Below are 56457 nucleotides of genomic sequence, written 5' to 3' on the forward strand. Positions count from 1 at the left end.
GGCCTGGATCGACTCGTACCAGGACCGGCCGTCGAGCCGCGCGATGATCTCGCCGAGCACCGAGTAGACCAGGTTGGAGTAGTGGAACCGGTGGTGCGGCTTGCCGATCCGCTCGGCCTCGTTCCAGCCGGCGATCAGCTCGGTGCGGTCCGGGAAGGCCATCACGTCCCAGACGTCGCCGATCGGTTCGCGCTGCATGCCGCTGACGTGGCTGAGCATCTGCCGGACGGTGACGCCGGCGTGCTTGCTCTCCGGGATGAACTTCTCGACGGTGTCGTCGAGGCTGAGCTTGCCCTCGTCGCGCAACGCCATGATCGCGACCGCGGTGAACGTCTTGCTGTGCGAGGCGATCAGGTACTGCGTGTCGGCGGTCGGCGCGACGCCGGGACTGTCCAGCGAGGCCGAGCCGACACCGCCCGACCAGGCGAGCTTCCCGCCGCGGGCGACGGCGCCGACCAGGCCCGGAACCCGGCCCTTGGTCTGACGCTCGGTGATGATCCGGGTGAGCGCGGTCTGCGTGTGCGCGGCGATATCGGTCACGAGAGCCGACCTTAGCCCGGGAGGTGTGACGAGCGGCAGTGGATTCGGCTGACGAGTGTGACAAACGGCAGGGGGTTTGAGCGGGTGCTGTGGGAGGCTGGTGGAGTGCGCATAGCGGTGCTCGGTCCACTCGCGATGTGGGCGGCCGACGGTTCACCGCTGGACGTCCGCGGCGTCCGGCTGCGCGGACTCCTGGCCAGGCTCGCTCTCGGCGCCGGCCGGCCGGTCGGTGTGGACACCCTGGTCGACGGGCTGTGGGGCAGTGAAGCGCCCAGTGCGAACGCGCTGCAGTCGCTGGTCTCCCGTCTGCGGGCCGGTCTGCCCGCTACCGAGTCGAGCATCTCGGTCCAGTCCGGCCCGGCCGGCTACACGCTGACCATCGGACCTGACTGCGTCGACGCGGTCCAGTTCGAGGAGCTGGCTCGACGTGGCCGGCAGCTGCTCGCCAGGGACCCGGCCCAAGCGCGTGAGCTGCTGTCCCAGGCCGACCGGCTCTGGCGCGGCGAGGCCCTGGCCGACCTGCGCGACTTGCCGTTCGCCCAGGTGGAGGCGGACCGGCTCACCGAACTGCGACTGGGCACTGCCGAGGACCTGGCCGAGGCCGGAATCGCCACTGGGCACGCCCGTGACGTCGTGGCCGACCTGGAACGGCTCACCCTCGCCCACCCGTTGCGGGAGCGCCCGCACGAGCTGCTGATCCGTGCGCTCGCCGCCGACGGCCGCCAGGCCGAGGCGCTTGCGGCGTACGAGCGAGTCCGTACGACGCTCGCCGAGGAGCTGGGTGCTGACCCGGGCTCGCGGCTGCGCGACGTCCACGTGGCAGTACTGCGGGGAGACGAGATCGATCCGCCGGCGACCTCGGCCGGCGTACAGGCAACTGATCCGGCGCCCAAGCCGAAGAGCAACCTGCGGACCCCGCTGACCAGCTTCGTCGGGCGGACCGAGGACGTGGCCGAGCTGTCGCGGCAGCTGAACGACGGGACCCGGCTGGTGACGATGGTCGGGCCAGGTGGCGCCGGCAAGACCCGGCTGGCGACCGAGACCGGCCGGACGCTGGTGACCCAGAGCGGTGACGGCATCTACTTCGTTGAGCTCGCGCCGCTGGCCGAAGAGGCCGACGTGGCTCCGACGCTGCTGTCAGCGCTGGGCGCGAGCGAGTACGTCGACAGCATGCAGACCACGCTGACGCCGAAGCGCTTCCCCACCAGCCGCTCGGCGACGGACCGGCTGGTCGAGGTGATCGCCGACCGCCGCATCCTGCTGGTGCTCGACAACTGCGAGCACCTGATCCAGGAGGTCGCCGGACTGGTCGACTCGCTGCTCGCGCAGTGCCCGCGGCTGCGGGTGCTGACCACCAGCCGCGAACCGCTCGGCATCTCCGGCGAACACCTGCACCAGGTCGGTCCGCTCGCGCTGCCACCGCTCGACGCGACCGACGATGACTACCCGGCGATCCGGCTGTTCGTCGACCGCGCTCGCGCTGTCCGGCCGGACTTCGCCATCACGGACGGGAACCGTCAGGCCATCGCGGAGATCTGCCGCCGGCTCGACGGGATGCCGCTGGCGATCGAGCTGGCCGCAGCGCGCTTGCGAGCCCTCACTCCCCTGCAGATCGTGGACCGGCTGAACGACCGGTTCCGCCTGCTGACCAGCGGCAGCCGTACGGCGTTGCCGCGGCATCAGACGCTCCGTGCGGTCGTGGAGTGGAGCTGGGAACTGTTGGAGCCGGACGAGCAGGCCGTCGCTCGCCGCCTGTCGCGCTTCTCCGGTGGCGCGACGCTGGAGGCCGCCGAGCAGGTCTGCAGCGGACCAGGTCTGCCACCGGAGGCCGTGCTCGACGTACTGGCTTCACTGGTCGACAAGTCGCTGGTCGAGGCCGGCGCCGAGGAGCGATCGGTCCGGTACCGCATGCTCGAGACCGTCAAGGCGTACGGCGCTGAGCAGCTCGCGGCCGCCGGTGAAGTCGACCAGGTCCGCGAGGCGCACGCGGCGTACTTCGGTGACCTGCTGCGCAAGGCGGAACCGAAGCTGCGCACCGGCGACCAGCTGCAGTGGATGTCCCGGATGGACGCCGACAACGAGAACCTGCTGGACGCGCTGCGGACGGCGATCGACGCCGGCCGGGCCAACGACTCGATCAAGCTGGTCGCGGTTCTCGGCCAGTACTGGAACATGCGCGGCCGCCCGTCCGAGGCGGTGGCCTGGTTCGAGGCGGCGCTCGCCGTACCGGGACCGACGAAGCCGCTGGCCCGGGCGCTGACCGTGATGCTCTACTCGCTCGGCACGCTGTCCAACGGCGCGGACCCCTCGGACTCGGTGGCCAAGGCGATCCGTGGACTGGCCGAGGTGCGGCTGCTCAGCCGGCGGCACGAGGAGGTCCGGCTGTCCGCGGTCGGCTGGTTCACCAACGCCGCGTGGGCCGCCTTCCGGCGGGACAAGGCGACCTCCTTCAAGCAGCTGGAGGAAGCACGGGAGAGCGTCGATCCCTGGACCCGGAACATGGCCGTGATGATGACGGCGATGTTCCGCGAGAACGAGGGCGACGTCGAGCAGATGGCCGCGGACCTGCAGCTCGCTCTCGACGGCTTCCGCGCACTCGGCGACCGATGGGGTACGTCGCTGGCGCTGCGCGGTCTGGCCGCTCATGCCGCGACCCACGGAAATCACCAGGCCGCGATCGACGCGCTGGCCGAGGCGATGCGGCTGACCCAGGAGCTGGGCACCAGCGAAGGGATGCCGCAACTGCTCGGGCAGGCGGCGACCAGCCGCGCGGAGCTGGGTGACCTCGACGGTGCCTGGGCCGACGTCCGCGAGGCGCAGCTGCTGGCCGAGGAGACCGGTGGTCGCGGCGGCCAGGGCATCTCGCTGATGGGCATGGCCGCGCTGAGCCGGATGTCCGGACGGCTGGACGAGGCGCTCGAGCTGGCCGAGCGGGCGCTCGCGACGCTCGACCCGCAGGCCGAGCGGATGGCACCGCACGGCGAGGCGATGGTGAGGACCGAGCTGGCCCGGGTAATGGTTGCCAAGGGCGACCTTTCCGGGGCCCGCGGCAACATCGAGCCGGCCGTCGCGCTGGGGCTGACCACCGAGGACATGCCGATCGCGTCGGCCGTGGTCGAGGTCGCGGCGTCGGTCGAACTGATGGCCGGCGACGCGGAGCTCGCCGCCCGCACCCTCGGCCTGGCGGCGGCGATCCGCGGCGCACGGACGATTCCTGATCAGTGGGTCCGCCGCACCGTCGAGGGTGCCACCGCAGCACTGGGCGAGGCGGCCTACGAGGTGGCATTCCGGTCCGCGGCGGGACTGGGTCACGACGACGCGATGGCCGAGCTGCGCAAGCGCTTCACCCTCCCGACGGGTCGCCGTCGCGGGGGTCTGCTGTCATCAGACTGACCGCGAGCTCGCGCAGGGCGACCTGGACCTGCGCCTCCGGTGGGCGCGGGTCGGCCAGCATCCAGTCGTAGACGACGGTGTTGACCGCGCCCATGAAGGACAGGCCGACGAACCGGAAGTCCCTGCGGGTGATCTCGCCGCGGGCCACGGCGGTCTCGCCGATCGAGTTCACGCTGGAGATCAGCAGTTCGCGGAACGCGATCCGCTGCTCCTCCACCGCCGGACTCGCCCCGACCACCTCGACGAACGAGATCCGGGCCCGGCGCAGGTCGGTCATGATGGTCCGCAGGTAGCCGTCGACGGCCGCGGTGATCCGCTCGCGGACCGGTGCGTCCGCCGTCGCGGCCAGCGCCTCCCCCGTACTGCGCACCCCCAGCTCGATCACCTGGGCGTGCACCGCGAGCAGCACGGCTTCCTTGTTCTGGAACTCGTGATAGAAGTGCCGGGTCGACACTTTCGCCTGTGCACACAGGCGTTCCACCGAGGTCGCGGGATACCCGTCGGTCCCGAACAGCTCCAGAGCGGCGTCCAGCAGGCGCTCCCGCCTGGCGGCCTTCCACTCGTCGACCGAGCGTCCGGAGTACCGGCGCACGGAGGGATCGCTCATAACACCTCTTGTCGCTACCCCGTGCGTGACCCGCTCATCTTAGTCACTCAGAGCAAGGTCTTGTCAGCTAGTTATCGAGTGTCTAAATTACTGGTGGGTTTAAGTGAAAACCAAGCTTTTCACTTGCCGTCGTGGAGGCGCTGATGCGGATCACGGAGAAGGTGCGCGCGGTCGGTGTGCTGCGCGGTGCCGGGATGGTCGAGCTGGGGCGTCCGGTGCTCGCGGCGCGGAAGGCGCGGGCGATCCGGCGGTTGGGGCCGATCGCCGGAGCGGCGCAGGCGGCGGCTTGGCGGGCGCCTGATGCGGTGGCTGTGATCGACGAGAGTGGGCGGCTGACGTACGGGGAGTTGGAACGGCGGGCTACGGCGCTGGCTCTCGAGTGGGTCGATGCCGGGTTGGCTGTTGGTGATGGGGTTGGAGTGTTGTGCCGGGGGCATCGTGGGGCGATCGAGGCGATGGTTGCCGCGGGCAAGCTTGGGGCTCGGTTGGTGTTGCTGAACACGGGATTCAGCGGGGTGCAGCTGGCGGACGTCGTACGGCGTGAGGGTGTGGGCGGGCTGGTGTACGACGACGAGTTCGACGAGTTGCTGGCTGGTACTTGGAGTGGGCTGAGGCTTCCGGTGGAGGGGACGCCGCCTCGGCGGCGGGGTGCAGAGGGGGCGGGCGCGAGTTCGTTGCCCTGGCCTCGGCGGCGGGGTGCGGAGGGGGCAGGCGCGAGTTCGTTGCCCTGGCCTCGGCGGCAGGGTGGGTTGGTGTTGCTGACGGGTGGGACCACCGGGACGCCTAAGGGGGCTCCGCGGGTGGTGCGGTCGCCGTTGGTGGCGGCGCAGTTCCTGGATCGGGTGCCGTTGCGGCGGGGGGACGTCGTGCAGCTGGCGGCGCCGCTGTTCCACGGGACCGCGCTGACGCAGTTCATCATGGCGTTCGCGCTCGGGGCGACCGTTGTGCTGCGGCGGCGGTTCGACCCGGTCGCGACGCTGCGGACCGTCGAGCGGGAGCGGTCGACGGCACTGATCGTCGTACCGACGATGCTGCAGCGGATGCTCGCGGTCGACCGATCCTTCGACACGTCGTCGCTGCGGATCATCATGAGCGCGGGCGCGTTGCTGCCGACCGACCTGGGCAACCGGGTGATCGACCGGTTCGGCCCGGTGCTGCACAACCTCTACGGCTCCACAGAATGCGCGGTCGCCACCGTCGCGACGCCGAGCGACTGGCTCGCGGCGCCCGGGACGACAGGACTGCCGCCCGTCGGTTGCCGCGTTCGCCTGTACGACGACGCCGACCGCCCGATCACCGCGCCCGGTACGACCGGCCGGATCTTCGCGGGCAACGGGCTCAGCTTCGGCGGGTACAGCGACGGCGGAAGCAAGGACGTCGTCGACGGGCTGCTCAGCACCGGCGACCTCGGGCACTTCGACGCGGCGGGACGGTTGTTCGTCGACGGGCGCAGCGACGACATGATCGTGTCCGGCGGCGAGAACGTGTTCCCCGGCGAGGTCGAGGACCTGGTCGAGGCGATGCCGGGGGTCGCCGAGGTCGCGTCGGTCGGCGTACCGGACGACGACTTCGGCCAGCGGCTGCGCCTGTACGTCGTACCGGCCGCGGGCGCCGAGCTCGACGCCGAAGAGATTCGCGCGCACGTGCGTAACCATCTGGCCCGTTTCAAGGTTCCTCGTGAGGTGCTCTTCCTCGACGAGCTGCCACGTACTGCCACCGGGAAAGTCGATCGCCGCGCTTTGAACGGAGCCGCCCCATGAAGAGAACCACGCTCGCCCTGCTCGCCGGATCACTGATCGCCGGCCTGCTGGTCAACGTCCCACAGGCCTCGGCCGCTCCGATCCCGGAGCCGGACCAGGACGCCTTCTACCAACCCGCCCCCGGCTACGAGTCGAAGGAGCCGGGAGCGGTCCTGAAGAAGCGACCGGTCACGGTGACCGGGCTCGGGATTCCCCTTCCGGTGAAGGCGTTCCAGGTGCAGTCGCGCAGCACCGACGCGAAGGACCGGCCGGTCACCGTGGTGTCGACGGTCATCGTCCCGCTCACCGCCTACCCGGGCGGCGCTCGGCCGCTGCTGTCGTACCAGCCGGCGACGGACTCGCTCGGCGACCAGTGCAACCCGTCGTACACGCTGCGGACCGGGCTGGAGAAGGAGATCCCGCTGCTCGCGCTCGGTCTGGCCAAGGGCTGGGCCGTCGTGGTCACCGACTACCAGGGACCGCGTGACGCGTACGGCGCCGGGCGGATGGAAGGGCACGCCGTGCTGGACGGCGTCCGCGCCACGCTCGCTTCGCCCGAGGCCGGGTTGACCGCGCAGACGAAGGTCGGGCTGTGGGGCTACTCCGGCGGCGGTCTGGCGACCGGTTGGGCGGCGGAGCTGCAGCCGTCGTACGCGCCGGAACTGAACGTCGCGGGCGTCACCTCCGGTGGCACTCCGGCCGACCTGGGGGCGGCCGGACGCCAGATGGACGGCGGGCCGTTCTCGGGGCTGTTCCTGGCGGCGGCGATCGGTGTCAGTCGCGAGTACCCGGAGCTGCTCGGGATTTTCAATGCCAAGGGCAACCAGTTGATCGCCGCGATGGACGACCTGTGCGTCACCGAGGAGGTGCTGTACGCGTTCAAGAGCGTCAAGCAGTACAGCGATGCGGCCGACCCGCTGAACGAGCCGGTCGCGCGCGAGGTGCTGGCGAAGAACAAGATGGGCACCAAGGCACCGAAGGCGCCGGTCTACCTGTACCACTCGAAGTTCGACGAGCTGATCCCGTGGGCGGTCGGCAAGGCGCTCAACGACGCCTGGTGCGCGAAGGGAACAAGGGTTGCCTTCTACACCGACTACCTCAGCGAGCACAACGTCCTCGCGGTGACCGGCGGCCCCGCCGCGGTCGCCTACCTGAGCGCCCGCTTCGCCGGGATCAAGGCGCCGTCCACCTGTTGACCTCAACTTCCCTTGAGGTACGACGCTGTCCGCATGACTCTCACAACTGAAACCGACGAGGCCCAGGTCCGGGCGCTGGTGCGGGCCGCTCACGAGGCCCAACTCTCGGCGGCCGACCTGGTCCCGCTGCACCACCAGCAGGCCGTGCTGGTGAACGTGGCGGGACGCCGGGTCCTCGGCCGGGAGGCGATCCAGGAGGCGATGGTCGCCGCACTGGCCTCGCCGCTGCAGGATGTGCTGACGACGACGGAGGTCGTCGATGTCCGCTTCCCGGTCCCGGACCTGGCTGTGGCCAGCTGCATCAAGACCATCGACGACCGGCGCCCGGGAGCTGAACCGGGCGCCCTGCCGCTGACCGGCGCGCTCACCTACGTGTGTGCGCGGGTCGACGGCGAGTGGTCGATCCTGCTCGCCCAGACGACACCGATCGCGAGCTGAACACGGCAGAAGGGCCGGAGCCCCTCGCTCCGGCCCTTCTGCGGTTCGGTGGGTCAGGTGCGCTTGCGGTAGGCGCGGATCGCCAGCGGGGCGAAGACCGCGACCAGGCCGACCATCCAGGCCAGCGTGATCAGCAGCGGCTTCTGCAGGTCGCCGCCGAGCATCAGGCCGCGCATCGAGTCGGCCAGGTAGGTGATCGGGTTGATCTTGGTCCACGACTGCAGGAAGCCCGGCAGCGTGCTGGTCTGGACGAAGATGTTGCTGCCGAAGGTCAGCGGGAACATCACCAGGAACGCGATGCCCTGGACGCCCTGCGCGGTCTTGAGCTTGAGCCCGAGCCAGACCCACACCCAGCACAGCGACAGCGCGAAGGCCAGCACCAGCAGGAGGGCGAGCAGACCGTTGCCGACGCCGTTCTCGAAGCGGAAGCCGAGCGCGAAGCCGGTGACCATCAGGATCACGATCGAGGTCAGGTAGCGGATCGCGTCGCCCAGCACCGCGCCGACCAGCGGCGCCACCCGGGCGATCGGCAGGCTGCGGAAGCGGTCGAAGACGCCCTTGGCGAAGTCGTCGTTCAGTCCGACGCCGGTGCCCAGCGTCGAGAACACCACCGACTGCACGAGCACGCCCGGCAGCAGGAACGGCAGGTAGTCGTGCCAGGTCCCGCCGGCCTGACCGCTGATCGCGCCGCCGAAGACGAACAGGAACAGCAGCAGGAAGATGATCGGCTGGAACGTGACGTCGGCCAGCGCCTCGGGGTTCTGCCGGATCCGGACGATGTTGCGCCAGGCCAGGGTCAGGCTCTGCGGGACCCAGGCGAACGGGCTGTTCCGCCGTACGGCGTGCTGCGGCTGCGACGAGCCGGTGGGTGTGAGGGTTGCGGTGCTCATCGGCCCGCTCCTTCCAGGACTGCGGTGGACTCTTCTTCGGCGGTGTGGCCGGTCAGGGCGAGGAAGACCTCGTCCAGGCTGGGCAGCCGCAGGGACAGCTCGGTGACGGCGATGCCGGCCTCGTCCAGCCGTCGTACGACGACCGGCATCGACGACCCGTCACTCACCGGCACGCTGACCCGGGCGTTGACGACGTCGACGGTGGGCCGGGTGCCGGTCGACTCCGCAACGATCGCGGCGACCCGCTCCAGGTGACCCGGCTCGGCCGGGCTGACGTCGAGCGACTGCTTGCCGGCCTGCGCCTTGAGCTCGGCCGGACGCCCGGCGGCGACGACCCGGCCCTTGTCGAAGACCATGATCGAGTCGGCCAGTGCGTCGGCCTCCTCCAGGTACTGCGTGGTCAGCAGCACCGTCGTACCGTCGAGGACCAGGTTGCGGATGGTGTCCCAGACACCGTTGCGGGCGTGCGGGTCGAGTCCGGTGGTCGGCTCGTCCAGGTAGAGGATGCTCGGGTTGCCGACCAGGCTCGCGGCCAGGTCCAGCCGGCGGCGCATACCGCCGGAGTAGGTCTTGGCGATCCGGTCGCCGGCGTCGGTCAGCTCGAAGCGCTCGAGCAGCTCGTCGGCGCGGCTCTTGGACTCCAGGCGGGACATCCCGATCAGCCGGCCGATCATGACCAGGTTGCGGCGGCCGGACATGTCCTCGTCGACCGAGGCGTACTGCCCGGTCAGGCCGATGATCTCGCGGACCCGGGCAGCCTCCTTGACCACGTCGAACCCGCCGACCGTCGCGTGCCCGGCGTCCGGCTGCAGCAGCGTGCCGAGGATCCGGACGGCGGTGGTCTTGCCCGCGCCGTTCGGTCCCAGGACGCCGAGCACGGTGCCGGTCGGCACGGTCAGGTCGACGCCGTCCAGCGCGATCGTGCTGCCATATTTCTTGACCAGGCCTTCCGCCAGGATGGCGGGCTGGTTCGATGTGGACATTCGGTTCCTCCAGATGACTTCGTGTCTCTGGGAACCACAGTCCACTCCCCCGCTGGCACCGCCCTGGCAGCGGGCTGAGAGCCCGTGTCAGCCCGCTGTCGCAGCCCTGGGATCAGCCCTTGAGCGGCATGATCCGGTTGGCGAGCAGTGCCTGGTACGCCTCCGGGTTGTACCGGGCCAGGTGGCCTCGCGCCTTGCGCCGGTACTTCAGGATCTGCCGCGTCCCGATCGCCCACAGCACGTACTGGAAGGCGAGCGCGAACTTGAAGTCGCCGATCTCCTGCGGAGCGCCACCAGACGACACGTCCAGCAGGATCCCGACCATGCCGATGCAGATCAGCGTCGCGATGAAGCCGCCGGTGTTGACCATCCCGTTCGCGGCGCCGAAGCGGGTCGACGGGTTGAACGTCCGGGCGTAGTCCAGCCCGAGCATCGACCCCGGACCACCAGCAGCCTGTACGACGATCAGCAGCAACAGCACCGGCATCGGCGCCTGCCCCGGCCAGACCAGCACGACGGTCCACATCAGCACCGACCCGGTGATCACGGCCAGCACGATCCAGGACCGGTAGAACGGGAAGCGCGCGGCGTACCGGCCGACCAGCGGGCCGTAGAACAGGCCGGCGAGGACCGGCAGGATCAGCAGCGACGCGGCCGTCGTCGGGGAGAGTCCCTGTCCGCGGACGAGGAACGGGTACCCCCAGAGCAGGCCGAAGGTGGAGCCGGAGAAGCTCGTGGTGAAGTGCGTCCACAGGCCGAGCCGCGTGCCCGGCTCGCGCCAGGCGCGGCGCAGGTTGTGGCGGACCTCGGTGAGCGACTGCTTCGCGCGGTGCAGCGGTTCGTCGTACGGGGTGTCCTTGATCAGGAACAGTACGGCGACGCCGGTGACCAGGCTGAGCACGCTGGCGCCGGCGAACGTGCCGGTCCAGCCGAAAGCGTGGAAGGCCGCGGCCATCGGGACCGTCGAGACGATCGCGCCGATGCCGCCGAGCATCCCGGTGGCCTGCGACATCACCGGCTGACGCAGCGCGGGGAACCAGGACATCACCACCCGGAGCACGCTGATGAAGACCAGCGCGTCGCCGACGCCGAGCACCGCCCGGGCCGCGAGGGCGGCCGGGTAGGAGTCGACGAGGCTGAACGCAGACTGGGCCAGGAAGAGCAGACCCGACGCGGTGATCAGCAGCCGCTTCGAGCCGTACCGGTCGAGCAGGATGCCGACCGGGACCTGCATCGCGGCGTACACAGTGAGCTGTACGACGGTGAAGCTGGCCAGCGCCGAGGCGGAGATGTGGAAGCGTTCGGCCGCCTGCAGGCCCGCGACGCTCATCGAGCCGCGGTGCAGCACGGTCACCAGGTAGGTGAAGACGGCAGCCGCCCACACCGCCCAGGCTCGCCGACCGCCCAGGGGGAAGAGGAGCTCGGTCACCGCACCCCTCGCAGATCCGCCGCGGCGACCTCGATGTGGGACACGACCAGCTCGCGGAACCGCTTCACGCTGTTGCCGCCGAGCGCCTCGATCATCTCGGTGTGCGCGACGATCGACTTGTCCATCCGGGCCGGCATGACCTCGATGCCCGGCACGCCCATCCGGACCTGACGGTCGCGCAGGCTGTTGTAGAGCTTGGCGAGGATCTCGTTCCCGGCGGCGCCGACGATCGCCTCGTGGAAGGCCCGGTCGGCCTCCAGGAAGCTCTTCGCGTCGCCCGCCTTGCGGTGCGCGCGCATCTCGTCGACCTTCGCGGTCAGCGCCTCGATCAGCTGCTTGCGCCGCGGCCAGACCTTCGAGGCCGCGTGGGTCTCGAGCAGCTCGCGGGCTTCCAGAACGTCGTTGATCTCCTGCGGCAGCACCGGCAGGACCAGCGCGCCCTTCTTCGGGTAGAGCTTGACCAGGCCGGACTCCTCCAGCCGCAGCAGCGCCTCGCGCACCGGCGTACGGGAAACTCCCACCGCCGTGGCCAGCTCACCCTCGGTGAGCAGCTCACCGCCCGGGTAGGCCCGGTCCAGGATCGCGGCCTTCACGTACGCGTACACGCGTTCCGCGGCCGGGATCTTCTCCACCCCCGGCCCGGCTTCGGCGACCACGCGCGCGATCTCTGCTGTCTCGTCCCCCAGCACCGGCTGCTCGCCGGGTACCCCGCTTGCCACGACTCTCCTCACATACGACTGGTATCTCTGTTGTATCTATCTTATCACTCGACTGTTTGATCCACATTCTGTGGATAAAGCTGTGGATAAGCGTGCGGGGTTTCCCCTGTCCTGGCCGGGGTGGTGGGCGCGGCGGGCAATCCGATCTAGGCTCACCGGAGCGTTGCCGTCCCGTTTCGCTCTGTGTCTTGAGGAGAGAGTGTGTCCCGAAGCTCACGTACCCGCCGGCTGAGCGCCGGTCTGGCGGTGGCCGCCCTGGCGTTCACCACCGCCGGTGCCGCGACCGCCGCCGAGGCGACCCCGTTCGCACCCTCGACCAGCACCGCCGCCGCGGCCGAGCCCGGCATCCTGATGAACTACGTGGTCAACACCAAGGCCACCAAGCTGCACGTCAAGAAGGTCGAGCAGGCCGTCAAGGCCGCCGGCGGCACCGTCGTCTCGTCGTACGACCAGCTCGGTGTCGTGATCGCGCAGTCGACCAACCCGGACTTCCGGACCGACGTCCGCCAGGGCCGCAACGGCCGTGAGGTGCAGTCGGTCGGCGCGACCCGGACCGCTGCCGTGTCCGAGGGCCCGGTCGGTACGGCGAAGAAGGCCGCGGCCAAGGGCCTGAACGCCGGCGAGGCCACCGTCGTACCGGATCCGGACGAGACCAAGCAGTGGGACATGGTCCAGATCAAGGCGGACCAGGCGCACAAGATCACCGACGGCTCCAAGCGCGTCCTGGTCGGCGTCACCGACAGCGGTGTCGACGACACCCACCCGGACCTCGCACCGAACTTCGACGCGAAGAACTCGGTCAACTGCACCGGCAACGGCGTCCCGGACCGGACGGCGGGCGCCTGGCGTCCGACCACCAGCGCGCACGGCACCCACGTGGCCGGCACGATCGCCGCCGCCCGCAACGGGATCGGCATCGTCGGCGTCGCGCCGGGCGTGAAGATCGCCTCGGTGAAGGTCGTGAACGACGACGGGTACATCTACCCGGAGTACGCGATCTGCGGCTTCGTCTGGGCCGCCGAGCACCACATGGACGTCACCAACCACAGCTACTTCATCGACCCGTGGCAGTTCTGGTGCGACGACGACGGTGACCAGGGCGCGGTCCAGGAAGCCGTCCGGCGGGCGATGAACTACCAGACCAAGAAGGGCGTCCTGTCGGTCGCCGCGGCGGGCAACTCGAACTACGACCTGTCGAACAAGACCACCGACACCTCGAGCCCGAACGACAGCTCGGCCGTGACCCGGGACATCAACAACGACTGCCTGGACATCCCGACCGAGCTGCCCGGCGTGATCACCGTCGCCAGCACCACGCAGGCGGGCGTCAAGAGCAGCTTCTCGAACTTCGGGCTGCGCTCGATCGACGTCGCGGCGCCTGGCAGCAGCATCCTGTCGACGCTGCCCGGTGGTGGCTACGGCACGATGAGCGGTACCTCGATGGCGTCCCCGCACGTCGCCGGCGTCGCCGCGCTGATGAAGTCGGCGCACCCGTGGTGGGGCCCGCGCGACCTGGAGAAGGCCCTGCAGCGCCAGGCCGACGACACCGCCTGCCCGACGACGCCGGACGCTCGCTGCACCGGTACGACGGCCAAGAACGCCTTCTACGGCGAGGGCATCGCGGACGCGCTGGACGCGGTCAAGCGCTTCTGGTGAACCACCTGAACTGAAAAGAGGGGGTCCCCCGCCCGGGACCCCCTCTTTTCCTTGTACGACGAACGGCCCGGACGCAGCGTCCGGGCCGTTCGTCGTACTGCGTTCTAGAACATCAGCGCGCGAGCCGGGTCCTCGAGGATGCTCGCGACGTCGGCGAGGAAGATCGAGCCCTTCTCGCCGTCGATCAGGCGGTGGTCGAACGACAGCGCCAGCGTGGTGATCCAGCGCGGGACGATCTCGTCGTCCACCACCCACGGCTGCTTGCGGACCGCGCCGAAGGCGAGGATCGCGGCCTCACCCGGGTTGATGATCGGCGTACCCGCGTCGACACCGAAGACGCCGACATTGGTGATCGTGAACGACCCGCCGGCCTGGTCGGCCGGGGAGGTCTTGCCGTCGCGGGCGGTGGCGACCAGGTCGTTCAGGGCGCCGCACAGCTCGGGCAGGGTGAGCGACTCGGCACCCTTGATGTTCGGCACGATCAGGCCGCGCGGAGTGGCCGCGGCGATGCCGAGGTTGACCGAGCCCTTGAGCACGATCTCCTGGTTCGGCTCGTCCCACGCCGCGTTGATGATCGGCGTCCGGCGGGCCGCCAGCGTGACCGCCTTCGCGACGATCAGCAACGGCGAGACCCGCAGGTCCTTGAACGCCTTGTCCTTCTTCAGCCGCTCGACCAGGTCCATGGTCGCGCTGACGTCGACGGTGATCCACTCGGTCACGTGCGGCGCGGTGAACGCACTGGCCACCATCGCCTGCGCCATCACCTTCTGCACCCCCTTCACGGGGATCCGCACGTCACCAGCACCAGGGCGTACGGCGAACTGCGCGCCACCGGCGTACGCCGCAGCCGGCGAGGCGGAGCCGTCGCCTCCGGGGACGCTCGCCTCCCCTACCCCAGCACCGGCCGGACCTGCCACGTGGTTCTCCACGTCGGCCCGGGTGATGATCCCGCCCACCCCGGTCGCGCTGACGGTGCCCAGGTCGATGCCCAGGTCCTTGGCCAGCTTGCGGACCGGGGGCTTGGCCAGTACATGAACGTTGCCTGCAGCAACCGCTGCGGCGGCCGGAGTCGGAGCGGGGGCCGGTACCGGAGCCGGAGCGGGGACGACCGGCGCCGGGGCGGGGACCGCCTGCGGCACGACCGCGGCGGGGGCTGCGGGCGCGGCCGGGGCTGCGGGCGCAGCGGCTGCGGGAGCCCCACCAGCCGGAGCTCCGCCCTTGCGGGGGCGGCGCTTGGCTTCCGTCGTACGCGGTCCGTAGCCGACGAGCACCGCCGTACGGCCGGTGCCACCGTTCTCGGTGTCCGGGACCAGGTCTTCCTTCGGCGTACCGGACGTCACCGGCGGCGTCAGATCACCAGGCGTCGCGTCGGCGGTCTCGACGGCGATGATCGGCGTACCGACCGGGACCGTCTCGCCTTCCGGCACCAGGAGCTCGGCGACCGTGCCGGCGAACGGCACCGGCAGCTCGACCAGCGACTTGGCGGTCTCGATCTCGACGACGGTGTCGTTGAGCTTGACCGTGTCGCCCGGCTTGACCTTCCAGCTGACGATCTCGGCCTCGACCAGACCCTCGCCGACGTCGGGGAGGCGGAACTGCTGGATGCCCATCAGTACCCCATCACCCGGTCGACACCGTCGAGCACCCGGTCCAGGTCGGGCAGGTACTCCTCTTCCATCCGCGACGGCGGGTAGGGAGTGTCGTACCCGGCGACCCGGAGCACCGGCGCCTCGAGGTGGTAGAAGCACTCCTCGGTGACCCGCGCCGCGACCTCCGCGCCAGGGCCGAGCGAGAACGGCGCCTCGTGCACGACGACCGCACGCCGGGTCTTCTTCACCGAGTCGAAGATCGTCCGCAGGTCCAGCGGCGAGATGGTCCGCAGGTCGACGACCTCCAGGTTGCGCCCGTCCTCGACGGCGGCCTCGGCCGCCTGCAGGCAGGTCTTCACCATCGGGCCGTAGCAGAACAGCGTCGCGTCGGTGCCCTCACGAACCACCTTCGCCTTGTGCAGCGGGTACGCCGGGGGCACGCTCTCGTCGAGCTCGGCCTTCTCGTGGTAGCGCCGCTTGGGCTCCAGGAAGACGACCGGGTCGTCGGAGGTGATCGCCTGCTGGATCATCCAGTACGCGTCGACCGGATCGCCGCACGCGACGACCTTGAGACCGGCGATGTGCGCGAACAGCGTCTCCGGCGACTCCGAGTGGTGCTCGACCGCGCCGATGCCGCCGCCGAACGGGATCCGGATCACGATCGGCATCCGCAGCTTGCCCATCGACCGGTAGTGCATCTTGGCGACCTGGTTGATGATCTGGTCGTACGCCGGGAAGACGAACCCGTCGAACTGGATCTCGCAGACCGGCCGGTAGCCGCGCAGCGCCAGGCCGACCGCGGTCCCGATGATGCCGGACTCGGCCAGCGGGGTGTCGATCACCCGGTCCTCGCCGAAGTCCTTCTGCAGACCTTCGGTGACCCGGAAGACGCCGCCGAGCTTGCCGATGTCCTCACCCAGGATGATCACCTTGGGGTCGTTCTCCATCGAGGCCCGCAGGCCCGCGTTGATGCCCTTGCCGAGACTGATCTTCGTCATCTGGCTCACTCGCCCTCTGCGTTGAAGGAAGCGGCGTACGCGGCGTACTGGTCGCGCTGCTCGGCGAGCTCGTCGGGCATGTCGACGTAGGCGTACTTGAAGAAGTCGGTCAGCTCCGGGTCCGGCATCGCCAGGCAGCCCTGGCGCAGCTCGGCGGCGACCTGGTCGGCCTCGGCCTCGACCTCGTCGAAGAACTCGTGCTCGACGCCGGCCTGGCGGGCCAGGTACGCCTTGACGCGCTCGATCGGGTCCTTGAGCTTCCAGTACTCCAGGTCCTCCGACAGGCGGTACTTCGTCGGGTCGTCGGACGTGGTGTGGGCGCCCATCCGGTACGTGTAGGCCTCGACCAGGGTCGGGCCGCTGCCCTCACGCGCCCGCTTCAGCGCCTGCTGCGTGACGGCGTACGTCGCGAGGACGTCGTTGCCGTCGACGCGGACGCCGGGGAAACCGAAGCCGGCCGCGCGCTGGTACAGCGGGATCCGGGTCTGCCGGTCGATCGGCTCGGAGATCGCCCACTGGTTGTTCTGGCAGAAGAAGACCACGGGGGCGTTGAACACCGAGGCGTAGATGAAGGCCTCGTTCACGTCGCCCTGGCTGCTGGCGCCGTCGCCGAAGTACGCGATCGTCGCCTCGCCGTTCTCCGGGTCGCCGACCGCGTGGTCGCGCTGCTGGCCCATCGCGTACCCGGTCGCGTGCAGCGTCTGGGCGCCGATCACGATCGTGTAGAGGTGGAAGTTGTTGTCCCGGGGGTCCCAGGCGCCTTGGTCGACCCCGCGGAACAGGCCGAGCAGGTTCAGCGGGTTGACGCCCTGGCAGAACGCGACGCCGTGCTCGCGGTAGGTCGGGAAGACCATGTCCTTCGAGTTCAGCGCGCGGCCGGAGCCGATCTGGGCCGCCTCCTGGCCGAGCAGCGAGGCCCACAGGCCCAGCTCGCCCTGGCGCTGCAGCGCGGTCGCCTCGGTGTCGATCCGGCGGACCAGGGTCATGTCCCGGTAGAAGCCCTTGATCGCCTCGTCGTCGAGGTCGAACGAGTAGTCCGGGTGCTCGACGCGCTCACCTTCGGGCGTCAGCAGCTGGACGAACTCGACCTCCTCGGAGGCCTGCGGGGGACTGACCGGCGCCTCGACGGGCGCGAACACTTCCGGGGCAAGGCCCGGCACCGACTCACTCACATGCACTCCTCGGGGGTTCGAGCGCGGGATCGCCGCGACCGCAACTTGCACGCTGCCGGCCTGACCAGCCGGGTGAGGCCTCTCAGACAGGACCGCGTGGGTCCAGGGTTGATGCACCGTCCGGCAGTGAACCTCCTCACTGGTACCACTGCCCATCTTGCCGGACACCGTACCCAGCCGGTGGTGGTTCCGCTAACTGTCTGGACGCCAACTCGTACGCCGGTACCGAAACGCGTGCCGCCCTGAGACACCAGTCCATCCAGTGGTCAGGTCCGGGGGCGTCGGCACGCTCGGAGCGGGCGTTGTGACGCCCGCTGCCCGCTCCGAGTGTTTTGTGTCACAGCTTCGTACCGATCAGGGCAACTGCTCGAGCCGGACCAGTTTGAAATTGGTCCCCTCCCGGTCACCGTCACCCGGGGTGTTCTCGCCGTCGTGCACAGCGAGCAGCCCGTACGGGAACCGCGCGCCCAGCGACTGGGTCGTGACGGCGGCGCCGTCGCTGTGCTGAACGCCGTCCGCCGCCTTGCCGTCGACGACCTCGAAGCCGGCCCGGTAGGTCAGGCCGCGGGCGTCGAGCCGGTAGGCCGCGAAGGTCGAGTCGCCCTGGCTCGAGGCGTAGAGGGTCTTCGTACCGTTCTTGTACGCGATGGTCAGGCCCTCGGCGTCCGCGCTGAGGTGCTTGCCGGCGTCCGGCTGGGCCGGCCCGGTCGGGGCGCACTCTTCGGTCTCTTCGTCGTACGCCGCAGGCTGGCCGAACTCGCGGACCTTCTCCAGCAGCTCAGGCTTGCCGTGCGGCGGGACGCGCCAGACGCCGACGTCCTCCTGAGCGGCGTACAGGGTGCGGGTGGTCCGGTCGAAGACCATGCCCTCGAACTGCGGGCGGTCGCCCGGGTCCTCGCAGGGCGACCAGGTGCTGCCGTTGCGGAGCTTGAAGCTGGTCGGGAAGTCCCACTGCGTCACCGGTTTGTAGGTGACCTTCGCGCCGTAGGCGACCAGGCGGAACAGGCCGATCCGGGCCTCGCTGCGCCGGGTGATGGCAACCAGTGGGCCGAGCGGGTCCGCGAGCACAGCGACGCCGTACGCCGTGCGCTGGTCCTGCACCTCGTCGGCGCCCTTGCTGAAGACGAGCGGAGCCTTGGCGCTGGTGACGTCGGTGAGCACCTTGCCCTTGGCGTCGGCGCCGCGACGGTCGACGGAGTAGATCCGCAGCTGGTCGCGGCCGCGGTCGGTGACGACGGCGAGGTCTCTGAGGCGGCCGCCGAGTACGGCGTTCTGCACCAGGTCGACGTTGTTGAACCGGCCCGGCTCCTGGCCTTCCTCAGGCGCCGGCGGGGTGGCGATGTGCTGGAGCTGCTTGCCGGTGAGATCGACCGCCGTCAGCCCGCCGTTCTTGAGCGTGCCCAGTACGACGGACCTGTCCGGCCGGGTCGGGTTGACCCAGATCGCCGGGTCGTCCGCGTTGGCGTCACCGCCTGCTTCGTCATCCCAGTTCGGCGCGGTCTCGGCAACGGCTCGGACCTGAGTCAGAGCTTGGGGGTGTGTGGCTGCCGCCGGTGCAGTGACCGCTGCTGCGACCACCACACCTGCCATCAGTACCCGGGTGTAGCGCATCTTCTGTCTCCTCACGTTGGCGGTCACGATCGCGGGGGCCGGTGACCGCCGGTTGTCCGGCGCGTGAACCCGGCAGGAAACCGTCGGCGGGTGGCAGGGAAACCACTTGCCGCCCGCCCGGCCGCGGACTAGCGTCAGGGTCGTCTTGCAGTTTTACTGGTTACAAGGAGATCCGATGGCCGCCTCCGCACCCGTCGTACCGGCGCTGCCCGGCGCCCGCACCGCGTCGCCCGCGATGATCTGGTCGGCGCTGGCGATCGTGTACGTCGTGTGGGGCTCGACGTACCTGGCGATCCGGATCGTGGTCGAGGCGAAGATCCCGCCGATGCTCGGGATGGCCTCCCGCTTCCTGGCCGCCGCGCTCCTCCTGGCGACGTTCCTGGCGATCCGCTCCGGCGGGCGCCGACTCAAGGTGACGCGACGCGAGCTGCTCGGCTCGGGTGTCGTGGGGCTGTTACTCCTGGCGTTCGGCAACGGCGCGGTGGCGATCGCCGAGCAGACCGTGCCGTCCGGCCTGGCCGCGCTCCTGGTGGCCGCCGTACCGCTGTGGCTGATGCTGCTCCGCGTCGGCGGTGGCGAACGCCCGCGCGTGCTGACCTGGATCGGTGTCCTGATCGGCTTCGGCGGCGCGGCCCTGCTGTCGATCTCCGGCGGCGACACCAGCGCGAAGCCGCTGTCGGTCGCGATCCTGGTGCTCGGCACGATCAGCTGGGCGGTCGGCTCCCGCTTCTCGCCGCGGCTCGGGCTGCCGAAGGACCCGCTGGTCGCCACGACGTACGAGATGGCGATCGGCGGTACGGCGATGGTCCTGATCGGCGTGCTCCGCGGCGAGCCCGCGCGGCTGCACCTCGGGGCGGTCGACACGAAGGGCTGGTTCGCGCTGGCCTACCTGGTCGTCTTCGGCTCGCTGCTCGCGTACACGGCGTACTCGTACCTGCTGGCGAACGCGCCGATCTCGCTGATCGGCACCTACGCGTACGTGAACCCGGCGGTCGCGGTGTTCCTCGGCTGGCTGATCCTGAGCGAGCACGTCACGACGACGATCCTGCTGGGCGGGGCGGTCGTCGTACTGGGTGTGGCTCTGGTGGTGACCGCCGAGCGGCGGCCGGCCGTCGCGACGACCACGTCGGGCGCCGGCGCACCGCCCGCGGAGTAGACCACTCGCGCGCGCGGGCGTCCGCGCGCGGAGGAAATAGGAAAGACCCGGGCTCCCATGGGGTGCCCGGGTCTCCCACCGCTGCCGATGCGCGCGGCAGCGGGTCCAAAGTTGCCGGTCGCGCGCTGTGCCCCGAAAAAACACGGCGCGAACTCCGGCAATAGTGCGACGACATACCGATTCATCATGGTATTGCCGATTCGACGGCCACCGAGCCCACCGAAAATCTCCATGAATCACCGGGCGATCCGTCTCCCGCGATGACACAACGAGGAAATCGGGGATCGGTTACGCGATCTCCCAGAACTCGCGGGAACGACTTTCCGCCTCCGGCAACCAAAGCTGCTGCGGCCTCAGTTACCGGCAAGTTGCCTGGTCAGAGGCCAGTCCCTGCGGCGTCAGGCATCTACTGGTCTGCCGCCTGAGAAGTTCCTGTCTTCATCCATCCGAAACAAAACTCGACGAAAAAGTTTGTAACCGGGGTGACCAGGCGTCGTTACCAACTAAGACGAATCCGTCAAACCCGAAAGGAAACCTCGCATAATGCAGGTAACACGCAAGATCGCCGCTGCTGCGGCCGTGGCGACCGTCGCCACGCTGGGCCTGGCCACCGTCGTCAGCGCGAACATGATCGACGACACCAAGGCCAACAGCGGCCTTGCTGACACCGTCTCCGCGGCCTCCAAGGGCTACGGCGCCAAGGGTGCCCACAAGTGGTACGGCGTCGACCGCGACGGCGGTCTGGTCGCGATCGACGACAACAACGTCGGCCCGTTCCAGGCGTGCGACAACTTCATCCCGGTCAACGCCGTTGGCGTCCAGGTTCCGGTCAAGGACATCGTCGGCATCGTCGGCCTGGCCAACGACGGCAACTCGGCCACCGCCGTGAAGACCTGTGAGCAGGAGGCCGGCCAGAACCACAAGGGCGGCAAGTGGTACCGCGCCGGTGACGACGGTCTGGTGTCGGTTTCCGACAACAACGTCGGCCCGTTCCAGGTCTGCCACAACGATGTTCCGGTCAACGCCGTTGGCGTTCAGGTTCCGGTTTCGGACCTGACCGGCCTGCTGGGTCTCGGCCAGGACGCGAACGCCGTCGAGTCGCTGAAGACCTGCGAGCAGGAGACCGGCCAGAACCACTGATCCTCCCTGGTCAGTGATGCAGGACCCGAAACTGTCGCCTCGGTGGGGCGACTGACTCGGTAGCACCATCAGAACGGCATCGGGAAGCAAGCCTCACTCCTTCCCGGTGCCGTTCTTCTGTTGTCCCCGGGGTCTTCTACAGATCGCGCAGGTCGACGACCGATCCGCTGGGCAGCTCCCGGTCGAACAGAGCCCAGATCCCCGCGGCCGCGTCCTCCGGCGTACTCAGCCCGCCAGTCCGGCTCAGCTCCCGGAACCGCTCCACCGACGGGAACGCCTGCTCGTCGACCTTCCGGATCTCCCCCTGCATCGCGGTGTCCACCACCCCCGGCGCGACGGCAACCACCCGGACCCCGTTCGGCTCCAGGCCCACGGTCCGCACCCAGTGGTCGACGGCCGCCTTCCCGGCGTTGTACGCCGACCACCCGGCGTACGCCTTCTTCGCGGCCCCCGAGGTGAGCATCACCAGATGCTTCTCACAGTCCAGCCCGGCCGTCGCGCGCAAGAACGCCCGCCCAAGCACCTGCGGCGCTGCGGAGTTCAACAGCACCGCCCGCGTGTACGCCGCCGCATCCACCTCCCCCGCGGACCCGATCGGCACAACAGTCCCCGCGTTGTGCACGAACACCACCCGCTCCCCGTCGAACCCCTCCAGCTCGTCCACAAAGTGCCGCTCAACGCGTCCCCACTCCGCAGGATCAGCCAAATCCACCGCAAAGTGCTCGGCAGCTCCCCCACCCCGACGAGACAGATCAACCACCCGACACCCCACCCACGGCAGGTTGGTGGCCAGCGCTTCACCAATCCCCGCCGAAGCTCCCGAGATCCACACCAGCGAACCCCCGCCGCCCTCGACCCCGTTCTCCGCCGACTCACCCGTCGCCATCTGGTCGCCACCTCAGCTCGTCACCCGCCGGCTCCACCGGCCAGCACCCGAGGCTATAGCGCACCCGCCACATGCTGCGGGGACCGTCGCTCCACGTCGTTCACCCTGCAAGGCGTCCACGGCGCCCGCTGAGGCCGCGGCCATGCGGCCGACCCGGTCAGCGTCGGCTGAGCCCGCGGCGGCCGGGAGTACGTAGTGTGCGCGCAGCGGCACGAGCTTGCGGTGGTGAGCGGTCAGCCCCGGGTGCTAGGCCGGTCGCCCCGGGCGATGGCGGCACGAGCCCCAGATCGAGCAGCTCCGACACCGGTCGGTGGAGTTGCTTCGTCGAGCGCACTAGACGCCGCAGGCCTCCCCTTCCCGCCGAGCAGGTTCCCGGTCTGGCAGGTAATGCTCACCTGGCGCCGACAGCCGGCGCCAGGTGCTCCGCGCGTCGTACGTCCATCGGCGGCGTGCAGGCTGAGGCCGCGACCATGCGGCCGACCCGGTCAGCGTCGGCTGAGCCCGCGGCGGCCGGGAGTGCGCAGTGTGCGCGCAGCGGCACGAGGTTGCGGTGTGAGCGGACAGCCCCGGGTTGCTAGGTCGGTCGCCCTGCTCGAGCTGCTGGAGCCCCGGATCACCGTTGGAGACCAGTGCGGCGATCGCCGGAGTACTGCGCGGGTTGCGGGAAGCCCGCGCTGGTGGATGCAGGTTCGCTCTGCGGCGGAGCCAGGTTGATGCCCTGACGCGATTCAGGGCATCGACTGGTGGGTTCGGCTGGGTTTACGGCTTTCGCCAGGTGCGGGCTACTTGGAGGAAGAGGTTGTTGGCTTCGGGTTCGCCGATGGTTACTCGGGCGCCTTCGCCGGGGAAGGGGCGGACGGAGACGCCTTCGGACTGGACGGCTTCGGCGAAGGGGACGGTGTCCTCGCCTAGCGGCATCCAGACGAAGTTTGCGTGGGTTTCGGGGACGTCCCAGCCGGCTGCCTGGAGCTCGCCGACTACGCGGCGGCGTTCGTGGCAGAGGGACTCGACGCGGTCGAGGAGTTCCTGCTCGGCGTGGATGGACGCGATCGCGGCGGCCTGGGCGACCTGGCTGACGCCGAAGGGGAGGGCGCACTTGCGGATCGCGGCGACCACCGGCGGGTGGCCGATCGCGTAGCCGACGCGGAAGCCGGCCAGGCCGTACGCCTTCGAGAACGTGCGCAGCACGACCACGTTCGGGCGGTCGCGGTAGATCTCGGCGCCGTCGACGGTGTCCGGCTCGCGGACGAACTCGCGGTACGCCTCGTCGAGCACCACCAGCACGTTCGCGGGGACGACGTCCAAGAACGCGAGCAGCTCGTCCCGGCGTACGACGGGACCGGTCGGGTTGTTCGGCGTGCAGACCAGCACGACCCGGGTTCGGTCGGTGATCGCGGCTTCCATCGCCTTGAAGTCGTGCCGCGCGTCCTCGGTCAGCGGCACCCGCACCGACGTCGCGCCGGTCAGCTGCACCGCGATCGGGTACGCCTCGAACGACCGCCACGCGTAGATCACCTCGTCGCCGGCGGAGCACGCCGCCTGCAGCAGGTGGTAGAGCACCGCGACCGAGCCGGTCCCGACCGCGAGATCACTGACCGGTACGCCGAACCGCTCCGACAGCGCCTCGAGCAGGTCGACCGCACCCATGTCCGGGTACCGGTTCATGTCCCCGGCAGCGGCCGTCGCCGCGGCCAGCACGCCCGGCAGCGGCGGGTACGGGTTCTCGTTGCTGGACAGCTTGTACGTCGGGCGGCCGTCGGTGCGCTCCGGCGGACGGCCCGGCTTGTAAGCCGCGACATCGTCCAGGCAGGGGCGGAAGCGGACCTCATCCTGTGCGGTCATGCCCGCAGGCTAAGGCTTCCGTCCCCGGCGTAGAAGAGCTTGTAGGCCGACTGTACAAACTGTCCAGCAGATCGCGCTCAGTCCGGCAGGATGACCTCTCCACCGGCCACGCCGATACCAGAAAGATCGAAATCGAGCGGGTTCGTCATGCAGCGCGCCGAGCCGCCGCCCTTGTGGAACTCGGACAGGTCGAGCACGACGACGCGCAGGCCCAGGCCGGTCAGGATCTCCCGCAGCCGCGGCGAGCAGTCCGGCATCAGGATCGTCTCGCCGACCACGACGGAGTTGCCGCTGAACGCGAACGCCTCCTCGTCGGTCAGCACGATCGGGTCCGGCACGATCTGCTCCAGCTGCACGCGGCTGGCCGCGTCGAAGGCCGGCGGGTAGACCATCGCGTGGGTGCTGTCGACCGGGCAGAACGGCAGGTCGAGGTGGTACATGCCCTCGTGCGCGATCCGCAGACCGCGGACCCGGATGTTCCACTCGGTCGCCAGGTGCTTGAGCGCGAGCGCCTCGGAGCGGTGGCCGTAGCCGACGACCAGGGCGTCGCCGAAGACGAAAGCGTCACCGGACTCGAAGTGCGGGCCTACGCCGTCTGTGCCCATGCGGTTGAGGGTGAAGCCGTTGGCGGTGAACCAGTCGGCCGCCGAGAGGGATTCCTTGCGGCGCGGTTCGAAGCGCATGTGCGACAGCATTGCGCGGCCGTCGGCGGTGGCTAGGCCGACGTTCATCGCGTAGACCATGTCGGGTGAGTCCGGACGCTGGTCGAGGACCTCGACTGTGCCGCCGGCGTCGAGGATTGCTTGGCGCAGGGACTCCCACTGCTTGGTCGCGAGCTTGGGGTCGGGTTGGTCCTGGGTCGACATGTACGGGTTGATCACGTAGTCGATCCGGTAGTGGTCCGGGCGGACCATCAGGTTTCGGAGACCCCACCCCAGCGGTTGACCCATGCTCGCACCTCTTCGCGCTTGATCCGATTGGCGGATCCTCTGATTGTCCGACAATCAGTCAGTGTGCAGAATGGCCCGCGTCGCGTCAACCCGCTCCCGGTTGGGGCTGGGGTTTGCTGGGTGATGTGGTGATGGGCGATGCATGGGGGGAGGTATGTGCGGGCGCCGCCGCGGGGGTTGGGGCGCGTTGCTAGGTGCGGTGGGCTTGGGGTTTTTGACTCGGCGCGGCGGAGTGCTTTGGGGCAGCGGGGTGGGGATTCGGCGACTATTTGTTGCCTTGGCGGTGGGGGCCGCGTTGTTCGGCGGTGGGGTCCGCGTTCGGCGGTGGGTCCGCGTTGTTCGGCGGTGGGGACCGCGTTGTTCGGCGGTGGGGGCCGCGTTCGGCGGTGGGCCCGCGGGTGTGGCTGTGTTGGTGCTTTGGGCTACGAGGTGGTCCAGATGATGTCTAGGGTGGCTGGGTCGTAGCCGTGGCCTTGTAGCCATTGGAGGGCCTTGGTGCGGCCGTCGGGGGTGTAGGTGCGGATCTTCAACGAGATTGCCTCGGGGTTGTCCGGGTCGGACTTGGAGGCTTCGTAGGTTGCCTTGAAGCCGGGGCCCAGGTACGGGAGTTCGCGCATGACCGGGTACTTCGCGGCCAGGCGGCGTTGGATCTCGTCGTACTTGCGGCCGGCTTCGGCCTCGGCTTCTAGGGCCTGCTCGGGGTTGTTCTGCGTCCAGGTGCGGCCGGCTGGGCCGTTGGCGTACAGGTACATCTTCACCGAGAGTGGGTCGCCGCCCTTGGCGGTCACCGTTTGGCTGTAGGGCTCGAAACCGTCCCGCTCGGCCTTCAGTTCGTGCTGGCCGGCCTTGATCTTGACCTCGCCGTTCGCCGTGATCGGCTGCCCGTCGAGGGTCAGGGTCAGGTCGTTCGGGATCGACCGCACGGTCAGCTTCGACTCCGCGCCGCCGCGGAAGACCAGGTAGCCGCCGACGAGCACCACCAGGATGACGACCACGACGCCGCTGAGCAGCCAGAGGCGCGGCCTCTCCTCCTCCATCTGTGTCTCCTCAGTCGTCTCGGTGGGGCCGTCAGGCCTTCGGGGTCGGCGGGTTCTTCAACCGGGCGGCGGCGAACTCGGTGCCGATGTTGTACGTGTTGCCGGCCTCCGGAACGTGCCCGTGCAGCGAGGCGGCGGCCGCGTTGTAGCCGTTGAACTCGCCGACGAACAGGTACGTGTGGCCGGGCCCGATCAGGATGTCACCTGGTTTCAGCTGATCGGTGGTGATGTCGTCGAACACGTCGTACTTGCCGGAGTTGCGCAGGTACGGTTCCTGGATGCCGGTGCCGCGGATCGGGTAGTCCGGGTCGGCGCCGCTCATCCGCATCACGGTCGCGACGAAGACACCGCAGTCGGAGTACTCGTCGGTGCCGGTCGAGCCGTTCCACTCCGGCATCGCGGCCTGGTACTCCGGTTTGGCGTCGCCCTGGTTCTTGCCGTGGCCGGGCGTGTCCCAGGCGAGGTTCTTCGCGGTCGCGACGATGTCCATGTTGCCCGCGCCGCAACCACCTCCGCCGGGGGCGGCACCGTCGCCGAAGGTCGAGAAGACCTCGCGGGCGGTCGCCTTCCGCTCGGTGTAGCGCGAGTTGCCCAGGTCGTCGGAACCGGCGAAGCGCTCGAAGTACCGGCCGAAGGCGACCGCGGCGTCCTCGACCCCGCTGGCCGCGTGCAACATGTCACCGGCGTTCCCCTCCGGCAGCGGGCCTTCGCCGTTCAGCTGCTTGAGCAGGAACTCCAGCTGCCACTCCAGCGACGCGACCTTGGCCTCGTCGTTGTTGGTGGCGTCCATCGACGGGTTGATCATCTTGCCCGCCGGCGTCCACTGCACGATGCCCCAGCCGAGCGAGCTGCCGCGGGCCGCGCTCGCGCTGGTCTCCACGCCGGGCGCCGTGTTCTGCAGGCGAGCCGGCTCGACGCTCGACTCGTGGATCATGTTGCCGACGATGCCGGCGGCCTGCTCCTTGCTGTACCCGTTCGACGCGAAGAAGTTGAAGGCCTTCTCCTGGTTGGTACCGCCCACCAGCGGGCCACCGCCGCAGCCGCAGCCGCCGGACGACTCGGAGGCGTCGTCACCGAGCTCGTCGGTCGGGTCCTGCGGCTGGAGGTCGCCGCCGCCGTTCTCGCCGCCGCGGATCCGCAGCTCGAAGTGCAGGTGCTCGCCGGACTCGCCCGGCTCGTCCTCGTCGCCCTCGCCGGACTTGCCGATCTCCTGGCCGCGGGTGACCTTGTCGCCGACCCGGACGCTCTTGGACTCGAAGAACTGGTACCAGGTCTGGACCGCGTCGTCCTGGTGCTTGATCTTGATCCAGTCGCCGCCGGTGTCGATCACCTCGCCGTCCTCGGCAGCCATCACCTTGCTGCCCTTGTCGACGTCGTAGTCGAGACCGGTGTGCTTCGGGTCGCCGTCGTCCCAGCCCTCGGACGGATCGTGCTCCTCGGTCGGCCAGCCGAACGCCTTGCCGCTGCTGGTCGACGAGCCGCAGGACGCGGCCTGCCCGATCGAGCCCATCGAGGTGAGCAGCATCGCCAGCACGATCAGCAGCGGGAGGACCAGTACGAGCCCGACAGCGCTCAGCGCGGGCAGCGCCTTACCCTCCATCGCGTCCTCCTGGTCGATCAGCGGCTCTCCGGGCGGAGAGTGGGCGGGCCGAAATCGCCTAGGGACAGACTGCCCGAAAAGTGGCTCATCATGTCGGGAGTTGTCCACAGGTCGGGGTCCGGACGGGTGCCGCGCGCGACAACGGCCCCTGACTGGACGAGAATCCTCCCATGTACGAACGGCTGCGAGTAGATCGCTCGACCACGGTGGACCGGGTCGTGGACGCGCTCCGGGCCGCTCTCTTCGCCGGCGACCTCGAACCCGGTACGCCGCTGCGCGAGCAGCCGCTGGCCGAGGCGCTCGGCGTCGCCCGCAGCACGGTCCGCGAGGCGATGACGATGCTGGTCACCGAGGGCCTGGCGGTCCGCGAGCCGAACAAGGGCGTCAGCGTCGCGATCCTGCACCCGGCCGCGGTCGCCGACATCTGCCGGGCGCGGTTCGTGCTCGAGTCGGCCGGGATCAAGGCCTGGTACGACGCTGAGGAGTCCGCCCGGGAGCAGGTGCGGGTGGCGATGCGCGAGTTCGCGGCGACCGCCAAGGACGGCGCGGACCCGGAGGCGATGACCGAGACGCACCTGGCGATCCACCGGAGCCTGGTCGCGCTGACCGGTAGCGAGCGGCTGATCGCCACGGCGGACTCGATCACGGGTGAGGCGCGGCTGGCGCTGGCTCGGGTGGACGCGCTGCGGCAGGACGCGAAGCAGCAGGTCGCCTCCCACCGGAAGCTGATCCGGCTGCTGGAGAAGGGCGAGCTCGACGAGTGCGTCGAGGAACTCCGTCGGCACCTGGCCGGAGCCGAGGAGTCCCTGCTGGAAGCCATCGCCAGTCCACACAGCTGATGCGGAGAGACCTCCGCGAGTCCGCGCAGGTCTTCGCCTTCCGCTGACTTGGAGTTACGACACCGCGGTCGCTCCCTCCGCGGTGATGTCGTAGGTGGTCGCGCCTACCTTCAGGCCCAGCAGGCGGGCGTCCGGGTCGAGCGTGCTCAGCTGCGGCGACGCGGCGACGGTGCCGTCGAGGCCGATCTGCAGGCCGAAGACACCTTCGAGGATCAGGCTCACCCACGAGCCGGACGACGAGCAGGACCAGTCGATCAGGTACGGGAACTGCGGCGGCGACTTCCGGGCCCCGCCGGCCATCGCGGGCACGGCCTCCTCGACGAAGTGCGCCTGACCGCACGGTCCCTGGTTCGCCGTCTTCGCCAGACCGGGCAGCCAGTCCAGTGCGACGTCACCTCGGCCCAGCGCGAACAGCGCCCGCCCGGCGTCCGCGGGCCATGCCGGGTACGCACCGTTCCACTGGTGGTCGGGCCGCAGGCTGAACGCGGCGTCCGCGTCGTACGGCGAGAGCGCCCGCATCCAGGTCGGCGTCTGCAGCTCCCGCTGGAAGAACTCGACCATCTCGGTGCGCTGCGACTCCGACAGGTCGTCGGCCATCGTCGTACCGACGATGTTGAAGTCGTAGCAGTGCCGTACGGGGAACAGCGTCCCGTCGGGCTGCCGGGCGTGCCAGAAGCCGGCGCCCTCGATGTACAGCTCGTTGACGTGCCCGGCCTGCTCCTCGGCCTCCTTGCGCAGCAGCTCGGCCCGGTCGACGTCACCGTCGCGCTCGGCGACCTCGGCGGCCACCCGCAGACACCAGACGTTCGCCGCGTTGAAGCTGGCCACCTCGTGGATGTAGCTGCTGACGCACTCCATCAGGTTGTCGATGCCGCCGTAGTCGGCGAGCGCGTGGTCCTTGCGCAGCCCGCGCCACGCCGTCGCCCAGTCGTGCAGGTGCTCCCCGACGGGCTTGCGGGCGGTCTCCCGGCCGACCGGCGTCGCCAGGAAGTCGCCGTCCCCGGTGAACCTGACGTAGTCCCGCACCAGGCGCGTCATCGCGAAGTCGTTGACCGAGTACCAGTAGCCGACCGGTCCGCCGGTGAGCCACTCGGTCCCGAAGTGCGCGTGGGTGTCGAGGTCGATCCAGTGCTCGATGTGCCGCCGCATCGGCGCGGGGTCGAGCAGCGCGTGGGTCAGCGAGGAGAGGCTGTAGTCCCAGATGAACGTCGTGGTCTGCCAGTACCGCGGCATCAACGTGTCGTACGTCCGGCCCAGCACGCTCGCCGGGTTGTCCCGGCGGAACCAGATCACCCCGAGCACACCCCACCAGTACAGCTTGCGCAGCGCCTCGTTGGACGTCTCCAGCACCGGCAGCGACCCGCTGAACCCGTCACTCGCGGGGTCGAACGCATCGGCCAACGCCTTGTCCCACAGCTGCTCAGCCGCAACCAGCACAGCCGGTACGTCGGCCACGCAGGCGTCGTAGTGCTCGCCGGCCTCCTCGAGAGTCCCAGCCAGGACATGGACGTACCCGAGCCGCGCGTGCCCCGAAGCGTCGAGCGTGAGCGTCGTCTCGACGAGAGCCTGCCCACGCACCTCCCCCGGGACGTCGAGCCCCTGCAGGCTCACCGCGGACGCCGACTCACCCGTGCCCACCAGGGCGAGGCGCCCGTCGGCAGCCGCGAGTGTGTTCGGCTCCGACGGCGGCTCCGGGCGCAGCCAGCCGCTGGGCGACCGCGTCGCCGTACTGGCCAGGGCCAGTCCGATCCGGACCTCCCGGCCAGGCGTTCCCTCGACCTCCAGCTGTACGACGACCGCCGGGCGCCCCGGCGCACAGGCCGTCGTCGAGCGCAGCGACAGCCCGTCGATCGTCGTCGTCCGGACCACGTGATCCGGACGCCAGACGACCTCGACCTCACCGCCGTACGAGCGGGCCAGCCGGCCGTCGACGTACAGCTGACCCGTGATGCAGTCTCCGTGCGAGTACGGCGGGAAGTTCACACTCCGCACGGCGAACACGTCCAGGTCGACCTGCGCGGTCCCGAGGAAGTTGGTCAGCCCGGGCGGGTTGAACATGTCGTCGTAGGTGTGGGTGAGGACGTCACTCGCGAGATCGGCGGAGCGCGGGATGGTCATGCGGAGGCCCAATCGGTGTTCGGGAGAAGGGGGTACCAGTCCGGCCGGGCCGGGTCGCGGTCGTACGGGTAGGGGCCGAGCTCGCGGAACAGTTCGGCGTACTCGGCGAGCTTGTCCCGGTCGAGCTCGACGCCCAGCCCAGGTCCTTCCGGTACGGCGATCGCGCCGTCGACGTACGGGAGCTTGCCGCCGACGATCACGTCGTCGCGCAGGTGGTGGTAGTGCGCGTCGGCGGAGAACGCGAGGTTCGGTACGACGGCGCCGAGGTGCAGCATCGTGGACAGCTGGATCCCCAGCTCGCCCGAGGAGTGCACGGCCACGCCGAGCTGGAAGGTCTCGCAGACCCCGGCGGCCTTCACACACGGACGGATGCCGCCCCAGAAGGTGGTGTCGAGCAGGATCACGTCCACCGCGGGGTCGCGAACGTTCGCGGCGAGCTGCTCGAAGTTCACCACCACGGTGTTGGTCGCCAGCGGGATCGGCGTCTTGTCGCGGACCCGGCGCATGCCGTTCATGCCCCAGGTCGGGTCCTCCAGGTAGTCGTTGTCGAGGTCCTCGATCCCGCGGGCGAAGCGGATCGCCTCCTCGACGCTGAAGGCGCCGTTCGGGTCGAACCGGACGCGGTGCCCGGGGAACGCCTCGGCCAGCGCCCGGAAGCAGTCGCGTTCGTAGTCCGGCGCGAAGACGCCGCCCTTCAGCTTGTGCACGCTGAACCCGTGCTCGTCGACCAGCGTCCGGGCGTGCTCGACCAGCTGCTCCGGCGTGCTGATCTCGCCGGTCCCGTCCTCGGCCGGGTGCCGGAAGAACAGGTAGCTGGCGAACGGCACGCGGTCCCGGACCTTGCCGCCGAGCAGTTCGTGCACCGGTACGCCGAGCTCGCGGCCCTGCAGGTCGAGGCAGGCGAACTCGATCGCGGCGAGCAACTGGGTGCGGTTGTTGTACAAGCTCGCGGTCGGGTTCGCCAGCATCCAGCGCAGCGCCTCGGTGCGCGCCGGGTCGTGCCCGACCAGGTACGGCTTCAGCCCCGCGATGGCGGCCTCGGCGCTCTGACCGCCGCCGCCCATCTCGCCGAGGCCGATCAGCCCGTTGTCGGCCTCGACCTCGACCACCGTCCGGACAAATCGTCCCCAGTGCGCGCCGTTGCTGTGCCGCAACGGCGCCTCCAGCGGCACCGTCACCGTGGTCGCCCGGACGTCGACGATCTTCAGCCCGCTCACTTGGCCTCCTCCGGCAGTACGACGGCCAGCCCGGCGGTCAGCCCGCCGTCGACCTTCACGTCGGCCCCGGTGACGAACGCCGCCGCCGGGGAGGTCAGGAAATGGATGACGTCGGCAACTTCCGCGGGCGTCGCCACCCGGCCGAGCGGGTGCGAACGGCCCCACTCGGCGACGACCTCGTCGGTCGACCGGCCGCCGCCGAACTCCGCCGCCGAGGTCCGCAGCATCGGGGTGTCCACCGAGCCCGGGCAGACCGCGTTGACCCGGATGCCGTCCGCCGCGTGATCCACAGCCATCGCCCGGACCAGCGAGAGCAGTGCCCCCTTGCCCATCGAGTACGCCGCGACGCCGTGCTGCGCGGCGTACGCCTGGACGGAGGAGACGACCACGACGCTGCCGCCGCGCGAGAGCAACGGGACGAACGACTGGCAGGCGAAGAAAACGCCGCCGACGTTGACCGCCATCACCTCGTCGTACACCTGGTACGTCGTGTCCACGACGGTGCCGTAGCGCTGTACGCCGGCCGCGCACACGAGCGCGGACAAGGGCTCGTCGCCCAGCGACGCCGCGACCTGCCGCGCGGCGTCCGCCAACGCGTCGCGATCGCCGACGTCGACGACCAGTGGGACGACCTGGCCACCGAGCTCGGTCGCCAGGGCCGCCAGGGCATCGGCGTCCCGGTCCAGGGCGAAGACCCGGGTCCCGGCCTGGACGAAGCGCTCGGCCGCGCCCCGGCCGATCCCGGCGGCGGCGCCGGTGACCACGGCGGTGGCGATCGCCCCGCCGGCCGGAGCGGTCTGCGGTTCGCGCGACGCCGCAGCGCTGTGCGGTTCCTGTGACATGGAGATCCTCCGAGAGATCAGAACTGCCCGAGGGCGAGGCCCCGGGAGAAGAAGCGTTGGGCGGCCAGGAAGAGCACGACCGTCGGCAGCGACACCAGCAGGCCGCCGGCCAGCACGGTGGGCAGCGCGGCACCGCCGTACGTGCTCTGCAAGCCGGTGAGCGCCGGCATGATCGGCCGGACCGAGTCGGACTGGCTCAGCGTCAGGCCGAGCAGCAGGTCGTTCCAGACGAACGTCGCCTGCAGGATGAAGATCGCGGCCAGCGCGCTGCCGGCCATCGGCAGGTAGATGCTGCGGAAGATCCGGAACAGACCGCCGCCGTCGACGATCGCGGCCTCGAACACGCTGCGGGCGATCCCGGTGAAGAAGTTGCGCATCACGAACGCCGAGAACGGCACGCTGATCGCGGTGTAGACCACGACCATGCCGAACCTCGTGTCGTACAGGCCGGAGCTCGCGTAGCCGGAGAACAGCGGCATCAGCACCATCTGCAGCGGGAAGATCGTGCCGCCGAAGATGAACACGAACCACAGGAATCCGCGCTTGAGCCGCAGGACCACGATCGCGTACCCGGCCGCCGCACCGATCAGCACGGCGAGCACGGGCGCCACGATGCTGTAGAGCGTCGTCGCCATCACCGTGCCACCGAGCGCGGCCTTGTCCCAGGCGTCGGCGAAGTTGGCGAACAGCGAGAACCCGTCCGGCTTCCAGACGGTGGCGGCGTTGAACCCGTCGACCGGTTTGGCCGCGTTCACGACCAGCAGGTACACCGGCAGCAGCCAGATCAGCCCGAGTACGGCGAGCAGCACCGTGCGGACCGGACCCGAAGAGGTGTTCTTCATCGTGAGTCCCCGTCCGCGAGCTGGTAGCGCAGGTAGAGCACCGACGCGGCGAAGGTGACCAGGCTGAGGAACAGCGCGATCGCCGCCCCCTGGCCGTAGTCGTTGAGCACGAAGGTCTCCTTGTACATCGAGAGCGCGAGCGTCTCCGACGACGTACCGGGACCGCCCTGCGTCATCACCCAGACCACGTCGAAGGTCTTCAGGCTGCCGACGATGGACAGCCCGATCACCACGGTCGTGATCGGCCGCAGCTGCGGCCAGAGGTGGTGCGCGAACAACCGGAACCCCTCGGCGCCGTCGAGGCGGGCGGCCTCCAGCGGCTCGGCCGGGATGGACTGCAGCCCGACCACGAACAGCAGCGCGTTCACACCGGCCGCCTGCCAGGTGACCGCCACGATCATCATCAGCGTGTTGCCCGGCCCGGCCTGCAACCAGCCGGTGTGCGCGCCCGGCAGTCCGAAGAAGCCGAGCGCCTGGCCGAGCGCGCCGTCCGGCTGGAGCACGAAGCCCCAGATGACACCGACCGCCACACCGGAGATCGCGTACGGCAGCAGGAACGGCAGCCGCAGCCACGTCCCCCACCGGTGCCCGTAGGTCAGTACGGCGATCACCAGGCCGAGCGCGACCGGCAGGGTGACCATCCCGACCACCCACAGCAGCGTGTTGGTCAGCGCCCCGATCAGGTCGGGGTCGCTGAACATCGCCTTGTAGTTGGTCAGTCCGGACCACACCGGCGAGTCGAGTCCGTCGTAGTCGGTGAAGCTGACGTACGTCGTCCACAGGAACGGCAGGTACAGCAGCAGCGCGACCACGCCGGCGGCAGGCAGGCCGAACAGCGGCGCCGCCCGGCCACCAGTGCGGGCGTCGCGGACGCTCGAGCTCACTTCTGCTTGGCCCAGTACTCGTCCGCCTCGGCCTGGATCTTCTGCAGTCCGGGCATCGGGTCACCCGGCTTGGTGACGAACGCGCCGAACACCTCCAGGGCCTTGGTCGCGACCGGGACCGGCGTAGCCTCGAACCAGCGGTTGATCAGCCGGTAGCCCTCACCGCCGACGTCCTTGTTCAAGGTGGCCAGGCCCGGGTCCTTGACCTCCGCCTTCGGGTTGAAGGACAGGTCGCCGCGGGCGTTCGCCCAGGCCGTCTGCGCCTGCGGGCTGACCCACCAGTCGTTCCACTTGGTCACCGTCGAGCTGTGCTCACTCTTGGCGGCCGAGCAGACCGGGCCGGTCTCGAAGATCATCGAGGTCTTCGGCAGCGCGGCGTTCACGTTCGGGATGACGAAGAAGTCGTAGTCGGTACCGGCCTTCATCTTCAGCGTGTTCAGCGAGCCGCTGAACCAGGTGCCGAAGTTGACCATGCCGACCTCGCCGTTCTTCAGCTGGCTCTGCGGCTCGGTCTTCGCACCCGGATCGCTGAAGTAGCCGGCCTCGATCATCTTCTTCCAGTCGTTCATCACCTCGACCACGCCCGGGTCGGTGTACTTGGCCTTACCGGTCGCGAGCGCGTCGTACAGGTCGGGGTCCTTGCCGGCCAGCAGCGTCTCGAACCAGACGAAGCTGAACAGGATGTTGGTCTGGTAGAACGGCTTCACCCCGGCGGCCTTGACCTTGTCGGCGACCGCGAGCAGCTCGGGCCAGGTCTTCGGGGTGGCGGTGATCCCAGCCTTCTTGAAGACGGCCTTGTTGTAGTACATCACCCAGTAGCCGGCGTTCAGCGGGATGCAGTACTGCTTGTCGTCGTAGGTGAAGTACGGCTTGAGCGCCGCCGGGATGTTGCCATCGGCAACCGCCTTGGTCCACTGGTCGGTGGTCTCGGCGACCAGCTTCTGGTCGACCAGGTCCTCCAGCTCCTTGCCGGTGTGCCAGGTGAACAGGTCCGCCTTCTCCTTGGTCCGGAACGACGAGCGGATGAACGCCGTGTAGGCGTTGGAGTCGGAGTAGCCGACCGGCTCGATGCCGACCCCGGCGTCCTTCTTGCTCGCGGCGCCGACCTGGACGAAGGCGTCCTTCCAGCCGCCCTTGTCGTTGTAGAACTTCAGGGAGTCGACGGGCTTGTCCTCGCCCTTCGCGGCCGGGGAACCACCACCGCCGCAGGCGGACAGGGCGAGCGCGCCGGCCACCGCGAGAGCGGTGAGCGCGGTGCTGCGATGGGCGAAGCGTGACATGGGTCGGCCTTTCGGATCAGGGGTGCTGGATGCGTTCGTTGATGACGGCGAGTACGCCGCCGAGGTGCTCGCGGGTGAGCCGCTCGGCGAGCTCGACCTCGCCGGCCCGGACGGCCGCGAGGATGGCCTGGTGCTCGACCAGGTCGGTCTGCCGGTCACCGTGGATGTGCAGGATCTCGAGCTGCTCACGGACGTTGACGACGGTGACGGACTCGACCACCTCGGCCAGCGTCGCGTTGCCCGACGCCTGCGCGAGGTTGCGGTGGAAGTCCATGTTCACCTCGGCCAGCCGGACGTGGTCCCCGACGGCGATCAGTTCCGCCGCGGCCGCCAGATCGGTCCCCATCCGGTCGAGCGCGGCGGCCGACCGGACCTGGGCCGCCAGCGCCGCCACCGGCGGCTCGATCAGGACCCTTGCCTGGAGCAACTCGACCAGGCGGTCCGCCGACGGGGTCGGGGCCAGCGGGTTGGCCAGCACGAGCCGGCCGATGTGCGGCCCGACGTACACACCGGAACCGTGCCGGAGCTCGACCGCGCCGGTCGCCTCGAGCCGTCGCAACGTCTCCCGGACGGTCGGTACGGCGACCTTGAACCGGTCGGCCAGGGACCTGACCGACTCGAACTGGTCACCGGCGGCCAGCTTGCGCTCGGCGATCAGCGACAGCATCGACGCGGCGAGATCGTCGAGGAGAGTACGGCGTACGACGCCTGGCGTGCTCATCGACCGCTCTCCCGGGTGAGCGTGACCCCGGTGAACCTGGGCCGGTAGATGCTCACGTCGGCGTACAGGTCGTTGTTCGCGTCGAGGCTGTTGACGTTGTAGCTGACCAGCAGCGTGTTGCCGCGGCGCAGGTCGGGGTGCTCGTGGGAGTTGTACGTGATGATGTCCGCGTCGCCGTAGCTGCCCGCCGCGCCGGTCTCGGGCGTCCGGTACAGCTCGACCTGGTTGACGAACGGCCCGGTCGGCGAGCAGGAGAAGTAGCCGACGACGCGATCGCTGAACAGCTCGGTGGTGTCGTGGGTGACCAGCAGGTACCCGTCGCCCCAGCGGGTGACGCTGTGCTCGTTGGCGACGCCTTCGAGTACGCGCGCCGACGCGGTCTCGTCCGCCGACCAGCCGGTGCCCGTCCAGTACTGCCAGGGCGCCGCGGTCAGGTCGTCACCTCGTACCCGGGCGACGTGCTCGTACTTCGAGGCGCCCAGGTCCTCCACGCCGTACACGTAGGTGTATCCGCCGTCGCGCAGCAGCCAGCCGGACCACTGGATGTTGGCGGCCGACGGCAGCGGGACGAGCTTCTGCAGCTTCAGCGTCTTGCTGTCGAACCGCGCGAGCGAGTTGCTCGCCCAGTGCCAGTCCCACTGGCCCGGCCCGGTCCTCTCGAACCGCAGCGCGACGACGTCGAGGTTCCGGCCGGCCTTGCTCGTCCCGGCGGCGCCGAACCAGTACCAGCCGTTCGTGGGCGGCGGCACGAGCGCCGTCGGGTCGGTCGCCGTACCGCCGGTGACGGTCTTCAGGGTCTTGCCGCGCTGGACCATGAAGGAGTTGTTGATGAACGGCGTCGTGGTGGGACGGCTGCCGTCCGGATTGACCGGGCCGAGGAAGGTGTCGGAGAAGATCCACGCCGTCCGGCCGCCGGGCAGGCGGACGGAGTACGTGCTGTCCGCGCCGGTCCAGCCCTTGCCGGTGTCGCTGTAGGCGTTGAACAGGGCCTCGGGAGCGGCGTGGGGTTGAGCGGTCGCCTTCCAGGTCGTCCGTACGGTGGCACAGCTGCGCGACCCGGTCTGGGCGGCGAACGCGTGGGGCGGTCCGGCGGTGGTCGCCGGGACGCGGAGGTTACCGACGACGGGCGACGGGGCGGTTTCGGCGGCGGCGGGCGACAGGCTTGTGGCGGCTGCCGCCGCGGTCAGGGCGGTGGCGGCAGCGATCCAGCGGCGTCGTGACTTGTTGTCCTTCACCATCATCCTCTTCGACAGAGATTAACCTGCGAGAAAATGATCTGATCACTTGGTCATTAGCCTGTCAAGACTCGGGACGGCTCAGGGTCCCGGCTGAGCGGTCGCGGCACCCGGGGATGGGAGGATCGGAGGTATGAAGAACCTGATCATCAAGTTGCTGGCGAACGCCGTGGCACTGGCGGTGGCGAGCTGGGTCGTCGGGGGGATCACGCTGGAGGGGGCGACCACCAGCAAGCGCGTGCTCACGCTGCTGATCGTCGCGGCCATCTTCGGCGTCGTGAACGCGGTCGTGAAGCCGATCGCCAAGCTGCTCTCGCTGCCGTTCATCATCCTGACGCTGGGCCTGCTGATCTTCGTGATCAACGCCCTGATGCTGCTGCTGACCTCCTGGATCACCGGCAAGCTCGACGTCCAGTTCCACGTCGACGGGTTCGTCGCGGCGCTGCTCGGCTCCCTGGTGATCACGCTGGTCGGCGTCCTGCTGAACGCCGTACTGCCGGACAAGGCCGAGATCCACTGACATGAGTCCCGCGGTGAGGCGCGTCGAGGTGGTCTGCACGGGCAACATCTGCCGCTCGCCGGTCGGCGAGATCGTCCTGCGCGCCAAGCTGGCCGAGGCGGGTCTGACCGATGTCGTGGTGACCAGTTCGGGGACGAGCGGCTGGCACATCGGCGACCCGATGGACTCGCGCGCCGCCGCCGCTCTGGCCAGACGCGGGTACGACGGGAGCGCGCACCGCGCGCAGGAGTTCCGCAGCTGCTGGTTCGCCGAGCGCGACCTCGTGCTCGCGATGGACTCGGGTCACCTGTCCGCGCTGAACCGCCGCCTCGGCACCGAGGCCGTGGCGGTCGAGCTGTTCGCGGACGTCGACGTACCGGACCCGTACTACGGCGAGGACGAAGGCTTCGACGACGTGCTCGACCAGATCGAGAAAGCCGCGGACACCTGGGTCGCGCGGCTTTCTCGCTGAGTCCTTACGGCTGGCCGATCTCCGCCTTCAGCGCGGTGAACCAGTCGGTCTCCGGGTCGAACTCCTTGCCGCCGGCGATCCGCGGGAACTCGATCGCGCGCAGCTCGTCGCCGCGCTCCTCGTCGTGGCCGACGACGCCGGACTCGCCGCGCAGCGCCGCGTCCACGGCGTAGTCGGTGCACTCCTTGATCAGCGCCAGGTCCTTGTCGTTGGCGGCGGCCGAGCGGCTGAAGTACCCGCTCTTCTGCACCATCGTCTTCTCGGCGCCGATCCGCTCCGCGAACTGCTTGGCGAACCAGGCGCCCGGGTTGATCGTGTCCAGCTTGACGTGACCGAACGGGTCCCGGCCGACCTCCTCGCCGCGGGCCTCGAGCTCGGCGACGATCGCCGGTACGCCGGCCCCCTCGGACAGGAAGATGTTGACGCAGTCGTTCTCGTCCATGACGGCCTTCAGGCGCTCGGCCTCGGCGTCCAGGTCGATCGTTGCCTCCGGCACGTACACCGCGTGCACGTCCCAGCCGCCGGAGGTCAGGCCGATGCCCGGGTTCCACTCCTGCGCCTTGATCCACTCGCGGTAGGCCAGCGCGGTGGCGGCGGTGAGCCAGCCACAGTTGCGGCCCATCACCTCGTGGACGACGAGCATCCGCGGGTTCGAGCTGTGCTCGGCGACCACGTTGCGGGCGAACAGCGCGCCCTGCTCCGCGGCGGTCCAGGCACCGAGGCTCTGCCGGATCGGCACCACGTCGTTGTCGATCGTCTTCGGCAGGCCGACCACGGTCAGGTCGTAGTCGTGCTCGTGCAGGTACGCCGCGAGGTCGGCGGCGGTCGTGTTGGTGTCGTCGCCGCCGATCGTGTGCAGCACGTCGACGCCGTCGGCGACCAGCCGCTCGGCCGCGACCTGCAGGGCGTTCTGCCCGTCGGCGATCAGGCCGCGCTTGACCAGGTCGGCGGTGTTGGTCAGCTTGACCCGGCTGTTGCCGATCGGGCTGCCGCCGAACTGGTGCAGCAGGCCGGCCTTGGCCCGCACCTCGGGCGTCACGTCGACGTACCGGCCGCTGAGCAGACCGTGGTAGCCGTTCAGGTATCCGATGATCTCCACGTCCGGCGCCACGGCGGTGTAGCGCTGGATCAGTCCGCCGACGGCGGACGACAGGCAGGGCGCGAGCCCACCCGCGGTGAGAAGGGCAACTCTGCGGACAGGCTTGTCGGCAGCCATGGGTCGGGTCCTTCCGAAGGTCGCTGAAGTCGCTCCCAGCGTAGTGAGGCAGACCACTTCCAGCGCTGGTCGGGGCCCATCAGGCGGACAGCACCGACCGAAGTACCCGGTCGGTCCGACTTAGGTCTTGTTCGCCGCCGCCGGTCTTTCGCCGGGTCCGGGCGGCGACAAGACTGCGGAGATGGGTCTGCAGCTGCACGGCATCTCGTACGTTCCCGCGCCCGATCCGGACGCCGTACGGCGGGATCTGCGCGCGATCGACGAGGACCTGCACTGCGACACGGTGATGCTGATCGAGTCCGATCCGGAGCGGCATCGGGCTGCCGCGTCGTACGCGCTGGAGCTCGGGCTCGACGTGTGGATCCGGCCGTACCTGGAGGACCGGCCGCACCACGAGATCCTGGCGCACCTGGCCCGGACGGCGGTGATGGCCGAGGAGCTGCGGGAGCGCTATCCGGGTCGCGTCACGCTGCTGGTCGGCAGTGAGTTCTCGCTGAGCGCGCCGGGGATGATCCCGGGACCGCGGATCTGGCTGCGGGTCCAGGTGCTCGTGCGCTGGCGGCGGTTCTTCGATCGCCGGATCACGCGCAAGCTCGGCGTACTGCTGAAGGCGGCGCTGGCGACCGCGCGGGAGTCGTTCCACGGGCCGGTCAGCTACGCGGCCGGCTACTGGGAGCAGGTCGACTGGTCGGGCTTCGATGTGGTCGGGGTGAACCTGTACCGCTTCGGCGACGACGCTTCGGCGTACGAGCGACAGCTGGACGCGTTGATCTCGGAGTCGAGCAAGCCGGTGGTGATCACGGAGTTCGGTTGCGGCTCGTTCGTCGGGGCCGACCGGCGTGGGCCCGGATCGTTCCTGATCGTGAACTGGTTCGCGTCGCCGCCGCGGGTCAAGGAGGGGTACCAGCGCGACGAGGCGACCCAGGCGGCGTACCTGGGCGAACTGATCGACCTGTACGACGGGCGCCGCGTGCACGGGTGTTTCGTCTTCACCTACGCGATGCAGGACTTCCCGCACTGGTCCGACCCGCTGTTCGACCTGGACATGGCCGGCTTCGGCGTCGTGAAGATCCCGGCGCACGACCTCGAGCGCCGCGAGCCGAAGGAGTCGTTCGCGACCGTGGCTCGTAAGTACGCCGGGTCAGCGCAGCGGGACCGCGCGGGGCGGGACGGGAGTTGAGACGACGAACGAGCTGTTCGTCGAGCCGTGCACGTTGAGCTTGTCCAGCAGCCCTTCCAGGGCGTCGATCGCGGGGACCTGCACCCGGATCAGGAAGCAGTCCTCGCCGGAGATCCGGTGGCACTCGACCACCTCGGGCGTCGCCTGGGCCAGCTCGACGATCCGCGGAATCTGCCCGGGGCCAGGCTTGAGCCGCACCCAGGCCGCGACCGGCAGACCGAGCGCGGCGGGATCCAGATCGAGCCGGTAGCCGCGAATCACCCCCGACTCCTCCAGCCGCGTGACCCGCTCGCGCACGGTCGGCGCCGAGACCCCGAGCCGGCGCGCGAGCTCGGTCGTCCGCAGCCGAGGATCGGCCGTCAATTCGGTCAGCAACCGCTCGTTGAGCTCATCCATCATCCCGAAAGTATATCTGCCCTCGTGCTTCTGTTCTCTCAAGTAGAAACCATCAATCACCTTCAAAACGCCATGTCGGTGCCCGCTAATACTTTCTAATGTTGACCCCGTGAAGAACCTGCTCGCCCCCACCGCCGCCGCGATCACCGTCGTGCTCTGGGCCTCCTCCTTCGTCGCCATCCGCCACGCCGGCACCGAGTTCTCCGCCGGCCCCCTCTCCCTAGCCCGCCTCCTGGTCGGCAGCATCCTGCTCGGCGCCTTCCTCTACCTCCAGCCGGCCGGCCGCCGCTGGCAACGCCCGGCACGACGCGACTGGCCGCTGCTACTGGCCTGCGGCCTGCTCTGGTTCGGCGTCTACAACCTCACGCTCAACGAGGCCGAACGCCGCCTCGACGCCGGCACCGCGGCGATGCTCGTCCACATCGCTCCCCTGCTGATCGCCCTGCTGGCCGGGCTCACGCTCGGCGAAGGCTTCCCGCGCCCGCTCGTGATCGGCAGCCTGGTCGCGTTCGCCGGCGTCGTGGTGATCGGTACGTCGACCTCCACCGGCCGCACGGAGACCTGGGGCGTCGTCCTCTGCGTCGCCGCCGCCATCTCGTACGCCGTGGGCGTGGTCACCCAGAAACCGTTGCTCGGCCGCCTTCCCGCCGCCCAGGTCACCTGGATCGCCTGCACGATCGGCGCGGTCGTCTGCCTGCCGTTCGCCCCGGGCCTGCTCGACGAGCTCCGGACCGCGAGCGCCGGGACGATCTGGTGGGTCGTCTACCTCGGCGCGTTCCCGACCGCGCTCGGCTTCACCACCTGGGCCTTCGCACTGCGCCGTTCCACCGCCGGCCGGATGGGCGTCACCGTGTACGCCGTACCGGTCGTTGCCATCGGCCTCGGTTGGCTCTTCCTCGCCGAAACCCCGGCCGGCCTGGCGATCGCGGGCGGCGCGCTCTGCCTCGTCGGCGTCGCGATCTCCCGACGTAAGGACACCGTTTCCCGAGTGAAGGAGCCGGCACGATGAAATTCGGACTCTTCGTCCCGCAGGGCTGGCGGATGGACCTCGTCGAGCTGAGCGACCCGATCGAGCAGTGGGAGGCTATGACCGCCGTCGCCCGCGCCGCCGACGCCGGGCCCTGGGACTCGATCTGGCTGTTCGACCACTTCCACACCGTGCCCGAACCTGTCCGCGAGACCGTCTTCGAAGCCTGGACAACCACCGCTGCCCTGGCGCGGGACACGCACCGGGTGAAGCTCGGCCAGATGGTCGGCTGCAACGGATATCGCAACCCCGCCCTCTACGCGAAGATGGCCGCGACCGTCGACGTCGCCAGCCACGGCCGCCTGTACGCCGGGATCGGGGCGGGCTGGTCGGAGCACGAGTGGACGGCATACGGGTATCCCTGGACCAGCCTCAAGGACCGGATGGGTTCGTTCACCGAGTCCGTCGAGCTGATCCACCGGCTGTGGACCGAGGACGACGTCGTCTTCCACGGCAAGTACCACTCGGTCGACAAGCCGTTCGTCGAGCCGCGGCGCAAGCCACCGCTGTGGATCGGCGGCGGCGGTGAGAAGGTCACGCTCAAGCTGGTCGCGCAGTACGCCGACGCCTGCAACTTCGGCACCGGCGTCGTCGACACGATCAAGCGCAAGCTCGCCGTACTGCGGAAGCACTGCGACGCGGTCGGTCGCGACTACGACGCGATCGTGAAGTCGACGAGCATCAACGTGTTCCCGGTCGAGGCCGGCGCCGACCCGGTCGCCGCGACGGCGAAGGCTCGGGGTCGCTACACGCTGGACGAGTTCCGCGAGATCGGCAACGGGGGTGGACTCGAAGGGCTGCGGGCCGAGCTCGTGACGGCCAAGGAGCTGCGGATCCAGCTGGAGCAGCTGGCGGAGATCGGGATCGAGTACGTGATCGCTTACATTCCGGGCATTGCCTACGACCACGAACCGCTGCAGCGGTTCGCGGAGGACGTCGTACCGGCGTTCAGCTCTTGATGCTGCGCAGCTGGGCGTGGACGCCGCCGTACGCCTCGGTCTTGGGCAGAAGGCGCTTCGGGACCTTGGTGACGACGCTGTAGTTGGCGTCGACCACGTTGGCCAGCGGGACCTCGCTGATCTGGCTCAGGAGTTGGTACGCGTCCAGCTTGTCGAGGCCGTACAGCTCACCGAGCCAGCCGACCATGTCGACCTGCCCGGCCCGCCAGGCGTCCTCCAGCGGGCGGGCGGACCCGACGACGGCCAGGTAGTCGTCGGTCTCCAGCCGCGGCCAGGCCGGGCCGGGCGTCTTGATCAGGTCGACCAGCATGACCACGTTCATCGCGCCTTCGACCGCCGTACCGCAGGACTCGCCTTCACCCTGGCGGTAGTGGCCGTCGCCGACCGAGAACAGGGCGCCTTCGACGTTGACGCGCAGGTAGCACGTCGTACCGGCCTTCATCTCGGGCGTGTCCATGTTGCCGCCGAAGTAGTCCGGGACGAGGGACGAGCGGACCTCGAAGGCCGCCGGGGCCACGCCGACCGTGCCGAGCATCGTGTTGATCGGCAGCGCGAGCTCGAAGTCGCTGCCCTGGGCCTGGAAGCCGACAGTCTGCTTGGCGGTGTCGATCTCGTAGATCCAGGTGCGCTCCGGCAGCGGGTCCTGCAGGGTGGCCGTCTTGTCGGTGCTGGTCAGGCCGCCGAAGAAGGGGATCGTCGCCGACGCGCCCCAGGTGCGGGCCGGGGTCAGCTCGACGAAGTGCAGCGCGAGCGTGTCGCCGGGCTCGGCGCCCTCGACGTAGAACGGACCGGTCTGCGGGTTCACGAACGGCATGTTCAGGCTGGCGCTGGCCAGGTCCTCGGTGCTGCGCAGGCGACCCGAGAACGCGTCCTCGGTCCAGAGCTTGAGGAGGCTGCCGGGGGTGACCCGGCGGACCGGGGCGGCACCGCCGAAGGTCCAGGTGAGCTGCTCGGCCTCAGGGGAGAACTCGACGATGTCCACGCGGAAAAGCTACGCCTGGTGATCGCTCTTCGCGACTGATCAGCGGGTTCTCAGCCGTTTCTCAAACTGACGGCCTAGGCTCGTGCGACGGAGCAGGTTCTGTGGATTCGAGCGGGGAGCTGGCGATGCGGGTACTGGTGGTGGACGACGACCGGGCGGTCCGGGACTCGCTGCGCCGTTCGCTGGAGTTCAACGACTTCGAGGTCGTGACGGCCTCCGACGGCGCCGAGGCGCTCGCCGTGATCGGCAACGTCGAGCCCGACGTGGTCGTGATGGACGTGATGATGCCGCGCCTCGACGGGCTGGAGACCACGAAGGCACTGCGGGCCGCAGGCAACAACGTGCCGATCCTGGTGCTGACCGCGCGCGACGCGGTCGCCGACCGGGTCGACGGCCTGGACGCCGGCGGCGACGACTACCTGACCAAGCCGTTCGCGCTGGAGGAGCTGCTCGCCCGCCTGCGCGCCCTGCTCCGCCGCAGCGCGACGCCTGGCGAGGGCGGGCCGCGCGGCGAGGTCTTGCAGTACGCCGACCTGGTGGTCGACGTGGACGCGCACGAGGTCCACCGCGGCGACGTCGCGATCCAGCTGACCCGCACCGAGTTCTCGCTGCTGGAGCTGCTGATCCGCAACCCGCGCCGGGTCCTCGAACGCGCCGTCATCCTGGACGCCGTCTGGGGCTACGACTTCCCGACCACCGCCAACTCCCTCGAGGTCTACGTCGGCTACCTCCGCCGCAAGACCGAGGTCAACGGCCTACCCCGCCTGATCCACACCGTCCGAGGCATCGGCTACGTCCTCAGGGACACCCCACCGTGAGCTCGGAACCCCCAGACCTTCCGTCGTACGCCGGCAGCGGCCGCATCCCGCCGACGCCGAGCCCCAGGCCTACGTCGCCGGGGTCGTCGACGCCTGGCGCCCCGGGGCCGGGAGGCCCCGTCGGGAACGCACCCGGCGGAGGCGGCCCGGGCGCGCCCGGCTCGGGCGCCGGAGCGCAGGGCCCGGCAGGTGCTGGCGGGAACGCAATCGGCGGCGGCTCGGGCGTGCCCGTGCCTCAGACGCAGGGGCCGGGGAACACCTCCGGCTCGGGCGGCCCAGATGATTCCGCCTCGAATACCCCGAAGGCTTGGCTCAACGGCAACGGGACCCGGATGGCTGCGACTGCTGCCCGGACGCAGAGCTGGTGGCAGGAGAAGCTGCACCGGCTGAGCCTGCACGCCCGCGTGACGCTGCTGGCTGCAGTGGCTGTGGGCTTCGCCGTCGCACTGGTGAGCGTCTCGGCGTACGTGACCGTCCGCCAGCAGATGTACCAAAACCTCGACAACAGCCTGACCGACCGCGCGGCGCAGGCGGCCAACCGCGGCATCCTGACCAGGCTGGACAACCTGCAGGGCGTCTCCCCCGACGCACTCGGCCTGAGCGACATCAAGCTCGGCCTGTACGCCGCGGACGGCCAGCAGTTCGGTGCCGACCCGCAGTACCTGCCTCCGATGGGCCCGGCCGAACTGCAGGTCGCGGTCGACCAGGGCGACGAAGCCAGCATCCGCACCGTGGGGGTCCGCAACGGCGGTCACTTCCGTGTTGTCGCCGTACCGGCGATGTTCTGCCCGCTCCTCAACACCACTTGCGCCAGGAGCCAGCTCGAGCCCGGCGCGCTCGTGGTCGCGCAGTCGCTCGACTCGATCGACCGGACCCTGCACAACCTCGGGATCGTGCTCTGGGCCTTCGGGCTCGTCGGTGTCATCGGCGCCGCCCTCGCCGGGAACGCGATCGCCCAATCGGGCCTCAGGCCGCTGACCCGCTTGACCGGCGCCGCCGAGCACGTCGCCCGCACGGAAGAGCTGCGCCCGATCCCAGTCACAGGCTCGGACGAGATCTCCCGCCTCGCCCAGGCGTTCAACGCGATGCTGCAAGCCCTGGCGCGCTCTCAGGATCGCCAGCGAAGACTCGTTGGCGACGCCGGCCACGAGCTACGCACCCCACTGACGAGCATCCGCACCAACCTCGACCTGTTGGCCCAAGCCGACAAGCGCGGCGGGCTGCGGCCGGACGACCGGCAGCAGCTGCTGGACGACGTACGAGCGCAGATGGACGAACTGACCACGCTCATCGGCGACCTGACCGAGCTCGCGCGCGACACCCCGCAGGTCCGCGACGCCGAACTGATCGAGCTGTCGAACGTGGTCGAGGACGCCGTACTGAAGGTACGCCGACGCGCTCCGGGCCTGGAGTGGGACGTCCAACTGGCGCCGTTCCCCGTCTGGGGCGACGAGCGGCTGCTCGGTCGCGCGGTGACGAACCTGCTCGACAACGCCGCGAAGTACAGCACCCCCGACACCCAGCCCGCCGCCGGCGAACCGCGCTCCCGGGTGATCGTCCGCCTGCGCGACGGCGTACTGACCGTCACCGACAGCGGCCCCGGCATCGCCGAAGCCGACCTGCCCCACGTGTTCGAGCGCTTCTACCGCTCCAGCGAAGCCCGCAGCCGCCCCGGCTCCGGCCTGGGCCTGGCGATCGTGAAGCACGCAGCCGAACAACACGGCGGCATGATCTACGCCCGCAACGCCCCCACCGGCGGAGCCCAGTTCACCCTCTGGCTCCCCCACGCCGCCACCCAGTCCCGCTGACTCTCTTCTTCTCTACCGATTGGAAGAGAAGAAGAGAATTGGTACTGCCGGCTGTTCCTCTTCACAGGTTCGTCACAGGATCCTCAGGGAAGGCTCACGGAGTTCTTTGGCTGCTCTGACGGGATCTTCAGGGCTCTCTCAGGTCCGGCGCTCATGGTTGACCCATGACCGAGAACCAGCCGCACCAGCCGCAGAACCAGCCCGGGAACGACACCCCGGCGCAGGGTTCGACGTACGGGAACCAGCCCCCGCAGGGGACGCCGTCGTACGGCTCGAGTCCGCAGGAGCGTACTCAGCAGCTGCCGACGACCGGCTACGGCCAGCACGCGCAGCAGCAGTACGCGCCGCAGGGCCAGGGGCGATACCAAGGCGGTCAGTTCGGTACGACCGGGACGCATCAGGGGGCGTCGCCGGGTACCAACTGGCCACCACCGTTCGGCCCGCAGCAGCCGGCTCAGCCGGAGTCTCCCAAGCCGAAGCGGCGCGGGCTGGCTCTGGTGGCACTGACCGCACTCCTGGTCGGGACCGCGGGCGGCGTGGGTGGTGCGGCTGTTTACTCGGCCACGAACGACAACAGCTCGACTCCGTCGGTGACCGCTCCGCTGAACGGCGGACAGGCGGCGCCTGCGTCCGCACCGAACGGCTCGGTGCAGCAGGCCGCGGCCAAGGTGCTGCCGAGCGTGGTGAAGATCGCCTTCACCACCTCGCAGGGCAGCGGCACCGGCTCGGGCATCGTGATCAGCAAGGACGGCCTGATCGTCACCAACAACCACGTGGTTGCCGGTGCCGGCCAGGGCGGCAAGCTGAGCGTGATCCTGAACGACGGCCGCACGGTCTCCGCGACCGTGGTCGGCACCGACCCGCTGACCGACCTCGCGGTGATCCGCGCCGACGCCAAGGACCTGACGCCTGCCGCTCTCGGCAGCAGCGGGAACCTGGCCGTCGGGCAGGGTGTGGTCGCGATCGGTTCGCCGTTCGGCCTCGACGCCACTGTGACGAGTGGGATCGTCTCGGCCCTGAACCGCCCGGTCACCTCGGGCGGCGAGGAGCAGGACAGTACGACGGTTTTCCCAGCCGTACAGACGGACGCCGCGATCAATCCGGGCAACTCCGGCGGCGCCCTCATCGACCTCGCCGGCCAGGTGGTCGGAATCAACAGCGCGATCAAAACCGCCGGAGGATCGGGACAATCCGAAGGCGGAAACATCGGCCTGGGCTTCGCAATCCCGATCGACCAGGCCAAGCCGATCATCGACGAGCTGGTGGCCAAGGGCAAGGCCACACATGCGCGGCTCGGAGTGCAGGTCGGCAACGCGCAGTCTTCCGACGGGCTCACACAAGGAGCAACCCTCGGCGAGGTGACGTCCGGCGGTGCGGCGGACAAGGCCGGCCTGAAGAGCGGTGACGTGGTCACCGCGGTAGACGGCAAGGCGATTGCGTCAGGGGACGCGTTGGTCGCCGCGGTCCGTTCGCACCGCCCGGACGATGAAGTCACGATCACCTACAACCGCTCCGGCCAGACCGGCCAGACGGCAAAGGCGAAGCTCGGCTCCGACAACGGCAACCCCACGGGGTAGGACGTCGGGTGCCGGGGGCCCCTCCTCCCCCAGCACCCGCACCACGAACCGGGACTCCGGCCGCCCACCGAGCGGCCGGAGTCCCGTTCTGCTGGTACCACCGGGTGGCATCACGCCCATCGGCCGCGCCTCACCCTCTCCATAGGCGTGCGCGGCGATCCCACGAGCCCACCAACCGGGGTCGGGCGCAGCCAATCGGCCGTGCACCCCACGTCCCCGCCAACGCGTCCGCCACCTGTCCACAGAGGTGGGCGGGTGGGCGAGCCCACGAGCACCACCAGCCGCAGTCGGGCGCAGCCAATCGGCCGTGCACCCCACACGCCCCCATCAACGCGTGCACCACCTCTCCACAGAGGTGGGCGGGTGGGCGAGCTCACGAGCACCACCGACTGGGTGGGGGCCAAACCGTCAGCCGTCGGCACCGACCGAGCCTGTCGGCTTTCCGACATGTCGTAGCCGCCTGCCTGTCCAACGCCTACCTTGAAGATACGAAAGGTCACTGCGTATTGGACTGAGGAGCGGCCATGAACCGTCGGATCGGGACCGTGTTCGCGAGTGCGATGGCAGCCGGGGTGCTGCTCGCGTCGGCCGGGCTGGTGGCTCAGGCCGGGCAGTCGTCCGTCCAAGCAGCCTGTACGGGGCCGGCCTGGACTGAAGGGGTCAGCTACTCCGTCGGCGCCAAGGTGACCTACCAGAACCGCTCGTACGCCGCGCGCTCCGCGCATACCGCTCATCCCGGCGCAGGCTGGAACCCGGTCGCGGCCCCCTCGCTCTGGCTCGACGAAGGCGCCTGCGACGGCACACCTCCGACAACCCCACCCACCACGCCCCCGACGACCCCACCCACAACCCCGCCGACCACGCCCCCGACCACCCCACCAGGCCAGGCCACCTGCGCGGTGAAGTCCCGCCCGGCCGGCAAAGTGCTGCACGGCTACTGGGAGAACTGGGACGGCGCCTCGAACGGCGTACACCCGCCCTTCGGCTGGACGCCGATCACCGACGCCCGGATCGGCCAGCACGGCTACAACGTGATCAACGCGGCGTTCCCGGTGATCCTGTCCGACGGCACGGTCAAGTGGGAGGACGGGATGGACGCGACCGTGAAGGTCGCGACCCCGGCCGAGATGTGCGCGGCGAAGGCGGCCGGCCAGACCATCCTGCTGTCGATCGGCGGCGCGACCGCGGGGATCGACCTCAGCTCGTCCACCGTCGCCGACCGGTTCGTGGCGACCGTCGTACCGATCCTGAAGGCGTACAACTTCGACGGGATCGACATCGACGTCGAGACCGGCCTGACCGGCAGCGGCAACATCAACCAGCTGTCCGCCTCGCAGGCCAACCTGATCCGCATCATCGACGGCGTGCTGGCCCAGATGCCGTCGAACTTCGGCCTGACGATGGCGCCCGAGACGGCGTACGTCACCGGCGGCAGCGTCACCTACGGCTCGATCTGGGGCTCGTACCTCCCGATCATCAAGAAGTACGCCGACAACGGCCGCCTGTGGTGGCTGAACATGCAGTACTACAACGGCAGCATGTACGGCTGCTCCGGCGACTCGTACTCCGCGGGCACCGTCCAGGGCTTCGTCGCCCAGACCACCTGCCTCAACAACGGCCTGGTCATCCAGGGCGTCACCATCCGCGTCCCGTACGACAAGCAGGTGCCCGGCCTGCCCGCCCAGAACGGCGCCGGCGGCGGGTACATGTCACCGTCGCTGGTCTCCCAGTCCTGGAACAGCTTCAACGGTCAGCTCAAGGGCCTGATGACCTGGTCGATCAACTGGGACGGCTCGAAGAACTGGACCTTCGGCGACAACGTCAAGTCGCTCCAGGGCCGCTGACGTCTAATTGTGTCGCGGGCGGACCGAGCGCCGAGTACGGTCCGCCCATGACGTTTTCTCGCGAGCGGCCGCCGTTTGTTGCTGATGAGCGGACCCAGTTGGTCGGGTGGCTGGATCAGCAGCGGGCGCTGGTGCGGTGGAAGTGCGAAGGGCTGGCCGAGGCCGACGAGAAGCGGGTGGTGCTGCCGACGTCGCCGATGATGACGGTGGCCGGGCTGGTCTCGCACATGCGCTGGACCGAGCACTGCTGGTTCGAGGTGCTGTTCCTGAACGCCTCGTCGGCGGAGAATCCGCAGTTCGACGAGTCGTTGCCCGAGGACGCCGACATGATGCCCGAGGCGCCGCTGAAGCAGTTGCTGGACGACTTCGAGGCGCAGTGCGAGCGGTCGAACGCAATCATCGCGGCGCACGCGCTGGACGAGACCGGGCAGCACCCCGAGTTCGGGTCGGCCAAGGCGACGCTGCGCTGGATGATCCTGCACATGATCGAGGAGACCGCGCGTCACGTCGGTCACCTCGACACGATCCGCGAGCTGCTCGACGGCGAGAAGGGGTATTACTAGTCGGTGTGAGCATCGACGTACGCCGTGCGGGTGACCGGTTCCTGACCGAGGAGGACTGGCTGCGGTCGCGGCACTCGTTCTCGTTCGGCCCGTACTACGACCCGGCGAACGTCGGGTTCGGCGCGCTGCTCGTGCACAACGACGAAGTGGTTGCCCCCGGCACCGGATTCGACCCGCACCCGCACCAGGACCTGGAGATCGTCACCTGGGTCCTGAGCGGTGCCCTCGTGCACCAGGACTCCGAGGGGCACAGCGGCATCGTCTACCCCGGCCTCGCGCAGCGGATGAGCGCGGGCAGCGGGATCCGGCACTCGGAGAAGAACGACGCGGGCGAGCCGGTCCGCTACATCCAGATGTGGGTCCGCCCCGACGAGCTCGACCTCGCGCCGTCGTACGAGCAGAAGGAAGCCGAGCTCGGCACCGGCGAACTGGTCCCGATCGCCTCCGGCCTCCCGAAGCACGCGAGCACGACGGCCATCCGCATCAACCAGAAGGCCGCCGGGATGTCGGTCGCAAGACTCAACCCGTACGACGCGGTGCAGCTGCCCGTCGCGCCGCACGTGCACGTCTTCGTTGCCCTCGGCTCCGTCACCCTCGAAGGCGCCGGCGAACTCCACGAGGCCGACGCCGCGCGCATCGTCGCCGCCGACGGCCAACGCGTCACCGCGGGCGCCGAACCGGCCGAGATCCTCGTCTGGGAGATGCGCTAGTCGGTCTGCAGCGACATGGTCCAGACATGCTGCAGCGGCGCGCCGTTCTCGGCGAACCCCTCGACGAACTGGCTCATGTGCTGCTGCCAGCGCTGGTCGACCGGGTCGTTCGCGAGCTGGGCCACGGCGGCCTCGAAGTCGTCGCACTCGACCAGGTGGAACAGGTCGCGGCCGCTGCGCCAGATGCTCCAGTCGGTGATTCCGGCGTCGTTCATGACAGCGATCAGCTCGGGCCAGACCCGGGCGTGCTCGATCGCGTAGGACTCTTCGGTGCCGGCGATGAGCCGGCTGTGCAGGGCGAGGCGGGTCACAACCGGGGAGAATACGCCCCGGAGTGATCGAACCGTTACCCGGTTCACCGGCGATCGCCTCGACGTGACCTGCCCGCCCTGGCAGGTTAAGGCCCTCCGGTAACCGATTCCCCGCAGGAGCGCGCATGGCCGATCGCACCGCCCCCTGGCCTGCCGGTACGCCGAACTGGGTGGATCTGGCCGCGACCGACGCCCGTGCGGCGACCCGGTTCTACGCCGGACTGTTCGGCTGGGACTGCGAGCACCAGGACAGTCGCGACTACTGGATCTGCCGCGTCGACGGCGAGGACGTCGGCGGCATCGGCAGCAAGCACCCGGGCACCGAGGCCCTGCCCAGCCGCTGGACGACGTACCTGGCGACCGACCACGTCGACCGGACCGCGGCCGCGATCACCGAGGCCGGCGGGCGGCTGCTGCTCGACCCGACCGACGTCTCCGTGCACGGCCGGATGGCGATCGCGACCGACCCGAACGAGGCGATCTTCGGCCTCTGGCAGGCCGCCGACCACATCGGCACCGGCCGCCGTTCGGAGCCGGGCATGCTGGTCTGGAGCGAGGCCCTCAGTCGCGGGTACGACGAAGCGAAGGCGTTCTACACCAAGGTCTTCGGCTACCGCCTGGAGGAGATCGGCACCACGTCGGACTTCGGTCCCGGGGAGCAGTACGCCGACGCCCGGTACGCCGCGCTCTACTCCGCCGGCCGCCCGGTCGCCGGGACCGGCGAGTTCCACCCGGACATGCCGGCCGAGACGCCCGCGCACTGGCTGCCGTACTTCGCGACGGCCGACCTCGACGACACCGTCACCAAGGCCGAACGCACCGGCGGCCGCCTCAGAGGCGACCCGCTCGACACCGACTTCGGCCGGATGGCCGTGCTGACCGACCCGGAGTCGGCGGTGTTCGCGGTGATCCAACTGGCGGTCTGAACCAACCTCCCGGCGTGCTCGCGCGTCGTACTACCGTGGCCCGCCTGAGTATTTTCCCCCTCGTGGCAGGCTGGGCACACGCCGAAGACTGTTCGGAGTGTCAAACCGTCGCCGTGCGAGAGTGGAGATCGTGAAGCGAACTGCTGCCATCGTTTGTCTGAGTGCCCTGATGGTCACCGCTGGTTGTTCCGACAGCAAGTCCGGCGACGGCGGGAAGGCCGACCCGAACGACGAGAAGCAGGCCTCCGCCGAGGTGGTCAAGGCTTTCGCGGCCGGCTGGGTGAAGGCCTGGGCTCCGGACGGCAAGCCCACCGAGGCCGCCGCGCTGACCGACAACCCCGCCACCTTCGGCCCCCGGCTGGACGACGTCGACACCGCGCTGGTCGCGCAGTCGGCCACCGTCACGCCGCAGGGTGACCCGAACTGCGCCGACGACAGCAACTGCACCCAGGACCTCGCCGTCGAGGCCGTACTGCGCGGCATCGGCACGATGAAGTGGACCAGTACGGCGACCGTCGTGAAGACCGGCGACGCCTGGAAGATCAAGGCCTCCGGCGACACCATCTACCCCGGACTCGGTGAGGCCAACTACCTCAAGCGGGTGCGGACCGTGCCGGCTCGGGCGTCGATCCTGGACCGGACCGGTAAGCCGCTGACCACCAACCGCCCGGTCGTCATCGTCGGCGTCGCGTCGGGCAACAAGGCGACCGCGGCGACCTACGCGGCGTTCACCAAGAACCTCGACGTCGACGGCACCAAGCTGTGGAACCGCGCGAAGGCGGCCCCGGCGGGCCAGTTCATCGACGCGATCACGATCCGCGCCGAGGAGTGGGACAAGCTCCGCCCGAAGATGGGCAACCTGCCCGGCGTCCTGACCATGGGCGGCACGCAGTCGCTGCCCGAGAGCTCGACGTTCGCGCGGTCGGTGATCGGCACGATGAAGACCGCGACGGCCGAGACCCTGAAGAACGCGGGCCCGACCGCCTCGAGCTCGGACCAGGTCGGCACCACCGGCCTGCAGTACTCGATGCAGCAGCAGCTGGCCGGCACGCCCGGCGGCCAGGTGAACCTGCGCGACGCCAAGACCAAGATGGTGATCAAGGAGGTGTTCAAGCAGGAGGGCAAGGCCGGTACGCCGGTCCGCACGACGCTGGACACCACCCTGCAGCGCGCCGCCGAGGCCGCGCTGGCCACGAGCAAGCTGCCCGCGTCGCTGGTCGCCGTACAGGCTTCGACCGGTCAGATCCTGGCCGCCGCGAACGGCCCGACCGCGACCAACTACAACCGCGCCTTCCAGGGCCACTACGCGCCGGGCTCGACGTTCAAGATCGTCACCTCGGCCGCGCTGATGGGCGCCGGGCTGACCCAGGCCTCCCCGCTGCCGTGCACCAACACGATCAACGTGTTCGGCAAGTCGTTCAAGAACTACGACGGCCTCGCGCCGTACGGCAACGGCACGATGGAGAAGGCGTTCAACCAGTCCTGCAACACCGCGTTCATCTCGCAGCACGGGCGGCTGGCCAAGGACGGGATGACCAAGGCCGCGGCGATGTTCGGCCTCGGTCAGGAGCTGAAGACCTCGATCCCGGCGTACGGCGGTGAGGTGCCGGCCCCGAAGGACGACGTCGCCGAGGCCGCGTCGATGATCGGCCAGGGCACCGTGACGGCGAGCCCGCTGGGCGTCGCGCTGATCGGCGCCACGGTCAAGCACGGCACCGCGATGAAGCCGGTGCTCGTGACGGGCAAGGACCCGGCCGGCCCGGCGGCGGCACCGTTGCCCCCGGCCACGGCCAACGCACTGCGCGCGATGATGCGGAGCACCGTCACCAACGGCACGGCGTCCGCGCTGGCCAGCACCGGCGTCGCGTCGGGCAAGACCGGTACCGCCGAGGTCGTTGCCAACGGCAAGGTCATCACGAACGGCTGGATGGTCGGCTTCCGCGGCGACGTGGCGTTCGCGGTGATCGTCGAGGGCGGCGTCTCCGGCGGCAAGGCAGCCGGCCCGATCCTGAAGAACTTCCTCACCCGGTTCAAGTAGACCCGGACTTCGTACGACGGCCGCCGGTGCACCCGGCGGCCGTTGTGCTTTTCAGAAGCTGAGGATCTCCTGGATCGCCGACTTCAGGTCCGAGCCGTCCAGCGTGACCAGCTCGAGGTCGGTCGGGAAGCCGGGTGAGTGGAACAGCCGCAGGTCGCGGTGCTTGCCCGCCGTCTCAAGCACGGTCCGGATGAACCGCGCGTTGCCGAGATCGTCGATCCGGCCGTTGGCGCAGACCTGGTCCAGCGCGGCGGTCAGGCTGGCCGCGGCGTCCGGCGTGATGTGGTCGCCCCGGCTGTCGACCAGCCGCAGCGCGATCTCGCGGAGCTGGTCGGCGGTGTAGCGCGGGAAGTCGATCCGGGTCGAGAAGCGGCTGCGCAGCCCCGGGTTCGCCTCGAGGAACTCGGCCATCGGCTCGGAGTACCCGGCGACGATCACCACCAGGCGGTCGCGGTCGTCCTCCATCCGCTTCAGCAGCGTGTCGATCGCCTCGGTGCCGAAGTCGTTGGTGCTCGTGCCCTTCTTCTTCAGCGCGTACGCCTCGTCGATGAACAGCACGCCGTCCAGCGCGTCGTCGACGACCGCGTTGGTCTTCGTGGCGGTCTGGCCGATGAAGTCCGCGACCAGGCCGGACCGGTCGGTCTCGATCACCGTATCCGCGGCGAGCAGCCCGAGCGCGCAGTACAGGCGGGCCACGACGCGAGCGACGGTGGTCTTACCGGTGCCGGGAGGTCCGGCGAAGATCAGGTGGCCGCCGAGCTTGGCGGTCGGCAGGCCGCGTTCGGCGCGCATCAGGCCGGCGCGGACCTGCGCGGCGACCGCGGAGACCTGCTGCTTGACGTCCTGCATGCCGACGTTGCGGTCGAGCTCGTTGAGGATGCCCTGGACCGCGCCCCAGTCCGGCTGACGGTGCAGCGCGGGCGCGGACGGCGAGCCGCGGCGGATGACTGGCGCGGCCGGCGCCGTCGTACCGCGAGATTCCGTACGGCGGGTGCTCAGCCGCACGTTGGAGTCGGCCAGTGCCTCGGAGACCTGGCGATGGGAGTTGTCGCGCTCGTAGACCCACTCGAACTGGCGGATCGCGTTCTGCTCGCGGTCGGTGCCGCGGTAGACGAAGCCGAGGTAGTACTCCGCGTCCACAGCCACGAACGAGTTGAGCTGCTGCCCGGCCGCCTGGCGCAGGATGGTTTCGGCCTCGCTCCACTGCTCGACGGTCGCCAGCAGCATGCCGAGCCGCAACTGTGCCTCGATGCCGAGGTGCCCGTCGGTGGGGATCCGGCGCAGGAGGCCGATCGCGGTCTCGAACTCCGACCGGTTCATCGCGACCGCGGCCTCGAGGAAGTTGCGGCGCAGGTCCTCGATCACCTGGCCGGTCGCCTCAGCCGCTCCCGCGGCGTTGCCCGCACCGAGTCGCCGGAGCGCCTCCGCGTGCCAGACGTGGTCGGTCGTCTCGAGCGAGTGGGTGAACCACCAGCCGGCCCGGAACGACGAACTGAGCCGCCGCTTGTCGGTGTCCCGCTCCTCGCCGAACCGCTTGACGCCCGCGACCATCTTGTCGAGCGCGGTGTCCGCGTCCCCGCCG

General features: G+C 69.7%; 49 protein-coding genes (2 of these 49 running past the window's edge). 21 read left to right on the forward strand and 28 right to left on the reverse strand.

Annotated features, from left to right (window positions below):
* Positions 1 to 540, reverse strand: partial view of a serine hydrolase domain-containing protein gene (locus ACYVIO_RS04880; protein WP_460649425.1) — the beginning only. It extends 807 nt beyond the left edge of the window; only the first 540 of its 1347 coding nucleotides appear in the window; its start codon is at positions 538 to 540; the stop codon falls past the left edge of the window.
* Between the two features lie 57 nt (positions 541 to 597).
* Here ACYVIO_RS04880 and ACYVIO_RS04885 point away from each other — a divergent pair, with 57 nt between their 5' ends.
* Complete coding sequence (locus tag ACYVIO_RS04885) at positions 598 to 3933, forward strand: ATP-binding protein (RefSeq protein WP_460649426.1); 3336 nt, start codon at positions 598 to 600, stop codon at positions 3931 to 3933.
* Here ACYVIO_RS04885 and ACYVIO_RS04890 read toward each other — a convergent pair.
* Positions 3884 to 4540 (reverse strand): TetR/AcrR family transcriptional regulator, encoded by a 657-nt coding sequence (locus ACYVIO_RS04890; RefSeq protein ID WP_460649427.1) that lies wholly within the window; start codon positions 4538 to 4540, stop codon positions 3884 to 3886. The two genes, ACYVIO_RS04885 and ACYVIO_RS04890, sit on opposite strands and share 50 nt — an antisense overlap.
* A 143-nt stretch (positions 4541 to 4683) precedes the next feature.
* On the opposite strand from ACYVIO_RS04890, the gene ACYVIO_RS04895 reads away from it, so the two are divergent.
* Genes ACYVIO_RS04895 through ACYVIO_RS04905 form a run of 3 tightly spaced genes read left to right on the forward strand, consistent with a single transcriptional unit; the run spans position 4684 to position 7913 of the window.
* Positions 4684 to 6300, forward strand: a complete 1617-nt coding sequence (locus ACYVIO_RS04895; protein ID WP_460649428.1) for an AMP-binding protein — start codon at positions 4684 to 4686, stop codon at positions 6298 to 6300.
* Entirely contained in the window at positions 6297 to 7475 is a 1179-nt protein-coding gene (locus ACYVIO_RS04900) for a lipase family protein (RefSeq protein WP_460649429.1), read from the forward strand. Before ACYVIO_RS04895 ends, ACYVIO_RS04900 begins: the two co-directional genes overlap by 4 nt.
* 33 nt (positions 7476 to 7508) lie before the next feature.
* Positions 7509 to 7913, forward strand: a complete 405-nt coding sequence (locus ACYVIO_RS04905) for an SgcJ/EcaC family oxidoreductase (protein WP_460649430.1) — start codon at positions 7509 to 7511, stop codon at positions 7911 to 7913.
* A 53-nt stretch (positions 7914 to 7966) separates the two neighbouring features.
* Here the strand turns inward: ACYVIO_RS04905 and ACYVIO_RS04910 are convergent, their stop codons facing one another.
* From ACYVIO_RS04910 to ACYVIO_RS04925, 4 genes are all read right to left on the reverse strand, one after another.
* Positions 7967 to 8803 carry an ABC transporter permease gene (locus ACYVIO_RS04910; RefSeq protein ID WP_460649431.1) on the reverse strand — a complete coding sequence of 279 codons (837 nt, stop codon included), beginning with the start codon at positions 8801 to 8803 and terminating at the stop codon, positions 7967 to 7969.
* A complete protein-coding gene (locus ACYVIO_RS04915) occupies positions 8800 to 9786 on the reverse strand; it encodes an ATP-binding cassette domain-containing protein (protein ID WP_460649432.1) in 987 nt (328 codons plus the stop codon). Before ACYVIO_RS04915 ends, ACYVIO_RS04910 begins: the two co-directional genes overlap by 4 nt.
* A 112-nt stretch (positions 9787 to 9898) precedes the next feature.
* Positions 9899 to 11215 carry an MFS transporter gene (locus ACYVIO_RS04920; protein WP_460649433.1) on the reverse strand — a complete coding sequence of 439 codons (1317 nt, stop codon included), beginning with the start codon at positions 11213 to 11215 and terminating at the stop codon, positions 9899 to 9901.
* Positions 11212 to 11934, reverse strand: a complete 723-nt coding sequence (locus ACYVIO_RS04925; protein WP_460649434.1) for a GntR family transcriptional regulator — start codon at positions 11932 to 11934, stop codon at positions 11212 to 11214. The genes ACYVIO_RS04920 and ACYVIO_RS04925 overlap by 4 nt, the downstream gene beginning before the upstream one ends.
* 201 nt (positions 11935 to 12135) lie before the next feature.
* On the opposite strand from ACYVIO_RS04925, the gene ACYVIO_RS04930 reads away from it, so the two are divergent.
* Positions 12136 to 13590 carry a S8 family peptidase gene (locus ACYVIO_RS04930; protein ID WP_460649435.1) on the forward strand — a complete coding sequence of 485 codons (1455 nt, stop codon included), beginning with the start codon at positions 12136 to 12138 and terminating at the stop codon, positions 13588 to 13590.
* A 104-nt stretch (positions 13591 to 13694) separates the two neighbouring features.
* Here the strand turns inward: ACYVIO_RS04930 and ACYVIO_RS04935 are convergent, their stop codons facing one another.
* The 4 genes from ACYVIO_RS04935 to ACYVIO_RS04950 form a co-directional block, all read right to left on the reverse strand.
* Complete coding sequence (locus ACYVIO_RS04935) at positions 13695 to 15200, reverse strand: dihydrolipoamide acetyltransferase family protein (protein WP_460649436.1); 1506 nt, start codon at positions 15198 to 15200, stop codon at positions 13695 to 13697.
* Complete coding sequence (locus tag ACYVIO_RS04940) at positions 15200 to 16177, reverse strand: alpha-ketoacid dehydrogenase subunit beta (protein WP_460649437.1); 978 nt, start codon at positions 16175 to 16177, stop codon at positions 15200 to 15202. Before ACYVIO_RS04940 ends, ACYVIO_RS04935 begins: the two co-directional genes overlap by 1 nt.
* Before the next feature lie 5 nt (positions 16178 to 16182).
* The gene (pdhA, locus tag ACYVIO_RS04945) at positions 16183 to 17349 is read right to left on the reverse strand and encodes a pyruvate dehydrogenase (acetyl-transferring) E1 component subunit alpha (protein WP_460649438.1); all 1167 of its coding nucleotides are present in this window, start codon (positions 17347 to 17349) and stop codon (positions 16183 to 16185) included.
* A 354-nt stretch (positions 17350 to 17703) separates the two neighbouring features.
* The gene (locus ACYVIO_RS04950) at positions 17704 to 18960 is read right to left on the reverse strand and encodes a phytase (RefSeq protein ID WP_460649439.1); all 1257 of its coding nucleotides are present in this window, start codon (positions 18958 to 18960) and stop codon (positions 17704 to 17706) included.
* 175 nt (positions 18961 to 19135) lie between these two features.
* Between ACYVIO_RS04950 and ACYVIO_RS04955 the strand changes: the two genes are divergently transcribed.
* Both ACYVIO_RS04955 and ACYVIO_RS04960 read left to right on the forward strand, forming a co-directional pair.
* Entirely contained in the window at positions 19136 to 20116 is a 981-nt protein-coding gene (locus ACYVIO_RS04955; RefSeq protein WP_460649440.1) for an EamA family transporter, read from the forward strand.
* Between the two features lie 543 nt (positions 20117 to 20659).
* Positions 20660 to 21256, forward strand: coding sequence for a hypothetical protein (locus tag ACYVIO_RS04960; protein ID WP_460649441.1), 597 nt, complete (start codon positions 20660 to 20662; stop codon positions 21254 to 21256).
* A gap of 136 nt (positions 21257 to 21392) precedes the next feature.
* Here the strand turns inward: ACYVIO_RS04960 and ACYVIO_RS04965 are convergent, their stop codons facing one another.
* From ACYVIO_RS04965 to ACYVIO_RS04985, 5 genes are all read right to left on the reverse strand, one after another.
* Positions 21393 to 22142: an SDR family NAD(P)-dependent oxidoreductase gene (locus ACYVIO_RS04965; RefSeq protein WP_460649442.1), complete on the reverse strand. Its 750-nt coding sequence runs from the start codon at positions 22140 to 22142 to the stop codon at positions 21393 to 21395.
* Between the two features lie 759 nt (positions 22143 to 22901).
* The gene (hisC, locus tag ACYVIO_RS04970; protein WP_460649443.1) at positions 22902 to 23984 is read right to left on the reverse strand and encodes a histidinol-phosphate transaminase; all 1083 of its coding nucleotides are present in this window, start codon (positions 23982 to 23984) and stop codon (positions 22902 to 22904) included.
* Positions 23985 to 24061: 77 nt separating this feature from the next.
* Positions 24062 to 24934 (reverse strand): dimethylarginine dimethylaminohydrolase family protein, encoded by an 873-nt coding sequence (locus ACYVIO_RS04975; protein ID WP_460649444.1) that lies wholly within the window; start codon positions 24932 to 24934, stop codon positions 24062 to 24064.
* Between the two features lie 422 nt (positions 24935 to 25356).
* Entirely contained in the window at positions 25357 to 25971 is a 615-nt protein-coding gene (locus tag ACYVIO_RS04980) for a PEGA domain-containing protein (protein WP_460649445.1), read from the reverse strand.
* Between the two features lie 31 nt (positions 25972 to 26002).
* On the reverse strand, positions 26003 to 27571 hold the full coding sequence (locus ACYVIO_RS04985; protein WP_460649446.1) for a phage tail tip lysozyme: 1569 nt from the start codon (positions 27569 to 27571) through the stop codon (positions 26003 to 26005).
* Between the two features lie 170 nt (positions 27572 to 27741).
* On the opposite strand from ACYVIO_RS04985, the gene ACYVIO_RS04990 reads away from it, so the two are divergent.
* Positions 27742 to 28410 (forward strand): GntR family transcriptional regulator, encoded by a 669-nt coding sequence (locus ACYVIO_RS04990; RefSeq protein WP_460649447.1) that lies wholly within the window; start codon positions 27742 to 27744, stop codon positions 28408 to 28410.
* Between the two features lie 54 nt (positions 28411 to 28464).
* Here ACYVIO_RS04990 and ACYVIO_RS04995 read toward each other — a convergent pair whose 3' ends face one another.
* The 8 genes from ACYVIO_RS04995 to ACYVIO_RS05030 are packed head-to-tail and all read right to left on the reverse strand — an operon-like array spanning position 28465 to position 37549.
* A complete protein-coding gene (locus ACYVIO_RS04995) occupies positions 28465 to 30528 on the reverse strand; it encodes a glucosidase family protein (RefSeq protein WP_460649448.1) in 2064 nt (687 codons plus the stop codon).
* Positions 30525 to 31745 (reverse strand): enolase C-terminal domain-like protein, encoded by a 1221-nt coding sequence (locus ACYVIO_RS05000; RefSeq protein WP_460649449.1) that lies wholly within the window; start codon positions 31743 to 31745, stop codon positions 30525 to 30527. Before ACYVIO_RS05000 ends, ACYVIO_RS04995 begins: the two co-directional genes overlap by 4 nt.
* Positions 31742 to 32587: an SDR family NAD(P)-dependent oxidoreductase gene (locus ACYVIO_RS05005; RefSeq protein ID WP_460649450.1), complete on the reverse strand. Its 846-nt coding sequence runs from the start codon at positions 32585 to 32587 to the stop codon at positions 31742 to 31744. The genes ACYVIO_RS05000 and ACYVIO_RS05005 overlap by 4 nt, the downstream gene beginning before the upstream one ends.
* A 17-nt stretch (positions 32588 to 32604) precedes the next feature.
* Positions 32605 to 33429 (reverse strand): carbohydrate ABC transporter permease, encoded by an 825-nt coding sequence (locus ACYVIO_RS05010; RefSeq protein ID WP_460649451.1) that lies wholly within the window; start codon positions 33427 to 33429, stop codon positions 32605 to 32607.
* The gene (locus ACYVIO_RS05015; protein ID WP_460649452.1) at positions 33426 to 34313 is read right to left on the reverse strand and encodes a carbohydrate ABC transporter permease; all 888 of its coding nucleotides are present in this window, start codon (positions 34311 to 34313) and stop codon (positions 33426 to 33428) included. The genes ACYVIO_RS05010 and ACYVIO_RS05015 overlap by 4 nt, the downstream gene beginning before the upstream one ends.
* Positions 34310 to 35593, reverse strand: a complete 1284-nt coding sequence (locus ACYVIO_RS05020) for an ABC transporter substrate-binding protein (RefSeq protein ID WP_460649453.1) — start codon at positions 35591 to 35593, stop codon at positions 34310 to 34312. The genes ACYVIO_RS05015 and ACYVIO_RS05020 overlap by 4 nt, the downstream gene beginning before the upstream one ends.
* Before the next feature lie 16 nt (positions 35594 to 35609).
* Positions 35610 to 36314, reverse strand: coding sequence for a FadR/GntR family transcriptional regulator (locus tag ACYVIO_RS05025; protein WP_460649454.1), 705 nt, complete (start codon positions 36312 to 36314; stop codon positions 35610 to 35612).
* On the reverse strand, positions 36311 to 37549 hold the full coding sequence (locus tag ACYVIO_RS05030) for a DUF4185 domain-containing protein (protein ID WP_460649455.1): 1239 nt from the start codon (positions 37547 to 37549) through the stop codon (positions 36311 to 36313). Before ACYVIO_RS05030 ends, ACYVIO_RS05025 begins: the two co-directional genes overlap by 4 nt.
* Positions 37550 to 37682: 133 nt before the next feature.
* Here ACYVIO_RS05030 and ACYVIO_RS05035 point away from each other — a divergent pair, with 133 nt between their 5' ends.
* A complete protein-coding gene (locus ACYVIO_RS05035; protein ID WP_460649456.1) occupies positions 37683 to 38069 on the forward strand; it encodes a phage holin family protein in 387 nt (128 codons plus the stop codon).
* Positions 38070 to 38082: 13 nt separating this feature from the next.
* Entirely contained in the window at positions 38083 to 38520 is a 438-nt protein-coding gene (locus tag ACYVIO_RS05040; protein WP_460649457.1) for a low molecular weight protein-tyrosine-phosphatase, read from the forward strand.
* Positions 38521 to 38524: 4 nt separating this feature from the next.
* On the opposite strand, the gene ACYVIO_RS05045 is transcribed toward ACYVIO_RS05040, so the two are convergent.
* Complete coding sequence (locus tag ACYVIO_RS05045; protein WP_460649458.1) at positions 38525 to 39736, reverse strand: pyrophosphate--fructose-6-phosphate 1-phosphotransferase; 1212 nt, start codon at positions 39734 to 39736, stop codon at positions 38525 to 38527.
* A gap of 181 nt (positions 39737 to 39917) precedes the next feature.
* Between ACYVIO_RS05045 and ACYVIO_RS05050 the strand changes: the two genes are divergently transcribed.
* Complete coding sequence (locus ACYVIO_RS05050) at positions 39918 to 40916, forward strand: hypothetical protein (RefSeq protein WP_460649459.1); 999 nt, start codon at positions 39918 to 39920, stop codon at positions 40914 to 40916.
* On the opposite strand, the gene ACYVIO_RS05055 is transcribed toward ACYVIO_RS05050, so the two are convergent.
* A complete protein-coding gene (locus ACYVIO_RS05055; RefSeq protein WP_460649460.1) occupies positions 40878 to 41315 on the reverse strand; it encodes an Lrp/AsnC family transcriptional regulator in 438 nt (145 codons plus the stop codon). The two genes, ACYVIO_RS05050 and ACYVIO_RS05055, sit on opposite strands and share 39 nt — an antisense overlap.
* A 106-nt stretch (positions 41316 to 41421) precedes the next feature.
* Here ACYVIO_RS05055 and ACYVIO_RS05060 point away from each other — a divergent pair, with 106 nt between their 5' ends.
* A complete protein-coding gene (locus tag ACYVIO_RS05060; protein WP_460649461.1) occupies positions 41422 to 42321 on the forward strand; it encodes a DMT family transporter in 900 nt (299 codons plus the stop codon).
* Entirely contained in the window at positions 42318 to 43298 is a 981-nt protein-coding gene (locus tag ACYVIO_RS05065) for an LLM class F420-dependent oxidoreductase (protein ID WP_460649462.1), read from the forward strand. Before ACYVIO_RS05060 ends, ACYVIO_RS05065 begins: the two co-directional genes overlap by 4 nt.
* Here ACYVIO_RS05065 and ACYVIO_RS05070 read toward each other — a convergent pair.
* Positions 43288 to 44280 (reverse strand): acetamidase/formamidase family protein, encoded by a 993-nt coding sequence (locus ACYVIO_RS05070; RefSeq protein WP_460649463.1) that lies wholly within the window; start codon positions 44278 to 44280, stop codon positions 43288 to 43290. The genes ACYVIO_RS05065 and ACYVIO_RS05070 overlap by 11 nt on opposite strands.
* 125 nt (positions 44281 to 44405) lie before the next feature.
* Here ACYVIO_RS05070 and ACYVIO_RS05075 point away from each other — a divergent pair, with 125 nt between their 5' ends.
* The 6 genes from ACYVIO_RS05075 to ACYVIO_RS05100 all read left to right on the forward strand — a co-directional run bounded on the left by ACYVIO_RS05075 (position 44406) and on the right by ACYVIO_RS05100 (position 51600).
* Positions 44406 to 45098, forward strand: coding sequence for a response regulator transcription factor (locus tag ACYVIO_RS05075; protein WP_184800369.1), 693 nt, complete (start codon positions 44406 to 44408; stop codon positions 45096 to 45098).
* 332 nt (positions 45099 to 45430) lie between these two features.
* The gene (locus ACYVIO_RS05080) at positions 45431 to 46906 is read left to right on the forward strand and encodes a sensor histidine kinase (RefSeq protein ID WP_460649464.1); all 1476 of its coding nucleotides are present in this window, start codon (positions 45431 to 45433) and stop codon (positions 46904 to 46906) included.
* Positions 46907 to 47070: 164 nt separating this feature from the next.
* Entirely contained in the window at positions 47071 to 48483 is a 1413-nt protein-coding gene (locus ACYVIO_RS05085; RefSeq protein WP_460649465.1) for a S1C family serine protease, read from the forward strand.
* A gap of 524 nt (positions 48484 to 49007) precedes the next feature.
* The gene (locus ACYVIO_RS05090) at positions 49008 to 50327 is read left to right on the forward strand and encodes a carbohydrate-binding protein (RefSeq protein ID WP_460649466.1); all 1320 of its coding nucleotides are present in this window, start codon (positions 49008 to 49010) and stop codon (positions 50325 to 50327) included.
* 47 nt (positions 50328 to 50374) lie between these two features.
* Positions 50375 to 50890, forward strand: a complete 516-nt coding sequence (locus ACYVIO_RS05095) for a DinB family protein (RefSeq protein WP_460649467.1) — start codon at positions 50375 to 50377, stop codon at positions 50888 to 50890.
* 5 nt (positions 50891 to 50895) lie between these two features.
* Complete coding sequence (locus ACYVIO_RS05100; protein WP_460649468.1) at positions 50896 to 51600, forward strand: pirin family protein; 705 nt, start codon at positions 50896 to 50898, stop codon at positions 51598 to 51600.
* Here the strand turns inward: ACYVIO_RS05100 and ACYVIO_RS05105 are convergent.
* On the reverse strand, positions 51597 to 51911 hold the full coding sequence (locus tag ACYVIO_RS05105; RefSeq protein ID WP_460649469.1) for an L-rhamnose mutarotase: 315 nt from the start codon (positions 51909 to 51911) through the stop codon (positions 51597 to 51599). The genes ACYVIO_RS05100 and ACYVIO_RS05105 overlap by 4 nt on opposite strands.
* A gap of 125 nt (positions 51912 to 52036) precedes the next feature.
* On the opposite strand from ACYVIO_RS05105, the gene ACYVIO_RS05110 reads away from it, so the two are divergent.
* Together ACYVIO_RS05110 and ACYVIO_RS05115 are read left to right on the forward strand one after the other, a co-directional pair.
* Positions 52037 to 52837 carry a VOC family protein gene (locus tag ACYVIO_RS05110; protein ID WP_460649470.1) on the forward strand — a complete coding sequence of 267 codons (801 nt, stop codon included), beginning with the start codon at positions 52037 to 52039 and terminating at the stop codon, positions 52835 to 52837.
* A gap of 130 nt (positions 52838 to 52967) precedes the next feature.
* Positions 52968 to 54875, forward strand: coding sequence for a penicillin-binding transpeptidase domain-containing protein (locus tag ACYVIO_RS05115; RefSeq protein WP_460649471.1), 1908 nt, complete (start codon positions 52968 to 52970; stop codon positions 54873 to 54875).
* Positions 54876 to 54926: 51 nt separating this feature from the next.
* On the opposite strand, the gene ACYVIO_RS05120 is transcribed toward ACYVIO_RS05115, so the two are convergent.
* Positions 54927 to 56457 carry the 3' portion of an AAA family ATPase gene (locus ACYVIO_RS05120; RefSeq protein WP_460649472.1) on the reverse strand. The gene runs 197 nt beyond the window's last position, so only the last 1531 of its 1728 coding nucleotides appear in the window; its start codon lies off the right edge, out of view — the gene reads right to left on this strand; its stop codon occupies positions 54927 to 54929.

The organism is Kribbella endophytica (assembly GCF_054781295.1).

Excerpts from the sequence above, each read along its gene's own strand:
- ACYVIO_RS04890 (WP_460649427.1), bottom strand. The coding sequence starts at position 4,540 with ATGAGCGATCCCTCCGTGCGCCGGTACTCCGGACGCTCGGTCGACGAG.
- ACYVIO_RS04895 (WP_460649428.1), top strand. The coding sequence starts at position 4,684 with ATGCGGATCACGGAGAAGGTGCGCGCGGTCGGTGTGCTGCGCGGTGCC.
- ACYVIO_RS04900 (WP_460649429.1), top strand. The coding sequence starts at position 6,297 with ATGAAGAGAACCACGCTCGCCCTGCTCGCCGGATCACTGATCGCCGGC.
- ACYVIO_RS04905 (WP_460649430.1), top strand. The coding sequence starts at position 7,509 with ATGACTCTCACAACTGAAACCGACGAGGCCCAGGTCCGGGCGCTGGTG.
- ACYVIO_RS04910 (WP_460649431.1), bottom strand. The coding sequence starts at position 8,803 with ATGAGCACCGCAACCCTCACACCCACCGGCTCGTCGCAGCCGCAGCAC.
- ACYVIO_RS04915 (WP_460649432.1), bottom strand. The coding sequence starts at position 9,786 with ATGTCCACATCGAACCAGCCCGCCATCCTGGCGGAAGGCCTGGTCAAG.
- ACYVIO_RS04935 (WP_460649436.1), bottom strand. The coding sequence starts at position 15,200 with ATGGGCATCCAGCAGTTCCGCCTCCCCGACGTCGGCGAGGGTCTGGTC.
- ACYVIO_RS04940 (WP_460649437.1), bottom strand. The coding sequence starts at position 16,177 with ATGACGAAGATCAGTCTCGGCAAGGGCATCAACGCGGGCCTGCGGGCC.
- ACYVIO_RS04950 (WP_460649439.1), bottom strand. The coding sequence starts at position 18,960 with ATGCGCTACACCCGGGTACTGATGGCAGGTGTGGTGGTCGCAGCAGCG.
- ACYVIO_RS04955 (WP_460649440.1), top strand. The coding sequence starts at position 19,136 with ATGGCCGCCTCCGCACCCGTCGTACCGGCGCTGCCCGGCGCCCGCACC.
- ACYVIO_RS04960 (WP_460649441.1), top strand. The coding sequence starts at position 20,660 with ATGCAGGTAACACGCAAGATCGCCGCTGCTGCGGCCGTGGCGACCGTC.
- ACYVIO_RS04965 (WP_460649442.1), bottom strand. The coding sequence starts at position 22,142 with ATGGCGACGGGTGAGTCGGCGGAGAACGGGGTCGAGGGCGGCGGGGGT.
- hisC (WP_460649443.1), bottom strand. The coding sequence starts at position 23,984 with ATGACCGCACAGGATGAGGTCCGCTTCCGCCCCTGCCTGGACGATGTC.
- ACYVIO_RS04975 (WP_460649444.1), bottom strand. The coding sequence starts at position 24,934 with ATGGGTCAACCGCTGGGGTGGGGTCTCCGAAACCTGATGGTCCGCCCG.
- ACYVIO_RS04980 (WP_460649445.1), bottom strand. The coding sequence starts at position 25,971 with ATGGAGGAGGAGAGGCCGCGCCTCTGGCTGCTCAGCGGCGTCGTGGTC.
- ACYVIO_RS04985 (WP_460649446.1), bottom strand. The coding sequence starts at position 27,571 with ATGGAGGGTAAGGCGCTGCCCGCGCTGAGCGCTGTCGGGCTCGTACTG.
- ACYVIO_RS04990 (WP_460649447.1), top strand. The coding sequence starts at position 27,742 with ATGTACGAACGGCTGCGAGTAGATCGCTCGACCACGGTGGACCGGGTC.
- ACYVIO_RS04995 (WP_460649448.1), bottom strand. The coding sequence starts at position 30,528 with ATGACCATCCCGCGCTCCGCCGATCTCGCGAGTGACGTCCTCACCCAC.
- ACYVIO_RS05005 (WP_460649450.1), bottom strand. The coding sequence starts at position 32,587 with ATGTCACAGGAACCGCACAGCGCTGCGGCGTCGCGCGAACCGCAGACC.
- ACYVIO_RS05010 (WP_460649451.1), bottom strand. The coding sequence starts at position 33,429 with ATGAAGAACACCTCTTCGGGTCCGGTCCGCACGGTGCTGCTCGCCGTA.
- ACYVIO_RS05020 (WP_460649453.1), bottom strand. The coding sequence starts at position 35,593 with ATGTCACGCTTCGCCCATCGCAGCACCGCGCTCACCGCTCTCGCGGTG.
- ACYVIO_RS05025 (WP_460649454.1), bottom strand. The coding sequence starts at position 36,314 with ATGAGCACGCCAGGCGTCGTACGCCGTACTCTCCTCGACGATCTCGCC.
- ACYVIO_RS05035 (WP_460649456.1), top strand. The coding sequence starts at position 37,683 with ATGAAGAACCTGATCATCAAGTTGCTGGCGAACGCCGTGGCACTGGCG.
- ACYVIO_RS05045 (WP_460649458.1), bottom strand. The coding sequence starts at position 39,736 with ATGGCTGCCGACAAGCCTGTCCGCAGAGTTGCCCTTCTCACCGCGGGT.
- ACYVIO_RS05050 (WP_460649459.1), top strand. The coding sequence starts at position 39,918 with ATGGGTCTGCAGCTGCACGGCATCTCGTACGTTCCCGCGCCCGATCCG.
- ACYVIO_RS05055 (WP_460649460.1), bottom strand. The coding sequence starts at position 41,315 with ATGATGGATGAGCTCAACGAGCGGTTGCTGACCGAATTGACGGCCGAT.
- ACYVIO_RS05065 (WP_460649462.1), top strand. The coding sequence starts at position 42,318 with ATGAAATTCGGACTCTTCGTCCCGCAGGGCTGGCGGATGGACCTCGTC.
- ACYVIO_RS05075 (WP_184800369.1), top strand. The coding sequence starts at position 44,406 with ATGCGGGTACTGGTGGTGGACGACGACCGGGCGGTCCGGGACTCGCTG.
- ACYVIO_RS05080 (WP_460649464.1), top strand. The coding sequence starts at position 45,431 with ATGGCTGCGACTGCTGCCCGGACGCAGAGCTGGTGGCAGGAGAAGCTG.
- ACYVIO_RS05085 (WP_460649465.1), top strand. The coding sequence starts at position 47,071 with ATGACCGAGAACCAGCCGCACCAGCCGCAGAACCAGCCCGGGAACGAC.
- ACYVIO_RS05090 (WP_460649466.1), top strand. The coding sequence starts at position 49,008 with ATGAACCGTCGGATCGGGACCGTGTTCGCGAGTGCGATGGCAGCCGGG.
- ACYVIO_RS05095 (WP_460649467.1), top strand. The coding sequence starts at position 50,375 with ATGACGTTTTCTCGCGAGCGGCCGCCGTTTGTTGCTGATGAGCGGACC.
- ACYVIO_RS05110 (WP_460649470.1), top strand. The coding sequence starts at position 52,037 with ATGGCCGATCGCACCGCCCCCTGGCCTGCCGGTACGCCGAACTGGGTG.